We start from the raw sequence: 57,671 nt of genomic DNA on the forward strand, positions 1-57,671 counted from the left end.
GAAGGGTGTGTTTTCTCATCTTTTGCTTGAACCTTTTCATATGACAGGGTTTGAGATTTCATCACATAGCCCCCTTTCGTATAAATCCGATTTATAGTGTACCGTGCATCGACTATAATAAGAAGAGACGAAACCGAAACTTATTGGAGAAATCCGACTTCATAAGGGGATGAATATGGATCGATTTATTACATTTACTGTACCGCCGTTTCCTATTTATATTGCATCAGGTAAAGGGGTATTTCATCAAGGAGAAAGACATATCTCAAGAACCTTCACTGTATTTGATCTGCTCTATGTCACAAAAGGTGAACTATGGATGACAGAGGGCGAGGAGGCTTTTCATGTAAAAGAAGGTGAATATACGATTCTCTCACCGGGCCTGTCTCATGGTGGACATCTGCCATGTGAAGAGGAAACACACTATGAGTGGCTGCATTTCTCAATTGACCGATTTGAGCTGACGAACCGGCCGAGAGAACACTGGATTGATATGAAACAAAATCAAGCTACCTTCGAAAAGCCGGCAACCTATGAATTTAGTCTGCCCCGTTTAGGAAAAGTGAAAGGACGAAGTGTGTTAGAAAAACACCTTTCAGCGATGAGAGCACTAAATCATGGTGCATCTGAACTTCCGCTGAAAAAACAGCTTCTATTTGAGGAACTGCTCATTCACCTGCAAAAGGAAGCATTCCATATTCCAAGTGCAAAAGAGACCGTCGCATCAGAAGTGGTTCATTATCTTGAGCATCATTTTATGGAGAAATTACACATGGAGCAGCTTGCAGAGAAACTGCACTATCATCCTGACTACATGACAAGATGTATGCAGACGGTATATGGATTGACGCCAAACCAGTACAGCCATCGTCTCAAAATCGAAAAAGCCAAAAGCATGCTGGCCTCAACGAATGAAAAAATCGCTGCTATTGCAGATCATGTAGGTATTGACGACCCTACTTATTTTTCTAAGCTGTTTCGGCAAAATGAAGGCATGACGCCGATCGAGTACCGTCATTTAGCAAAAAGAACGACAAAGTAAAGGAACGTGAACAGATGAAAAGTGAAAAGGAAGAGCTTGTGAACATACGTCCATTAACCGAAACGGACTTAGAGACGGTGTGGCATTTAAAATTTAAAGCATCAGACCAGTCCTATCGAAAATGGAATGCCCCTTATTTTTATGAACACGAAATCCCGCTTGCTGCATTTAAGAAACGTTACTTACAGGAAGAATCCATTCCCCAAAAGCTATATGGCATTGAAATAGATGGTGATATCAAAGGCACCGTATCATATTATTGGGAGAATGAACGTACGAGGTGGCTTGAATGCGGCATTATCATTTATGACTCACGTTTTTGGAGCGGGGGTATTGGGACAAAGGCATTAAATCTATGGATTGATGTGTTATTTACGCATATTGATATCCCTCGAATTGGTTTAACAACTTGGTCAGGGAATGAACGGATGATGCGGTGCGCAGAGAAATGCGGATTTGTCCTTGAGGGGAGACTGAGAAAGGTCCGTTATTATCAAGGAGAGTATTATGACTCTATGCGCTTTGGGATGCTGAGAGAGGAATGGCAAAGCCTCCCGCGCAATATCCTCTGAATCATTATTTTTTAGGACAAAAGTATCATATAATGGAATAAACTGAAGAAGAAGGTTGGCAGATGAATGTGGGCTGGATAACTGGATGGTTTGTTTCTATTTTAGTCGCAATCTATCTATTGATAGATGCACCAAAACATGGGAAAAATAAATGGTTATGGTCTATTTTAGGTCTTTTATTCGGGCTCTTTGCATTTGGGATATACCTCATCAAAACAGGAAGAAAAGGATTGGGCTGGACAGTTCTGATCGTGTCCATCATCATCTATTCTATTGTTATACTAGTCTTTGTCTTTTACTTCCTGTTGCTGATCTTCGGATACTCAAACGCATCATAGAGAGCGCGTATACATAAGGGGGAATTTAAATATGAGATTAACGGGTCTATTCGTTTCACTTGCTGTTGCCATCTATTTATGGTTTGATGCGCCAAAGCACAACAAAGACAAATGGCTGTGGGCCATTTTAGGCGTGCTATTTAGTACCATCGTACTCGGTATTTATTTGATCAAGACAGAGAGGAAGGGGCTGGGCTGGACGATCTTGATTTTAACCATCTTGTTTTATCTCATGCTGCTCATCTCTGTTTTGATCGGTGTTATTCTTTTTTATCAGGCGCCCTCATGAAGAAGGGCCTTTTTCTTTTACCTTTTGAGCCGGTACACCAGCAATGACGATCTGCTCTTCATGAAAGGAACGATTCACTACGGCATTTGCTCCGATTGAAATATGATTTGCAATATAAATGTCTCCAAACAGCTTAGCACCGGGGCCAATCCATACGTGATCTCCAATGGTTGGTACATCCTTTTCGGAATGGTTTTGTCCAATATTCACCCCTTGATGAATATCACAAAATGCCCCAATTTTTGCGTGCTTATTCACAATTAAGAGACCACTATGATTGATTCTAAGGCCGGGGCCAAAGACGCCAATCGGAATATCAAAGCCAAGCTGCATGCCTTTCTTTTTATGTAAATAGCGATAAAACCATTTGCGCAGTAGAGCGCCGCTATTAGAATAGTATTCATATTTTCGCAAATACCTTTGATATTTCCATATATCGTCCCCAAACCACTTTGGTCTTCTGCGCGTAATCGCTAATGCTTTCTTATCCTGCATTAAGTAATGGTGAAGATCGTGCTTTGTAAAAATCATCAAATTCCCCTCCATTCCTTTATGTTTCAGAGAAATTATACCATCCAAACCATTTATATCAAGAAAAAATGGTGTTACTTCTTCAATTTTCTACCTTCATTTCATCCAAATTTCTTCATAAAATGAGCGCTTTGAGTTGAATAGAACAAAAGAACCAGGAAGAATGATTTGTAATTTTTTTCAATATCAAACCGTCTCATGCGTTCCATCCCCTTATGGCAGTAAGGTTTGTAAAAATTACTCGAAAATACTCATTAAAAAGAGAATATTGCATTCATATGCTTTTTGAATCATCTTTTTGAATACAATTGACTTTCCTATCTCACATCCTCTAGGCTAATAAATGAAAATGATAATCTTTATCAATTGGAGGAGTGTTTTATTATGTCCATCAAAACCGTTTCTAAAAATCAGCAATTTTTAGAACAGCAAAGTCAAAGAGAATCTAATGCAAGGTCTTACCCGAGACGGTTCCCATTAGCCATGCAAAAAGCCGAGGGTATGATCGTGACAGATGCAGATGGCAGAGAGTTTTATGACTGTCTGGCAGGCGCAGGAACACTTGCACTTGGTCACAATCATCCGGTTGTTATAGAAGCTATTGAACGTATGCTTCATGAAAAAAGACCATTGCATACGTTGGACATAACCTCAGAAATTAAAGAAGAGTTTGTGAATGAAATTTTTTCTCACCTGCCAGAAGAGTTTGCAAAGAGAGCAAAAATTCAATTTTGTGGACCAACTGGCGGTGATGCCATAGAAGCTGCGATTAAATTAGTCAAGACAGCGACAGGTAATCGTTCCATTCTTTCTTTCCACGGTGCTTATCACGGTGCGACACATGGCACGATGTCATTAAGCGGAAATTTGTCTCCAAAGGAAAGAGTGCAAGGGTTAATTCCAGATGTGCATTTCATGCCTTATCCATATGAATATCGCTGCCCATTTGGCATTGGCGGTAAAGATTCACACCGTATTTCCAGTTCTTATATTGAGCGTGTATTAAATGATCCTGAAAGTGGTATTCTTCCGCCAGCAGGTATGATCTTTGAAGCTGTGCAAGGTGAGGGAGGCTCAATTCCAGCATCTATTGAATGGATAAAAGAAATGAGAAGAATCACAAAAGAAAAAGGCATTCCGCTCATTATCGATGAGGTTCAATCAGGCATTGGCCGAACAGGTAAGATGTTTGCCTTTGAACATGCAGGAATTGTGCCAGACGTTATTGTATTATCTAAAGCCATTGGTGGAAGTCTGCCGCTTTCAGTTGTGATTTATGATCAAGATTTGGATCAATGGAATCCAGGTGCACACATTGGCACATTTAGAGGAAATCAAATGGCGATGGCTGCAGGAACTGCTACGCTTAAATTTATAAAAGAAACCAATCTGCTTGATCATGTAGACCAGTTAGGGAATCGCATGCAGGCTTATTTAAAAGACATTCAAAAAAATGTACCTGCTATCGGTGATGTTCGAGGAAGAGGATTAATGATTGGTGCTGAAATTGTCAATCCAAATGAAAAGCAGGATGTGGATGGAAGTTATCCAGCAAATCCTGAGCTAGCAAGTCTCATTCAAAAGAATTGCTTCGACAAAGGCTTAATTGTAGAGACAGGAGGCCGTTTCGGTAGCGTCATTCGATTCTTACCGCCATTGATCATGACAGAAGAACAGCTTGAACAAGTCATCGCCATTTTCAAAGAGGCCGTTTACGATGCAATCAACTAAAGCTTCTGTGGATTCATTATTTATCAATCAAAGCCAGCTTGGAAGAGAGTCCTTCCGAGCGGCTCTTCATACATCTATCGACAGCTTACTGGATCAGTGGCAAAAAGACCAAGGACCATACAGCGGAATATTGCCTGGGAAATTAGCGGCTAGTGTCGAATCCTTATTTCAGTTTCAACCGTCTGGCGAATCAATGGAATCTGTCTTTCAAGATATAAAGCAGCATCTTTTGCCGCATCTCGTTGATGTATCGCATCCTAAATGCTTGGCACATTTGCATTGCCCGCCGCTCATACCTGCTCTTGCCGCAGAGGTGATGGTAAGCTCCTTTAACCAATCAATGGATTCCTTCGATCAAAGCGGTATTGCATCTTTGGTGGAGGAGGAAATGCTAAAGTGGCTATGTGCGAAGTTTTCTTATGGAAATCTAGCAGATGGGACATTTACGAGCGGTGGCACCCAATCTAACTACATGGGACTGCTTCTTGCAAGAGATGCATTTTGTGAAAACACATGGCAATGGAATGTTCAGCAGAAAGGCTTGCCGAGTGAGGCTCACCGCATGAGAATTCTTTGCTCTAAGAATGCTCACTTCACTGTGAAAAAATCTGCATCACAGCTAGGCTTAGGGGAGCAGGCAGTTGTCCTAGTAGAGACAGATGAGCATCACCGCATGGACCTCAACGATTTGAAGAAGAAACTTGTTGAGTTAAAGGAACAGGATCTCCTGCCTTTTGCGGTAGTGGCGACTTGCGGGACAACTGATTTTGGCAGTATTGACCCGGTTCGAGAGGTGTATGACATCGTCAAGCCATACGGTCTATGGATTCATGCAGATGCTGCTTACGGAGGTGCGCTTATATTAAGCGAAACCTACAGGTGTAAATTAGAAGGTATTGAGCTTGCTGATTCCATCACGATTGACTTTCATAAACAATTTTATCAGCCGATCTCCTGCGGGGCATTTTTGCTGAAGGATAAGAGACATTTCGGCTTGATCAATTATCATGCAGATTATCTTAATCCAAAAGAAGATGAACTGGATGGAATACTACATCTCGTCCATAAATCTGTCCAAACGACGCGCCGGTTCGACGCACTGAAATTGCTTCTTTCTCTTCGTCTGATTGGCGAGGAAGGGTTTGGTGACATTATTGACCATACCATTGATTTTGCGAAGGATGTGGCTGCGCTTATCGAGAGAAATGATCACCTTGAAGTGATCAATCCTGAGCCAGAAATCAATGCAGTTGTGTTTCGATTTAAGGGGACGGATGACATCAATAAAATCATCCATCGAACGTTATTCAAATCAGGAACTGCTGTCATTGCGAAAACAGTGGTGGATGGTCAAACATGCTTAAAATTCACTTTGTTAAATCCGAGAACGACAATCACACATATTGAGGAAATCCTTTCTGACATCGTTGATATCGGGATCGCTCATATTCAATCCGGGAGGGTACTACGTTGAGTCAATATAAACAAATGGCTGAAAATGCAACTATGCAAAGCTTTTTAAACTGTTTTTTACGTGAAACAGGAATCGATCGATCTGCAAAAAAAGAGACGAAAGCAGATGGTTCGCTTGTATTTGTGGCAAAACTAGCAAAACAAGACCTTGAGCTTGTGATTCCGATCCGATATTTTTCAACTGTAGGCCGCCATCTCTTTGATTTTCCGATTCGCTTTCGTCCAAGTGGCAGCGAAAAAGAGGGAACGGTCGTCGATTACACGACACTTGTTGCTTTATGTTCAAAGGAGCTTCTCATTGCATATGGCCGCACAGATGCAGAGGATGAATTCATGCTTCGCATCATTTTAAGCTGTCGAAATATTGAACGATTTTTACGGGAGAGAGAAAGTGATCAAGCTGCTTTATCTCAAGCTGATTTTGAGTACATCGAGGCTGAGCAGTCACTTCTCCTTGGACATTTAACACATCCTACACCAAAAAGCAGACAAGGGATGACAGAAGAGGAGGAAGCCGTCTATTCTCCTGAGCTGAAAGGAGCTTTCCAGCTTCATTACTTTAAAGCGCACCATTCGATTGTGCTTCAGGATTCGTCTATTTCACAATCTGCGGCAAGCCTCATGTTAGAAGAGCTTTCGCGTCAGGTGCCAGAAGAAACAGAGAGGCTGAATAGGTTAACAGAAAACGGAGAATATGTGCTCATTCCGATTCATCCGCTGCAAGTCAAAGTGGTCATGGAGAAGGCATTCGTGAAGCGTTATATAGAGGAGGGGAAACTGACTTATTTAGGACCGCTCGGGTCTGAATACACAGCGACCTCATCCTTTAGAACGGTCTATCAAAAGGATTCTGCTTACATGCTCAAATTCTCTGTTCCTGTGAAAATTACAAACTCGTTACGCATCAATAAACAAAAGGAACTGGATCGAGGAGTAGAGATGTCCCGCATCTTAAAAACAGAATTAGGCGTTTCTTTATATGAAAAATTCTCTGGATTCCGGGTCATTGAAGATCCTGCATATCTCTCTATTCGAGGAGATGAAGCGGAATCTGGCTTTGAAGTGGTCATTCGTCAAAATCCATTCTTGCATCGTGAAAAAGGCGCAAGCTTAATTGCTGGGCTGTGTCAAGATCATGCGTATGGAGGAAAATCGAGATTAGCAGGAATTATTCATAAACTTGCAGACGCAGAAGGCCGGTCAACAGAAGCGGTCAGCCAGGATTGGTTTAAACAATATTTGACTATTTCGTTAAAGCCGATGCTCTGGCTGTTTGAAACGTATGGTCTTGCACTCGAGGCCCATCAGCAAAATGCTGTTGTGCAAATGAAGGATGGTTATCCAGAGACCTTCTATTACCGTGACAACCAAGGCTACTATTATAGTGAATCGAAAAAGGATAAGCTCGCGAATCTAGTTCAAAACTTGAGCGTAAGAAGTGAAACCATTTGTTCGGATGATGTAGCCGTTGAGAGACTCCGTTATTATTTCTTCTTTAATCATTTATTTGGTCTCATTAATGGCTTTGGCACGGAAGGCCTTGCAAAGGAAGAAGATTTGCTGGCACTTGTGAGAGATACATTATTCGCTCATGAGGAGACATACGGAGCATCTGATCTGACTAACAGCCTTCTCCGCTCAAAAGAACTTCCTTCAAAAGCGAATTTGCTGACACGATTTGAAGATATGGATGAGCTGACAGGATCTCTGGAAACACAGTCTCGTTACACGGCTGTCTTGAATCCGCTCTTTTTACATAAGGAGGCGCTGATTGGATGAGGCATCGAATCAGGTTTATTCGTGCTGAATATGAAAGAGACGTCCAGCTTGTCCATAAGTGGATGCAAGAAGAGTACGTTCACCCATTTTGGCATTTGAATATTCCGTTTTCTGCTTTTGAAAAGCATTTTTATCAGGCGATACATGATCCGCATCAAACCCTTTATTTAGGCACGATTGATGGGACGCCAATGAGTTATTTTGAGGCTTACAACGTGAAAGGGGATATCATTGAATCCTACTATGAGCCTTCTCCGCATGATCAAGGTATCCACCTGTTAATAGGGGAGCCGGATTATGTGGGAAAAGGATTTGCTGAGCCGCTCCTTCAGGCAATGACAGCATTTCAATTTGAGCAGAACAAACGAACAGAAAAAATCGTTGCTGAGCCGGATATTCGCAATGAAAAAATGATTCATGTATTTGAAAAATGCGGCTTCGAACGTGTAAAACCAGTTACTTTACCCGACAAAACAGGTCTTTTGATGTTTTGTGATCGAGAACGATTCGAAAGGAAGTATAACCATGACGCGGTTCAACAAGCAAAATAATATAGTGGATGTAATAGGGATCGGCATTGGCCCATTTAACCTGGGGCTTGCCGCATTATCTGAAGAGGTAAATGAAATCGACGCTTTGTTTTTTGAAAGAAGTGAAGCCTTTCACTGGCACCCAGGGATGCTCATTGAAGGGACGACACTGCAAGTCCCATTTTTAGCGGACCTTGTCAGCATGGCAGATGTGAAAAGCAAATATAGCTTTCTCAACTATTTGCAGGAACAAAACCGTTTGTATTCATTTTACTTTCTAGAGGACTTCCATATCCCGCGCAAGGAATACAGTCATTATTGCCGCTGGGTCGCTGACCAGTTAGATTCCTGCCGATTTGGCATGAACGTCGAATCTGTCTCACTGATTGAAAAGGCAGGGGAAAAGCGCTATGAAGTGCATGTCCGTCATGTAAAGGACCAAACTGTAGAGGTGTTTGAAAGCAAACATCTCGTCTTAGGAATTGGCACGCAGCCGGCGATACCCGCATCGCTCCAGCCAGCTTTAGGAGAGAAGGTTTTTCACTCAGCTGACTATTTAAAACGAAAGAAAGAAGGCTGTTTCAAAGGGAAATCTGTGACAGTTATCGGCTCTGGTCAAAGTGCGGCAGAAGTGTTTTATGACATTTTATCAGATGATGAGGCGCAGGATATTCACTGGTTCACACGGTCAAAAGGATTTTTCCCAATGGAATATTCAAACCTTGGACTTGAGTATTTCTCCCCTGACTATATTGATTTCTTTTATGAGCTTCCGCAAGCAAAAAAGGATGCGTTATTAAAACAGCAAGACTTGCTGTATAAAGGTATCAGTTCGGCGATGATTCGTGATATTTATCATTTGCTTTATGAACGTTCTGCCTGCGGAAAGCAGCTGAACACAGTGCTTCAAGCCATGACAGAGGTCAACTTGATTGAGGAAACAGCGGGCGGGTTATCACTTTCATGCACGCAATGGGTCAAGGAAGAATCCTTTACACATGAGACGGATATTGTCGTATTGGCGACTGGCTATCAATCGGTTCTGCCGCCATTTATCAATCCTATTTCTCATCACATTCAATGGGATGATCAAGGAAGATTCCAAGTTGAACGTGAATATCGTTTGAAAACAAATACGATGGGTGAAAATGATATTTTTGTACAAAATGCAGAGCTTCATACACATGGGGTCGGCGCTCCAGATTTGGGACTGGGGGCTTATCGAAACAGTGTGATCATCAATGAACTGGCTCGTCAAACTGTGTATCCACTTTATCAAAAACACGTCTTCCAGACATTTGGTACACACAAGAACGCACACACATTTGAAGAAATCAAAGGATAAGGAGGATGAAGCGATGAATGTGCAAGATGAATTGAAAAAAGCGGTGACTCCTGCTGCTTGGAAAAAGGCAAACCAGCGAATGGTGGCTAAAATGCTGTCTGAATATATGTATGAGGACATGCTTCATCCTGTTGAGCTGGATTGTAAGGATGGCATCGCGCAGTATGAATTAATCATTCACGAACATAAGAAATATCGTTATCTAGCAAAACCTCGGTTGTTTGATAGTTTTGATACAATCGCTGAATCAATTGAGTACTGTCAAGATGGAAAATGGTCAAAGGATGTCAGTGCCATTGTGTTTTTACTAGACATTCAGCCGATCATTCCAATGTCTTCTGACACAACAGGCCATCTTATCAAAGAGCTTCACCATACTTTGTTAGCCGATGTCCATTTACTGTCGAAAAAAGCACTTCGTGCGGATGAACTGACAGATACGGATTATGCATGGATTGAAGGAGAAATGACAGGCCATCCTTGGATCGTGTATAACAAAGGACGTATAGGATTCAGCTACGATGATTACTTAGCCTATGCACCTGAACGGCAGGAATGTGTGCAGCTGTCTTGGATTGCTGTACATAGAGAGCTTGCGACATTCCATGCAGTCGATCATGAAAACTATGAGCAGGTGATCGCCAAAGAATTAGATGAAGTCACGATTCGTCAATTTCAGCGTGTGTTAAAGGATGAAGGACTGAATGCAGCTGACTATTATATGATGCCTGTTCATCAGTGGCAGTGGACGCATATGATTATTCAGCATTTCCCTGAAGATTTGGCCTTGCGCCGGATTGTGTATTTGGGAGAAGGGCTGGATCAATATATCCCGCAGCAGTCGATCAGAACCTTTACAAATATCTCAAATAAAGACAAGCATCATATTAAACTGCCAATGAGTATTTTAAATACGCTCGTGTACCGTGGACTCCCATCAGAACGTACGGTCATTGCCCCGCGCATTACAGCGCATATTAAAGGGATTGCCGATCAAGACTCATTTTTATCTGATGTCTGCCGCGTCATTTTACCAGGTGAGAATGCAAGTATCAATGTCGATCATCCATACTACAGCAAACTGCCCGGTGCGCCGTATCAATATCTTGAGATGCTCGGTGTCATTTTTAGAGAAAGCATTTATACGTACTTAGAAGAAGGGGAGAGCCCTGTTACACTTGCGGCACTTACTTACGAGGATCATGAAGGTGAGCCGTATATCAAGCAGCTGATTGAAAAATCAGGTCTCTCAGCAAAAGAATGGATGGCGAAGTTCTTCCATGTCGTGATGCCGCCGCTGCTGCACTTTATGTATCAATACGGCACAGTCTTTTCACCGCATGGGCAAAATACAATTCTTGTGTTAAAAAATCATCAGCCGCATCGTTTGGCGATCAAAGATTTCGTTGATGATGTGAATATAAGTGACCAGCCGCTGCCTGAATTAGCTTCACTAGAAGAAGATTTAAAAGAAGTGCTGCGCAGTGAGCCGCCAGAAGGTCTAGTACAATTTATCTTTACAGGATTATTTATTTGCAATCTGCGTTATGTATCCAACGTATTAGACAATCACAATCTGTTAGATGAAACGACTCTTTGGCGTTTGCTTGCGGAAGAAATTCAGCAGTATCAAAAGCAATTTCCACAGCTAAAAGACCGTTTTGAATTATTTGATCTATTCCAGCCGAAGCTGACAAAGCTTTGCTTAAATCGTAATCGAATGATTGATTATGGCTATGGAGATGGTGATGACCGCCCGCATGCATCAGAGCATGGGAAGGTCACAAATGCACTCGCTCATGTTCTTTCGTCAGTTGGGGAGAAGTAATAGAAAAGCTGTAGACAATAAGTGTCTACAGCTTGTTTGTTTTTTAAGAAAATGCTTGAGAGGCAAGAAAATAGAAAAGGGCGGGATCATTTAGTTTTTCTTTCCCGCGAATCATCATAAAATGGGCTACGTTTGTTTTCGTAAATCCTGCTTCAACAAGTGTTTCATGCAGGCGCTCAGCAGTTTCTTCCTGCATATCTATACGAATTGCCCCTGAATAAGACGAGATGAGTGATTGGATGAGCGAGAGAGCGGTTTGTTCGTCGTTTGCTGTAAGCGGTCCAATCATTAGATTAGCAGGGGTTTCGATGCCAAATGCAAAGCCAGTTGTTTCATGATGCTCATTCTTTGCGATCAGCCGGAACGATGCTCGTTTCATTCGCTTTCTTATAAAGCTTGATCGATTGGTGCCTGCACCTTTTTCGTCAAGTGCTTCAATAGACGGAAGGTCCGCTTCATCAGCAGGAGAAAGGTGAATCCCGCCTGACACACGAAAAGCCGATGGATTCGTGGTCTGTGCTTTGTATGTATGAATATAGCCGGCCGTTTGAAATCCGATTTTTTCGTAAACGGGCTGTCCTTGTACAGTAGCAGTTAAAACGACAGGAACACTTTGATCGCTCCGGCGAAGCAGGGTGTCAATCATTTTCCGCGCAAGGCCTAAGCCGCGATGCGTCTCAGATACAATAACGGCACCAATTGATGCTGCTTTATCATATTGGAAAAGTCCCGCACATGAGATCACTTGTCCATCTGTTGTTGAAAAACCTGTAAAATATCCGTTTGTTAAAAGAGATGTAAGCTCATCCTCATTGTAATCAGGCCAGTCGACCTCTTTTGACAATGCGATAAGATCGGGTATGTCATCAAGTGTTAAAGTTCGTTGTACAACGTTTTCCAATACAATGCAACTCCTTCTTAGCTGATTTCATCTATATGTATCGTACCATATGAAGGCATAAGAAAAAGGAAAAGGAAGATCCTTTTCCTCTCAGCGTGTATCAAATAAGAACCCCCAATGACGGAGGTTCTAGTCTTAATGAACATTAAAATATCGAGCTTCAGGGTGGGAAACGACGATCGCTGAAACAGATGCTTCAGGTTCCATCATGAATCCTTCTGTCAGATGGATGCCGATTTTTTCAGGCTGAAGCAGCTTGAACAGCTTTTCTTGGTCCTCAAGATTTGGACACGCTGGATAACCAAAGGAATAGCGCTGCCCTTGATATTTCGCTTGGAATCGTTTGTCCATTGTAAAATCGACTGGGTCAGGGAATCCCCATTTGTCACGAATCACTTGGTGGGTTCTTTCAGCCAATCCTTCTGCAAGCTCAAGTGCCAGAGCTTGGACAGCATGCATTTTTAAATAATCTCCTTCCTGCTTAAATTGCTGCGCGACTTCACGTATACGCGCGCCGGCTGTGACGGCGAATAAGGCAATATAATCTTTCTCGTTTTCATCACTTTTCCGTACATAATCAGAAATAGAGCGGTACGGGAGCTTCTCCTGCCTTGGAAATTGGAACGTTTCAATGATGCGGTCAGGTTCTTCGGGATCATAAATATGCAAATCATTTCCGTCTGAACTGGCAGGGAAGAATTGATACACAAATGCTGGCGCAAACCAGTTTTTCTCTCTGCCTTCGTTTAGAAGATCTGTGACAAGCTGTTTTAATTCCAATGCTTTTGGGTGCTGTTCAGCTAATAAGGTTTTGACCTTTCCCTTTAAACCGAGATGATGACCAATGAGCATTTGTTCATTCACATATGGCATAATATGATGCAAATCGATGTCCTTCACATAATGGCGTGTGGTATTTTCTGGCGTAAATACCGGTGCTTTCGGGAGAGATGCGCGTTTTTCTAGTAATTCAATGACAGCTTTCGGCTGCTTTCCTTCTTTCTCCTTGATAGGTGCCGCTGGCTCTTCTGGCGGCTTTGTTTGAAATTGCAGTGGATTTGCTTTTAACTCATTGGCTAATGACAGTCCGTCCATAGCATCTTTTGCATAAAGAACAGGCCCATCATAATGAGGCGAAATTTTCATTTTTGTAAATTTACGAGAAAGGGCAGCACCGCCGACCAAAATAGGAACAGAAATGTTTGCTTTTTGTAAATCCTGAGCGGTTAGTACCATTTGCTGTGCGGACTTTACAAGTAAGCCTGATAATCCAATCATATCTGGTTTTTCCTTTTGCACAGCTTCAATCAATGTTTGAGGAGTCACCTTGATGCCGAGGTCGACCACTTGAAAGCCATTATTGCTCAAAATGATGTCGACAAGGTTTTTCCCGATATCATGGACATCTCCTTTAACGGTGGCAAGCAGAATCTTTCCTTTCCCGCTTGCATGCTGCTTTTCCATATATTGCTCAAGAAACGAAACAGATGCTTTCATGACCTCTGCCGATTGGAGTACCTCGGCTACGATCAGTTCGTTTTGATTAAAAAGACGACCAACTTCAGCCATTCCCTGCATTAACGGGCCATTGATGATATGAAGCGGCGATTCATAATGCTCCAAAGCAAGGGATAGATCATCGATGAGACCTTCTTTCGTTCCCTCGACGACGTAGAGCGCCAGCCTTTCATCAAGTGATAAGGAGACCTTTGGTTTTTTCTCCGTTTTCTTTTTGCCGCGGTAAAATTGGGTGAATTCAGCCAGTGTTTGATCATTTGTTTCATAAAGTAAGGTTTCAGCTAGTTTGATTTCTTCCTTTGGAATGGAAGCGAAGCGTTCAAGCTTTTCTGTATTGACAATGGCATAGTCAAGTCCTGCTTGCACGCAATGATATAAATAGACAGCATTTAAGATTTCTCTGCCAACAGGCGGAAGTCCGAAAGATACGTTGCTAATGCCTAAAATAGTGAGGCACTCAGGCAGGGTTTCCTTAATCATTTTAATGCCTTTGATCGTTTCTTCAGCGGCGCCAATATATTGCTCGTCTCCAGTGCCTACGGGAAAGACAAGCGGATCAAAAATGATGTCACTTGCGGGAATTCCATATTTCTTCGTTAGCAAATCGTGAGAACGTACAGCAATTTCAAGCTTTCGTTCTGCTGTCACGGCCATTCCTATTTCATCAATCGTGCCAACAACAAGTGCACCGCCATATAGCTTCACAAGAGGAAGAATCTCTTCAAAGCGTTCCTCGCCATCCTCAAGGTTGATGGAATTGATGATGGCTTTCCCTTGAGAATAGGTGAGTGCCTTTTCAATCACGTGTTTATCCGTTGAATCAATGACAAAAGGAGCTTTCACCTTTTTCATGGCTTCTTGTAAAAAGCCTTCCATGTCTGCTGCCTCATCACGGTCTGGATCAGCCAGACACACATCAACGACGTGAGCGCCATTTTTCACCTGAGCACGAGCAATTTCTGCTGCTTCTTCAAACTTTTGTTCCGCAATGAGCCGTTTGAATTTGCGAGAACCAATGACATTGGTCCGTTCGCCTACAAAAAGAGGACGCATTGAATCCTCATAAATAAGGGGCTCAATTCCTGATACGGTATGCTGCGGTGATTCTCGAGTGATATGACGCGGCTGAATCGTGCGTACTTCATCTGACAATGCTTGAATATGCGCAGGTGTAGTCCCGCAGCAGCCGCCGACGATATTTAACCAGCCTTCCTTAGCAAAGGCGGCGATTTTTTTAGCAAGAGAAGCAGGGGATTCATGATATTGGCCTTCTTCATCTGGGAGACCAGCATTCGGATAGCAGCTCACCGCTGACTTTGCGATGGAGGAGAGCGTGCGGATGTGGTCTGTCATAAATTCTGGACCAGTCGCACAGTTCAGGCCCACACTGATGGGTTTCATATGCTCAAGAGAGATATAAAAGGCTTCGATATCCTGACCAGCAAGGGTGGTGCCCATCGGTTCAATCGTACCTGATACCATGAGTGGTAATTGAATGCCGGTCTGCTGAAAGGCTTCCTGAATCCCTTTGAATCCAGCTTTTACATTCAGCATATCTTGGCTTGTTTCTAAAAGAAGGGCATCACACTTACCGTCAATCAGAGCGCGGGCCTGTTCTTCATAGTTTCTGACGAGCTCACTAAAGGTTGTGCCGCCTGTTACAGATAATGTTTTCGTTGTCGGGCCCATTGCGCCTACAACAAAACGAGGCTGCTCCGGTGTGGAGAAACGGTCTGCTTCTGCCTTTGCCAGCCGCGCAGCTCGAACATTGAGTTCATAGGCAAGATGGCCAAGCCCATATTCATCAAGGACGAGCTCTGTCGCGCCGAACGTATTTGTTTCAATGAGGTCAGCATTTGCTTCGAGGTACTCCCTATGGATCTTAGAGATGATGTGAGGGGCTGTCACATTCAAATACTCGTTACAGCCCTCATACTCTTCTCCGCCAAAGTCCTCTGCTGTCAGGTTGGCGTTTTGAATCATTGTGCCCATTGCCCCATCAAGGACGAGGATGCGTTTTTTGAGCTGTTCAGTGATAGTTGACATGGACGTTAGACTCCTTTTCTTTCTGATGGATGTAGGTGGTCAGTTCTGCTGTTAAATCTGATCGAAGGAAAGGAGTAATTAAATAAATGCCATTAAACAATTCGCAGGCTGTATCTAATAAAGAGCGGGCAATCGCTAAGCCTTCTGCTCGCTGTTTTTCTTTATCCTCGCCAGCTTTGGCCATAATGTCACGAATAGAATCAGATAATTTGATGCCTGGAATTTCGTGATGAATAAACTCGGCGTTTCGGCTGCTTGTTAATGGCATAATGCCGATGTAAATCGGTTTATCCAAGTGGCGGCTTTCCTCATGAATTTTCACAAGCTGTTCCTCAGAATAAACAGGCTGTGAAATAAAATAATCAGCACCGTATTCGATTTTTTTCTCAAGACGTTTGACTGCTTTATCAATATGGCGCACATTTGGGTTAAACGCGCCAGCCACTGAAAAATTGGTCTTTTTGCCAAGAGGCTTTCCTGAGAAAGAAAGGCCTTCGTTAAATTGTTTGATGAGACGAATCAAATCAAAGGAGGTTAAATCATATACAGATGTTGCACCTGGGAAGTCTCCAATTTTAGATGGATCGCCTGTGATCGCTAAAATATCGGTTAATCCAAGGGTGTCGAGCCCCATTAAATGAGATTGAAGTCCAATCAAATTACGGTCGCGGCATGTGATATGAACAAGAGAACGCATATCGAGCTGCTGCTTTAATAATGCGCCGCAAGCGACATTGCTAATGCGCGGAGTCGCAAGAGAATTATCGGCTAACGTCAATGCATCAATACCAGCATCCTTTAATTCATTTGCAGCAACGAGAAATTTTTCGAAGTTCAGCTTCTTCGGCGGATCAAGCTCTACGATAATCGATCGTTTTTTCACAGCAAGCTCATCAAGACCTGGTTCAGTGCGCTGGTCTTGGATTGAAATGATTTCTTCTTTTAACACTTTCACTTCTTTTTCAGTGATCGGCGCTAAATCTTTGACCGCTTCAGCCATTGCGCTAATATGCTGGGGCGTTGTTCCGCAGCAGCCTCCGATAATACGTGCGCCCTGATTTCTAAATTCAAGTGCACTTTTTCGGAAATAATCGTTATCGGTATCATAGACGAGTCTGCCTGCTTCAAGAGAGGGGAGACTGCTGTTAGGATAGACAGATAAATGCGAATTTTCCAAAAGTGGAACACCTTCTAGTGCCTGAATCATGTGATAAGGGCCCAGCCGGCAGTTGATGCCGACAACATCTGCACCAAGAGATGATAACTCAGATAAACCATCCTTCAGCGGGGTACCATCTTGTAAAACGCCTTGTTCATGCATAGAGACGTTCATGACAATCGGAAGAGTCGTTTCTTTGCGGGCAATTTGGAGAACAGCCTTCGCTTCTTCTATGTCATAATACGTTTCAAGCAATAATCCATCAGGTTCTTCATTTAATAGGATGTACAGCTGCTCTCTAAAGCTTCGTTTGATTTCTTCTATAGAGTAGGCATTTTTGTTAAACGTCCGAATGCCGCCAATTGTTCCGAGTACATAAGCAGAGCCTGCGGCTGCTTTTGCAATTTGTACCGCTTTTGTATTGATGCGTTTCGTTTCTTCCTCTAAGCCGTAGCGGGATAGTTTAATATAATTCGCACCGTATGTGTTCGTTTGGATGATGTCAGCGCCTGCCTGCACATATGCTTCGTGCACGCGTTTCACTTCATCCTCTTTCGATAAATTTAATTCTTCAAAGCAGCGGTCAATGCCGTAAGAGTATAAAAGTGTTCCCATCGCTCCGTCAGCTATCAGTACGCGGTTTTGTAAGTCTTGTAATAGGCCCATTGTATTCCTCCTTATTTCTATGTAACAAAAAAAGCCTTCTGATAAGAAGAAGACTTTTTGGCTGTATCGTAATTCTTCTCCTTATCTTCCAAGCAGTTGCTTGCTGGATTTAGCACCTTGGTCATAGAAAATAGATTTCTACTACACCGGTTGCTGAGGCTTCACAGGGCCAGTCCCTCTGCCTCTCTTGATAAGAAAGCAATATGAACATGTCAATGAATTGAACTTCCATCAACTGTAACGAAAAATGCAGAAATAATCAATGGAAAATTTGAAATTTATCGAAAATTTATAAATTGGACATCAATCGGCAAATCAGCCTTGCGCATAAGAGAAATCACCTCTTGTAAATCATCTTTATTTTTCCCTGTCACACGCACTTGGTCATCTTGAAATTGTGATTTCACTTTAATGCCAGATTGCTTGATGAGGGCGTTGATCTTTTTGGCGTTGTCTTGATCAATCCCGCTGATGAGCTTCGCACGCTGGCGCACTGTACCGCCTAGGGCATGCTCAGTTTTTCCATAATCGATATTTTTAGTTGGAACATTTCGTTTGATCAGCTTTGTCACAAGCACATCTTTTAGCTGCTCAAGTTTGAAGTCATCATCAGAGATGAGAACGAGCTCTTCTTTTTCGAGAGAAATATCACTTTTACTTCCTTTAAAATCATAACGGTTTTTAATTTCTTTCAGTGCTGCTTGAACAGCGTTTTGCACTTCAGGCAGTTCAACCTTCGATACAATGTCAAATGAGCTTTCTTTTGCCATCACACATGACCTCCAAGTTTAGATATTGCGTCTATTTTATCATGCAAATGGCAGAAGAAGAAAACTTTATCAAAGAGTACAGCCGCCAGCCGTATAAATCGTGTCCAGTTTGTCCACTTTAGCTAACAGAACTAGAGATGTTCATGCGGGGAGAAGTATAGTAGAATAGAGTGAATCAAAAGATGAATGAACGCTCTTTTATGGGCAGATAGGAAGGAAGAGAACATGAGACCAGGTGAGCAACTGACCTTGCAAATAGAGAATGAAATGGAATACGGCTACTTTTTGACAGACGGTGAAGATTCGGTCCTCTTACACCGCAGTGAAATGACAGAAGATATTGGTGACCGAGATGAAGTAGAGGTCTACTTATATGTAGATCATGAAGAAAGACTCGCTGCCACGATGAAAATACCTACAATTAACGCACATACATACGGCTGGGTAGAAGTCGTGGACGTGGTAGAAGACATGGGCGCATTTGTCGATGTTGGGCTGTCAAAGGATGCACTTGTTGCAACAGAACACCTCCCGCCTTTTGAGGAAGCATGGCCGAAAAAAGGAGACAAACTCTACTGTATGCTGAAAGTCACAAGCTACGGTAGAATGTTCGCAAAACCAGCCACAGAAGACGTGATCAGTGAATTGTTCACTGAGGCACCAGAAACCTTAATGAACAAAGAAATCACTGGAACCATTTATCGTTTAATTGCGACAGGTTCCTTTATGCTGACAGATACAGGCGTGCGAGGGTTTATTCACCGCACGGAACGAAAGGAAGAGCCAAGATTAGGATCGACCGTTACAGGACGCGTCATTGCAGTGAAAGAGGATGGAACCGTAAACGTTTCTCTGCTTCCTAGAAAACAGGATGCATTATCTGTCGATGCAGAAGAAATTTTAACCTATATGAGAACAAGAAACGGCGCCATGCCTTATGGAGACAAAAGTGATCCAGAGGATATCCGCGAAAGATTTCAAATGAGCAAGGCAGCCTTTAAACGAGCACTAGGTCATCTCATGAAAAATGATCTAGTTTACCAAAAAGAAGGCTGGACATACGAGAAAAAGTGAGCATTCGCTCACTTTTTTATTTTTGTCTTAAATAATGGATTTTTTCTGTGAAAAAAGTCATGAAAAACCTTCACTATATCATTGAAACAACGCCCCTCAAATCCGATAAAAAAGGAGTAAGGATGATAAAAGGAGTGTGTTTTTGGATGAAAGTGAAAATATCATTACTTCTGATGGCAGCCATGCTTATGGTGCTCGCCGCATGCGGTAATCAACAGGAAGGGGCGCCAAAATCAACTGCGAAGCATATTGGCGTTATGCTCACAGATGATGGTCTTGGTGATCAATCATTTAACGATTCATCATTTAAAGGATTAGAAAAAGCACGTGATGAGCTTGGCATTGAATTTGATTATAGAGAAATTGCAGAAACTGATACATATGAAAAAGGGCTGACAGAGCTAGTGAAAGATGGAAATGATCTCATCATTGGTGTAGGTTTCAGTATGCAAGAAGACCTAGAAAAAGTCGCGAAGAAATATCCGAAGAAGCAGTTCCTGCTTATTGATGCCGTATCTGAGCTGAAAAATGTGACCTCTGTGACGTTTAAAGAAGAGCAAGGCAGCTATTTAGCGGGGGCACTTGCTGCAATGACAACGAAAAGCGATGTCATTGGATTTGTTGGCGGTGTTGACGCAGATGTCATCCATCGTTTTGAAAAAGGATTTCAAAAAGGCGCCAAATCAGTCAATCCAAAAATCAAGATTTTATCCACCTATGCCGGTACGTTTAGTGATGCAGGCAAGGGGAGTAAAATAGCCAAAGACATGATCAAAAAGAAAGCAGACGTTCTATATGCCGCAGCCGGCTACTCAGGTGTCGGTGTATTAAAAGAAGCGCAGTCACAGGGTAAATATGCTATTGGTGTAGACAGCGATCAGTACTATACTGCTGAAAAAGCGGTCATTTCGTCTATGGTGAAAAAAGTCGATGAAGTGGTCTATCAATTCAGCGAACAGCTCGTTAAGAACAATCAAATGAAAAGCGGGCATGTTGTCTATGACTTAAGCAATGATGGAATCGATATGGCAAAAATCCGGATCCTGAAAAATGCTGAGACACTGACCAAAAAAATAAATGGTCTGAAGCAGACGCTGCTAAAAGAAGAGGGGGACGCATCATGAGCTTACGCGTCAAAATTTTACTCAACTCACTTATCTCACTTCTTTTAGCAGTTGGCGTTATCGCCTTTATCATTGTCAGCATGACAAAAATCCAATCATCAAATGAGACAGATGTCCAAACCTTATTAAATGTACAAAAAACGAAGGCAAGCTTTGAAAGTGTCGAACAAGCCATGACCAATTATTCGATGACACTCTCAGATGAACAGCTAGAGATCGTTCAAAACGATATTTCTACAGCAAAAAAACAGCTGCAAACGTTAAACAAACATGCAGGAAATATGAACAAAGAGGCATTAACAAGGTTAAATTCAAAATATGACACGTGGACCAAGGAAGCCAACAATGCCATTGGTGAAAAAAACGCATCGGATGCAAGACGTGTGGCAGCAAGAATTGATGGCGTTTTAAACGATGTGCATACGATGAATAAAAGGGCAGAAGAAGCGTATAAACAAAATCTAGAGGCTGCAGCAGACAATGTCCAATGGATTATCACAAGTGCACTCGTCTCAGCCCTCACACTGATTGTCATTGCCGTCTTTTTGAATATTGGATTAACACGATCCATCGTGACACCCATTAAATCACTATCCTACAGAGCAAAGCAGATCGCAGAAGGCAATCTTGCTGTGGAACGGATGGATATTCAGCGCAAGGATGAAATCGGCGGCTTGAATGAATCCTTTAATCAAATGACAGATCAGCTGATTAGTCTGATTAAAGAAATCAGCAATGTCTCAAGCCGAGTAGAGACATTCTCGATCCACCTGAATGATGAAAACAAAAAGATGATGGAGTCTGCGAATCAAGTATCTGTTTCGACAGACGAAATGGCCAATGGATCACAAGCGATTTCAGAAGATCTCCAGCACGGCGTCAGCTTGATTGAGAAAATGGACCAGCATGGACGTAAAAATTCCGAACGCTCACAAACGGTCATCCGCAGTACAGAGGATGCCATCGAAGCCGTAGAAAGCGGAAAGCACACGTTAACAGAAACAAAAAAAGCGATTGAAAAAAATACACATGCGACGAGACAAATCGAAGAATCAGCAGGAGAATTCACGCAATACGCCAGCGGAATCTCGGCCATGGCCAAAACGGTTTCTGACATTGCGGACCAAACAAACCTGCTTTCCTTAAACGCAGCCATTGAAGCGGCAAGAGCAGGCGAAGCTGGAAAAGGCTTTGCTGTTGTAGCAGATGAAATTCGCAAGCTTGCGGATGAATCGTCTAATGCAACAAGACAAATCTTTGACATGGTCAGTCATATTGAAAGAGGCATTCAATCCATTAGTCAAACTGTTCAAGAAGGGGTCAAGCTTTCACTTCAGCAGCAGGATGCGATGGACAAAACCTCACACTCCTTTGAAGATATAGAAACAAAAGCGCAGCATATTAAACAAGAAATGGCGGTCTTAAATGACCAAATTATGCAATCAACAGAACTTGGCGGACAAGTGCTGCACTCGATTGAAAATATTAGTGCAGTGGTAGAAGAAACAGCAGCTGGCAGCGAAGAAATTTCTGCCTCAGCCAATGAACAGCTGCAATCGTTCCATCAAATGAACAAACAGGTCGAAGAATTGATGAGTATGACGGCGAGGTTAAATGAAACCGTCCAGCGATTTAAACTTTCATAAGAAAAGCACCCTTCCCGTGTTGTGTCAGGGAAGGGTGCTTTTTATGATCATTTGCCTGTAAAAAAGATTGCAAGCGTGCTAGGTCCTGAATGGGACCCAACAGCGGCGCCGATGATCTGAATATCAATTTCCTTTGGATGAAATTCGGCTTCGATCAGCTGTTTCATGTCTTCCGCCAGTGCAGGATCATCACCATGACTAATACCAACCGTTTGGTTCGACCAATCCGTTCCGCGTTCTTTCATTAGTTCAATAATGCGCTTCAGCAGCTTTTTACGTCCGCGGATTTTTTCAAGCGGGATGAGTTTTCCATCTTCGACATGTAAAATGGGCTTAATGCTTAACAAACCGCCAACAAATGCGGACGCTTTACTGATTCTTCCGCCTCTTGCTAAATACGATAAATCGTCTACAGTAAAAATATGTTGTAAAGATTCACAAAAATGCTTTACAGACGTTTCAATTTCTTGTATTGTATTTCCGTCAATGGCAAGTGATTGAGCGTGTTTGACAGCAAGCCCATAGCCGAGTGAAGCGCATTTAGAATCAATGATTCGTAAATCAAAATCAGGGTATTCTTCCTTCACTTCGTTTGCCATCATCACAGCTGTCTGGTATGTACCTGAAAGCTCTGATGAAAAAGCGACATAGATGGCAGATGTATGGGTTTGAGCGGCAGAAACAAAGGTTTCCTTGATCCGGTTTGGTGAAGCCTGTGACGTTTTTGGACTGGCTCCTTGTCTCATCGCATCAAATACTTGTTTTGGTTCAATGGTGATCAAATCCTCAAATTCCTGCTCGCCAAGTAACACGCGTAGCGGAATGAGCGTTATGTTATGTTCATCATAATAAGAAAGAGGCAGATCAGCAGCACTGTCTGCTATGATATGAACAGTCATATAAATCCCTTCTTTCTAAAAAATAAGCCATATTTTACATCTTTTTAGCCTAACTATATCATAGAAATCATCTTTTCGTGTTCAAATTCTAAATTTTAGGGAAAACCATAGAGAGAATGGTAAGTGGAGGAATGACAACATGTTCATTGGAGAAGCAAAAAAACTCATTGTCGTCGTTATTGGTGCATTACTCAATGCGATTGGACTGAATTTATTCTTAATCCCAGCTGATGTATATGCGAGCGGTTTTACAGGGGTAGCCCAGTTGTTATCCAGCTTAATCGATCAATATGCGCCATTTTATGTATCAACAGGGATTCTATTATTTATTTTAAACATTCCAGTCGGCATTTTAGGCTGGATGAAAGTTGGCCGTTCCTTTACTTTGTACAGCATCATCAGTGTTGCACTGACGACCATTTTCCTTGGCATTTTACCAGAAACGAGTGTTTCCCACGATATTTTATTAAATGCTGTGTTTGGCGGTGTCATATCCGCAGTAGGGATTGGAATCACGCTCAAATACGGGGCTTCGACAGGCGGACTTGACATTGTTGCAATGGTTTTAGCGAAGTGGAAGGATAAACCAGTTGGCACGTATTTCTTCATTTTAAATGGAATCATCATTTTTACAGCAGGATTATTACAAGGTTGGGAGAAAGCATTATATACCCTTGTCACATTATATGTGACCACAAGGGTCATTGATGCCATCCATACAAGACATGAGAAGCTGACCGCGATGATTGTCACGAAGAAAGCAGATGAAATCAAAGAAGCCATTTATGGAAAAATGGTCAGAGGCATTACGACTGTACCTGCAAAAGGCGCATTCACCAACGAACAAAAGGAAATGATGGTGATCGTCATTACAAGGTATGAGCTATATGAACTTGAACAAATTATTAAAGAAGTCGATCCAAAAGCCTTTACAAATATTGTGCAGACAACCAATATTCTTGGATTTTTCAGACGAGATTAAAAGGTGGGTAGCAGATGAAAAAAGGGTTGGTGCTTCTTCTCATTCTATTGGTTTTAGCCGCTTGTGGACAACAAAAAAAGGATGAACCAGACAAGGAGGTATCCGGTCAAATGGGAGAAAAAACGGTTGAGCTCACAGTAGACCCCGTCCAGAAAGGTTCTTCAGTTCAATTTAACATGTCACTGAAAAATGAATCAGATCGAGATTTTGAATTTACCTTTAACACAAGCCAAAAATTCGAGCTTAGTGTGTATGACGAAAACGGGAATGAACAATACCGCTATTCGAAAGACCGTATGTTCACACAGGCCATCCAAACTTTTGTGCTGAAAAAAGGCGAGGCCTATGATTTTCAAGATACATGGTCAAACGGTGTAAAGCCCGGAACATACGAAGCAGTCGTAACGTTTAAAGGAAAAGCAGAAGGGCTGAAACAAATCACGGAGAAGAAAACATTCCAAGTCAAATAAGCAAGGGAATCAAAAAAGCTGTCCACCTAATGTGGACAGCTTTTTTATGTTAGAGATCATCGAGCAAGTCTTGGAAGGTATGCAGCTGGTTTCTTTCTGCATCTGTCGAATTGGCAAATGCAGAGGATACGGCATTTTTCGCTCGCTTGACTGCCTGTTGACGCTCTAACCCAGATGAAAATGAAGAAGTAAGAGCTTCTTCAGTAAACGATTTGGCTTGATCAAAAAGTTCGTTTCTCACAATGAACCTCCAGAAGCATCAGTCTTCATATTCCCTCTGTCTGACGCTTCTTCAAGTGTCGAACGATAAGGAAAACGTGCGTCATGAAGACTGACTGAATCTTTACCTTGTTGTATAAAGCGTTTCGATTTGCTTCTTTTACCCATTCGGAATCCGCCCCTTTACACAAGCTGACAGGACAACCTGTCTAACGGTAGTATGCCCGCTTCCATCTGCTATGTATGAATGGAAAAATTAAAGCGAGAAGTAATTCGTTAGAAACTTTGCAATCCCGTCTTGTTCATTTGTATCAGTGACTTCATTTGAGACACGTTTCACGGCATCAATTCCGTTGCCCATTGCTACACCGCAACCAGCAAATTCAAGCATTTCTAAATCATTGTCTTCATCTCCGAATGCCACAATCCTCTCCTTAGGAACACCGTAATAATCACTGATCTTTTGCAGTCCAACGGCTTTGTTCATGCCTGTTTTAATGATTTCAATCACGTGCCACGGGGCAGCCCAGCGCCTGTGATCAATCACTTCAGCGTGAACATCTGATAAATAGCTTCGAATGGCTCCGACGTCCTCTTCTTTTGCATGAATTAACACGCTCGTCACATTCTCTCCAAGGTTGTCCCTAAGGTCTCCAACGGTGACTTTGTTTGCATTCATATTAAAGATATCAATGAGTTTTTCATCATGATAATGGAAATACAAATCGTCTAATACTTCAGCTAACACATTGTGCACTTTATACTCTTCACTAATGTCTACAAGCTGTTTGACCACTTGAAGATCAAGTGACGTATGAAATCTGCCCCATTTTTCATCAAGAGGATGATGGACAAACGCTCCGTTAAAATTCACAATGGGTGAATCAAGCTGTAATTGCTGATAATAAGGAGAGCTGGATCGAAATGGCCGGCCTGTTGATATACAGACGTGATGACCGCTGTCTCTCACTTTTTGAATGACGTCAAGTGTGTGCGCAGAAATGGTTTTATCATCTTTTAATAATGTGCCATCCAGGTCAAGTGCGATTAGATAAGGTTTAGTCTCCATAAAATCTCCTTTGATCTGTAAGTGATAGGAGGCAATTTCATGTTAGCGCCTCTATCTATAGTGTATCTTTATCACATCTTTGTTGTCTACATGTTAAAATAAACAAAGACGGGAATGATAAAGGAGGATTCATAGGCTGTGATCACCATTGATGAGCAAATTACGCGCGATATTCCATTTTTACATATCGTAAAAGCTGAAAATAAAGACAAACCGCTGCCGCTTGTATTTTTCATTCATGGATTTACAAGTGCACGCGAGCATAATTTACACTTCGCCTTCCATTTGGCGGAAAAAGGCATGAGAGTCATTTTGCCTGACTGTGCTTATCATGGTGTAAGATCAGAAAACCTCAGCTTAGAGGAACTGGCATCAAAGTTCTGGGAAATTGTTCTGAACGAAATTCGTGAAATCGATATACTTAAAACATACCTTCAAGAAAAACAATTGATTGAAGCCGATCTGATAGGCGTTGCGGGTACATCCATGGGCGGCATCACCACCTTTGGTGCACTTGCCAAGCATGATTGGATCAAAGCCGCTGTCAGCTTGATGGGAAGTCCAAACTATACGACGTTTCTAAAAGCACAAATCATGGACATGCGTCACAAAGGGTTAATGAAAGACATTACAGACGAAGAGGTTCATCTGCAATTAGACGCCCTGCGCCCATATGATTTAACGCTGCAAACGGATCGATTAAACAAAAGACCGCTCTTATTCTGGCATGCAGAAAATGATCCTGTCGTCCCTTACCGGCACGCAAAATCCCTATACGATGAGTTAGCGTCCACACAATATAAGCAGGATCCGCACCTGATTCGCTTTATCACTGATGGACAAGCTGGCCATAAAGTCTCAAGACAAGCGATGTTTGAAACGATTGACTGGTTTGTGACACATCTGAAAAGCACAAACGTTTAGTCAGAAGAAAAAGTACGTTATACTAATGGAAAAAGGAGTGGATATCATGGATGAAGCATTGAAAGAAAATATTTTAGGCGCCCTAGAACAGGTGATTGACCCTGAGCTGAATGTCGACATCGTCAACCTTGGACTTGTCTATGATGTCGATCTTGATGAGAATGGAAAAGCGGATATCACCATGACCTTAACATCAATGGGTTGTCCTCTTGCACCAATTATCGTGGATGAAGTCAAAAAAGCATTAAGTGATCTTCCAGAAGTAAAAGAAACAGAAGTTCACATCGTATGGAATCCGCCTTGGACACGAGACAAAATGTCAAGATACGCAAAAATTGCGCTCGGTATTCAATAAGCAAAAATGCCTGGTATGAGTTGAACTCATGCCAGGTTTTTTTATGAAAAATTAAGGTGGGGGAAGAGAGTAGCTTGATATAATGGATGTAATTTTATAGAACGGAGTACCTATCATGAAACGAAAATGGCTATGGATCGTTCTTTTGATCGTATATGCTGCTGCATTTTGTGCATCAATCACCATACGAGAAGGCAAGGCACACAAAAAACAGGATCTTGAGGCTTTTACTGATGTCAGTCATCTCATGCCTATCAAAATCAAAAAAGTTGTTCAAGGGAAAGAGGTAGACACGTTAAAAGAAGTATTGAAAGAAGCAAAAGCTAAACACCTGCCGATTTCTATTGCCGGCAAACAGCATAGCATGGGAGGCCACACATATTATGAAAACGGCATCGTGCTCGATATGACGGAATACCGCCAGATTTTAGCGTTTGATCCAAAGAAGAAAACGATTCGGGTTCAAAGCGGCGCTACATGGGATGATATACAAAAATATGTGAATCCATACGGTCTTGCTGTGAAGGTAATGCAATCGCAAAATATCTTTACAATTGGCGGATCTTTAAGTGCAAACGCACATGGACGTGATATTCGCTACGGGTCACTCATTGATACAGTACGTTCCTTTAGGCTGTTAAAAGCAGATGGTGAGATTGTCACAGTAAAACCAGGCGATGATTTGTTTTCTGCGGTCATTGGGGGATACGGGTTGTTCGGTGTCATTTTAGATGTTGAGCTTTCTTTAACAAAAGATGAATTATATAAAATGGAGACAACCTCTCTGGGTTACGATGAGTACACGGATTATTTTCAAAAGTATGTCAAACACAACAAAGAAGTACGCATGCATCTTGCCAGAATCTCCACAGCAAAAACAAACTTTTTGAAAGAAATGTATGTGACGAATTATTCCCTCTCTTCAAATCAAGAAATCGAATCATATCAAGAGCTGAAAGAAGATCAACTCGTCATGCCATTGAAATTTATGCTCGGCCTTTCAAGGAGATTTGATATGGGGAAAGATCTGCTCTGGAATTTGCAAAAGAAGTATTTCCTAAGTCAAAATGATCAGCTGATCACAAGAAACAATGTAATGCGTTCTGACTCTGCCTTTTTGGAATATGAAAATGATTCAGACACAGATGTGCTGCAGGAATATTTCGTCCCAGTTGACCGTTTTCGTGCGTACATCGATGACATGAGAGCCTTTTTACAACAGGAAAATTTGAATCTAATGAATATCACAATACGCTATGTTCAAAAAAATGAAAAAGCGGATCTCTCATATGCGAAACAAGATATGTTTGCCCTCGTGCTTTTAGTGAATTACGGGTTTGAAAAAGAAGAGAAAGCGGAAGCAGAGCGGATCATTCGAAAAATGACAGATATCACGCTGCGGCACGATGGAAGCTATTACTTACCGTACATGCCATATCAAACGAAGGCGCAAATGAAGAGGGCTTACCCTAAAACTGATGTATTTTTCCAAAAGAAAAAACAAGCAGATCCAGATGGTACGTTTACCAACTACTTTTATGAGAGGTACAATACACAATGAATGCAAAAGCAATGAAATGGTTTGTCTACTCACAAAGTCTGCTGTTTTTCGCCAGCAGTTTGATATTTCCTTTTTACATTCTTTTTATTAAAAATGTTGGATCAAGCTATTCACAGTTTGGACTCGCCTATGGTCTGTTTGGTTTAAGCGGTGCGTTTATTCATTTACTATTAGGGAAACTACCAGAAACCACCGACAGGAGGATCTTTTTAATCATTCATTCGTTTGGTATGGCGTTTCTTTTACTGCTTTTTCCGCATATAACAGAAGTGGGGCAAGTGTATATAATCCAGCTTGCACTTGGTGCACTTGGCGGCTTTCAAAAACACGGGGAGAAATTGCTTGTTACTGATCTCACAACAGAGAACAAACGAATGAAAGAAGTCGGTCACTATCATTTTTGGACAGCCCTTTTTTCATCCATCGCCATTATGCTTGGCGGCCTTTTTGCTGATTTCTTTACCGTTTACTTCATTTTTTATGCAAGCTCCATATTATATTTATGCAGTGCACTCATGGTCATCTATATCAAAAACGAAAGATAAATCCGCATGTCTCATGAAGATATGCGGTTTTTTTGTTGAAAAAAAATGAAAACAAATATTAAATATACAATTGAATTAATTTTTATACATGTTATAATGTTAAATAATTTCACAAAGATCAAGAGGGTGTATTGACGTTGAAAATAGGTATTATAGGTGCTACAGGGTACGGTGGTGCGGAATTGGTTCGTATCTTCAAGCATCACCCGCATGTGGAGGAATGTATATTGTATTCATCAAGTGGTGATGGGCAATCATACAGTCAATCTTATCCGCATCTGACAACGATTACTGACCAAACATTAAAAGCCATTGACCCGGCTGCCATTGTGCGAGAGACAGATGCTGTGTTTTTAGCGACACCAGCAGGCGTATCAAGTGAACTGACGCCAAAGCTTATGAATCAAGGAGTGCCGATCATTGATTTATCAGGTGATTTGCGCATTCAAGATGGAGCAACCTATGAAGCATGGTATAAACGAAGGGCAGCGGATGGAGCATCTGTTCAACAAGCGGTGTACGGTTTATCCGAACTGAATCGTGACAAAATTCAACAGGCTGAAGTGATTGCCAACCCGGGCTGCTTTCCTACCGCAGTTCTTCTCGGTTTAGCACCGCTCATCAAACAGAATGTCATCGATGAATCCATGATTATAATAGATGCAAAAACAGGGGTGTCCGGTGCCGGACGATCTGCCTCACTTGGCACGCATTTTTCAGAACTAAACGATAACTTTAAAATTTATAAGGTGAATGAGCATCAGCATACGCCAGAAATAGAGCAAATATTAAGAGAATGGAATCCGCAGACGGCGAACGTCACATTTTCTACGCATCTTGTCCCGATGACAAGAGGGATTATGGCGACGATGTATACACAATTAAAAACAGATGTCACAAAAGAAGAATTGATGAAGCGAATGAAAGACTTTTATGAAGATTCCTATTTTGTCAGAGTGAGAGATCACGGCGTTTATCCACAAACGAAAGAAGTATACGGCAGTAACTTCTGTGATATTGGCTTTCATTTAGATGAGCGAACAGGGAGACTGACAATCGTGTCGGTCATAGACAATCTCATGAAAGGTGCGGCCGGTCAAGCGGTTCAAAACTTCAACATCATCAAAGGCTTACATGAAGAGGCGGGCCTCACAATGACACCTCTTTATCCATAAGAGAACAGGGGAGACAACAAACATGATCGAATTGAATGAAAAAAGCATTGTCAAAATAGACGGTGACGTATCATCACCAAAAGGCTTTGAAGCAAAGGGGATTCACATTGGCTTGCGCTATTCAAAAAAAGACCTTGGCCTCATCGTCAGCGAAGTGCCAGCAGTAAGTGCAGCGGTCTACACACAAAGTCACTTTCAAGCTGCGCCTCTCAAAGTCACACAACAAAGCTTAAAAAAGACAGGACAATTAAAAGGTGTCATTGTCAATAGTGCCATCGCCAATGCATGTACTGGTGAGCAGGGATTAAAAGACGCATACGACATGCAGGCAGCCTGTGCAGATATGTTAGGTGTAGCACCTGATTATATTGCTGTTTCTTCTACAGGTGTCATTGGGGAATGTCTGGAGATGGATAAAATCAAAAAGGGCATCGCCGAGTTAAAAGAAGCAAAAGCCGAAAAAGGCCATTTTGAAGAAGCGATCTTAACGACAGATACTGTCATTAAAAATACAGCATACACCCTTACGATAGACGGAAAAGAGATCATCATTTCAGGCGCAGCAAAAGGTTCGGGCATGATTCACCCGAACATGGCGACAATGCTTGGCTTTGTCACAACAGATGCAAATGTCGAACAGGAAGCCTTACAGCAAGCGCTTCGTGACATTACGGATGTGACTTTTAATCAAATTACCGTCGATGGAGAAACTTCGACAAACGATATGGTGCTTGTAATGGCAAATGGAATGGCACAAAACGATGCACTCAATCAAGAGCATCCAGAGTGGCCATTGTTTAAAGAAGGATTAAAACTAGCTTGCGAGGATTTAGCCAAAGAGATTGCGAGAGATGGAGAAGGCGCAACCAAATTAATTGAAGCAAAAGTCGCTGGTGCTAAAAATAACTTGGAAGCCGGCATCATTGCGAAAAAGATTGTTGGTTCAAGTCTTGTTAAAACCGCCGTATATGGTACAGATGCCAACTGGGGACGAATCGTTGGAGCCATTGGTCATAGTGCAGCTTCCGTCACACCGGAAGAGGTAGAAGTCTATTTAGGCGGACAATGTTTGTTCAAACACAATGAACCGCAGCCATTCTCAGAAGAGAAAGCAAAAACATATCTAGAGCAGGATGAGATTACGATTTTCATTCAAATGAGTGAGGGGAATGGTGAAGCAGCAGCATGGGGCTGTGATCTTACCTATGATTATGTGAAAATTAACGCGAGCTATCGCACATAAAGAAGGAGATAGACATGAATAAAACGATCGTGTTCAAGTGTGGAGGCAGTGTCATTCGAGAACTTTCAGATACATTTTATGAAAATGTCCGCTCACTTCAAGCTGCTGGATTTAAGCTGGCTATCGTGCATGGCGGAGGACCTGAAATCACCGACATGCTGCAAAAATTAGAAGTGAAAACAGAATTTGTTGACGGTCAGCGTAAAACAACGAAGCCTGTGTTAGAGATAGCCGAAATGGTTCTCTCAGGAACAGTCAATAAATACTTTGTGTCAGAGCTCGCAAAGCATGATATATCATCTGTCGGCGTATCCGGTAAAGATGGGCAGATGCTTGTCGCCGATTTCCTTGATCAAGACGTTTACGGGTACGTTGGCGAAATCAAAGAAGTTCATCCAGAAATGGCAGAAGCACTCATGGAGAAACAATTCATTCCTGTGATTGCGCCGCTGTCTATGACGGAAGAATGTCAAACCTTAAATGTGAATGCTGATTTAGCTGCATCAGCTGTCGCCGGAGCGATGAAAGCTGATAAGCTCATGTTTGTCACAGATGTTGAAGGCATTTTAAAAAATGGTGAACTATTAGATGTCGTCACAGAACAAGAAGCCCTTTCACTCATTGATGAAGGCATTATTTCCGGGGGAATGATTCCAAAAGTACAATCCGCTTTGAGTGCTTTATCAGGTGATGTAGATGAAGTGATGATCGTAAATGGCAAAGGCAGTATCTTTACAGGAGAAACCTTTAAAGGAACAAGAATCGTGAAACAAAAGGAGGCGGTCCTGTGAGTCATCTTTTTCAAAACTATGGACGGTGGAATGTTGAAATTAAAGAGGCAGCAGGTTCTTGGGCAATCGATACAAATGGAAAAAAATATTTAGACTTTATACAAGGCATTGCTGTTACAAATTTAGGCCACAATCATCCAAAGGTCAATCAAGCCATTAAGGAACAGCTTGACCACGTCTGGCATGTATCGAATCTATTTGAAAATGGACTGCAAGAAAAAGCAGCAGAAAAGCTGGCAGCAAACAGTTCAGGGGATCTCGTGTTTTTCTGTAATAGCGGGGCAGAGGCAAATGAAGGTGCCATTAAATTAGCACGTAAAGCGACAGGGAAAACAAATATCGTCACATTTTTGCACTCTTTCCATGGGCGCACGTATGCTGGTATGGCTGCCACAGGTCAAGATAAAATCAAAACTGGCTTTGGCCCTATGCTAGAAGGCTTTCACTACGTACCGTTTAATGATCCAGACGCTATGTCAGCCTGTGCAGTCGATGATGTGGCAGCGGTGATGCTGGAGGTTGTGCAAGGTGAAGGTGGAGTGAATCCAGCGACACCAGAATTCCTTGAAGCCGTTCAAGCATTTTGCAAAAAGCATGAAGCACTGCTGATTGTAGATGAAATTCAAACGGGCATCGGTCGTACAGGAACAGCATTTGCGTACGAAGAGACGTGTCTTGACCCTGATATTATCTCAGCAGCAAAAGGGTTAGGGAACGGCTTTCCAGTTGGTGCAGTCATAGGGAAAAAAGCTCTAGGAGATGCATTCTCTCCAGGTTCACATGGTACAACATTTGGTGGGAATATGCTCGCCATGGCCGCTGTGAATGCGACACTCGATGTCATTTTCAAAGAAGAGTTTCTTTCAGAAGTGAAAGAAAAGGGTGATTACCTGTTAGAAAAGCTGCAAAAAGTCAAACAGCTGAATATTGTAAAAGAAGTGCGGGGAAAAGGATTGATGGCAGGTATTGAATGTGATCAGCCAGTCGCCGGCTATATCACAGCTCTTAGAGAACAAGGTTTGCTTGTGCTTCCAGCTGGTCCGAATGTCATTCGTTTATTACCTCCGCTGAATGTGAAGAAAGCAGAGCTGGATCAGGCGATCGAAGCAATTGTTCAAGTATTAGCCAATAAAACAGTTTCGGTGTAAATTTTTTTACAAACGAACGTATAAAAATACATTTGTATCATTAATTATTCAATTTTGGGGTGACATAAGCATGAAAGGTTATTTAAATTTAGAAGATGGAGCCTCTTTTGAAGGAGATCTGACAGGAGAAGCTGGCATCACAGGTGAAGTGGTCTTTTTTACAGGTATGACAGGTTATCAAGAGGTGCTCACAGATCCTTCCTATAAAGGTCAGATCATTGTTTTCACATATCCGCTGATCGGAAATTACGGCATTAACCATGAAGACTTTGAGAGCAAGAAGCCTCAAGTAAAAGCGGTGGTTGTGTACGAGGCAGCAGAGCATTTTTCACATCATCTTGCAGCGGTCAGCTTAAAAGATTATTTACAAAAGTGGAATATCCCGCTTCTGACACATACAGATACGCGCGCAGTCGTGCAAAACATCCGGGCAAATGGAACGATGAACGCTGTGCTCAGTGTAGACGAAAACGAAACACCGCCTGCAATGAAACAAGACAATGTCGTCGCACAGGTGACAGATAGTGAGATTTACACACAAGGCAGCGGTGAAGAACATGTGGCGCTCATTGATTTTGGCTTTAAAAAATCAATTGCAGATTCGCTTGCAGCGCGCGGCTGTAAAGTAACCGTCATTCCATATAAACAAATGGAAAAGGTATTTGAGGTCAAGCCGGATGCGATCCTCTTGTCAAACGGACCTGGAGACCCGAAAACCATGACACCGTATTTAAAAACAATTCATGACATCATGATGACATTTCCGACACTTGGGATCTGTCTAGGTCACCAATTAATCGCTCTTGCACTTGGCGGAGATACGTATAAGCTGCCATTTGGCCACAGGGGAGCGAATCATCCTGTCCAGGATACAGAGTCCAAACGTGTCTTTATGACAAGTCAGAACCACAGCTATGTTGTGAATGAAAAAAGCATGAATGACAAAGAAGTGGATGTGAAATTCCTTCATGTCAATGATGGATCTGTAGAAGGATTCATTCATAAAGAAAAGCTGATTATGTCAGTTCAATTTCATCCAGAAGCACACCCAGGGCCTGCTGAAAGTGAATGGGTATTCGATGATTTTATTGAGAAAGTGAAACAAGCAAGGAGAGAAGTCGCACATGCCTAAAGATCAAAGCATACAAACCATTCTAGTCATCGGGTCTGGTCCAATCATCATTGGTCAGGCAGCAGAATTTGATTACTCAGGAACACAAGGATGTATGGCCTTAAAAGAAGAAGGCTACAAAGTCATCTTAGTGAATAATAACCCAGCAACCATTATGACAGACGAGTCATTTGCTGATGAAATCTATTTTGAACCGCTTTCAGTTGATTCAGTGACAAGAATCATTGAAAAGGAAAAACCAGATGGTCTTTTAGCCAACCTTGGCGGACAGACGGCTTTAAACCTTGCTGTCGAGCTGGAAAAAGCCGGTGTGCTGAAAAAGCATGGGGTGACCCTGCTCGGAACGTCAGTTGAAACCATTGAAAACGGTGAAGATCGAGAGAAATTCCGTGCTCTCATGAAGCATTTGAACGAACCTGTGCCAGATAGTGAAATTGTGGATAATGCGGAAGATGCTCTTCAATTTGCAAAAGAAGTCGGCTTCCCAGTTATCCTAAGACCAGCATACACACTTGGCGGTAAAGGCGGCGGAATCGCTCTAACAGAAGAGGCGTTTAAGCCGCTCATTGAAGGAGCTCTTTTAGCGAGTCCAATTCACCAGTGTTTAGTTGAGAAAAGCATAGCTGGCTTTAAAGAAGTCGAATATGAGGTCATGAGAGACCGTCAAAATACGTGTATCACGGTATGCAACATGGAAAATATCGATCCAGTTGGTGTGCATACAGGAGACTCGATTGTCGTTGCACCTTCCCAAACATTAACAGATCAGGATTACCAAATGCTCCGTTCTGCAAGCCTGAAAATCATTTCAGCGCTGGATGTAGTCGGCGGCTGCAACATCCAATTTGCCCTTGATCCACTCAGTAAAGAATACTTTGTCATTGAGGTGAATCCTCGGGTCAGCCGTTCTTCCGCTCTTGCATCAAAAGCAACAGGCTATCCGATTGCGAAAATGGCAGCTAAGCTTGCGGTGGGGTATACGCTAGACGAATTGAAAAACCCGCTCACAGGCACAACCTATGCTAGTTTTGAGCCGGCACTCGATTATGTTGTCGTGAAATTCCCGCGCTGGCCGTTTGATAAATTTAAACAGGCAGACCGTCAATTAGGCACAAAAATGAAGGCCACTGGCGAAGTCATGGCGATTGATCGGAATTTAGAGTCAGCCATTCAAAAAGCCGTTGCATCACTTGAAATTAAAACGAAGGGCTTCCACCTGCCAGAACTGAAAGAGCAATCGACAGAACAATTATTTGAACTCATCAAAACACCAGACGATCGCCGGTTTTTCGCTGTTATGGAGCTTCTTTCAAGACAAGAAACGGTTGAAACGATTCATCAAACGACGAAAATCGATCGATTCTTCTTACATGTGTTCCAGAATATGATTACTCTTGAACAAGAATTGAAAGATCATAAGGGGACGCTATCAAAAGATACCTTGAAAAAGGTAAAGGAAAAGGGTTTCCTTGATGAAACGATTGCTCTTCTTACGGGTCACACGGAAGAGTCAATCAGGCAGCTTCGTCAAGAATACGGCATTGCTGCTTCATTTAAAATTGTCGACACATGTGCGGCGGAATTTGATGCAAAAACGAATTACTTCTATTCCACCTACTTCGGCAAAAGCGATGGTGAACATCAAGAAAAAACAAAGCAGCGTGCACTCATCATTGGTTCTGGTCCGATTCGAATCGGGCAGGGGGTCGAGTTTGATTACAGTGCCGTTCATGGCGTTCTGACCTTGCAAAAGCTTGGATTTGAAACCATCATGATGAACAACAATCCAGAAACAGTCAGTACTGATTATGAGATTGCCGATCGTTTATATTTTGAGCCGATTACATTAGAGCACATCCTAAACGTTGTGGAAGCAGAACAGATTGATTTTGTCATTGTCCAATTTGGTGGACAGACTGCGATTAACGTCGCAGAAGGCTTGGAAAAAGCCGGTGTCACGTTGTTAGGTACGTCCTTTGATACGCTGGATGCACTTGAAGACCGTGATTTATTCTATCAGCTTCTTGATGAACTGAATCTTCCTCACGCAAAAGGAGATACGGCTCATTCAAAAGAAGAAGCACTCGTACATGCGAAAAGCATCGGTTACCCTGTATTAATTCGCCCATCGTATGTCATTGGCGGAATGGGAATGATCGTTGTTCAGTCAGAAGCACATTTGGCGTCACTGCTTGATCAGCCAGATCATTTGCCATACCCAATCTTAATTGATGAGTACGTCACTGGAAAAGAAATTGAAGTCGATCTTATTTCTGACGGAAAAAAGGCGTTCATTCCAACCATCGTAGAACATATTGAGAAAGCGGGCGTGCACTCAGGTGACAGCTTTGCCATTTTACCAAGTATCTCAATCAGTGAAGACATCAAACAGCAGGTGCATACCGCGTCTGAACAAATAGCGAAGAAATTAGCGTTCAAGGGCATTATGAATATCCAATTTGTCATCAAAGGGGATCAGGCGCTTGTATTAGAAGTGAATCCGCGGGCAAGCCGGACTGTACCAGTCGTCAGTAAGGTAATGGGCATTGATATGATCCCAATGGCCACTCAATTATTAGCTGGTGCATCGCTTGAAGAACTAAACCCTGCAACGAAAAACAAAGGGGGGACAGCGGTCAAATTCCCAGTGTTTTCATCACATGCCATTCAAGATATCGACCTCAAGTTGACACCTGAAATGAAAGCGACAGGAGAAGGAATGTGTGTAGGCAAGAACGCCGAAAGCGCCTTGAAAAAAGTGTTTGCGCCGATCTGGAAGCAAAAAGGAAGCCTCTTTATGCAAGGCAGCGAGCAATTGATAGATGAAGCGAAGCATGCAGGCTTTGACGTCTGGACTGGCAGCTTTGAATCTTGGCTGCAGAATGAAGACAAATCCCTTCATATTCATTTAGGAGAAGATGAAGAGGCAAAAGAGCAGCGTGTAAAAGCACTCACACACGGCGTTCAAGTCCTAACCGAATATGAAACAGTTCAAGCATTCCTGCAAGGAAAAAATGGAGATGTATCACCAGTATCGCTCCATGAATTATATAAAAAGGAAGTGACGGCATGACTCAAGTCGACGTGCAACCGGCATTATACGGAAAAGACTTTTTATCATTAAAAGATTTCTCAATCCATGAGATTGCTTATTTAATTGAAAAAGCGGAAGAAATGAAACAAAACCCATATCAAGATTTATTCAAAGGAAAAACGTTAGCGATGATCTTTGAAAAATCTTCAACTAGAACCCGTGTCTCGTTTGAAGCGGGGATGACGCAGCTAGGAGGACATGCGCTCTTCCTCAGCTCAAATGATTTGCAAATTGGCAGAGGAGAAACCATCAGTGATACAGCGCAGGTGCTGTCTGGTTATGTCGACGGTATTATGATTCGAACCTTTGAACATGAGAAGGTTGAAGAGCTTGCACAATACGCGTCTATTCCAGTCATTAATGGATTAACCGACTACTCACATCCATGTCAGGCGCTTGCTGATTTATTAACCATTAAAGAAACAAAAGGTACTTTAAAAGGAATCAAAGTGGCCTATATCGGTGACGGAAATAACGTGGCGCACTCCTTAATGGTCGGCTGTGCGCAGCTAGGCTGTGACATTGCGGTTGCATCACCAAAAGGCTATGAACCGCTTCAAGAAGTAACAAACACTGCCCGTGAGTTTGCAAAACAATCAGGCGCAGAAGTGACCGTGACAACAGATCCTGTTGCAGCTGTAAAAGATGCAGATGTTATTTATTCAGATGTGTTTACAAGCATGGGGCAGGAAGCAGAAACAGAGAAACGTCTTGCTGAATTTAAAGAATATCAAGTCAATGACGAACTGATGAGTCATGCAGCAAAGGACTATATTTTCCTTCATTGTCTCCCGGCACATCGCGGGGAAGAAGTAACGGCAGATATTATTGACGGGCCGCAATCAAAAGTATTTCAACAGGCAGAAAACCGCCTGCATGTGCAAAAAGCGTTAATGAAAGAACTTATGTACCAACCATCCAAATAAATCCAAGTGTCCCTGACTCGTATGAGCAGGGACTTTTTGCATAAAGGATTGGAGAGCCAAGGGACGGGACATAATAACATCAATCGAGAAAGGAGGATGAAAATGGGTCAGCAGCATCAGTTTAAATCAGGGAATAAAGCACCGAATAATGGTGTGTATATCGAGATCGGCGAAACTGGAAGTATGGTGAAAGATCCTTTAAAGATTAAGCTTAAAGCAGGCGATGTCTTTCCTGATAACTCGAACCATAATCGTGTTTGGACCTACCAAAGAAAGCCGTAAGCAATTGACTAAGAGTCAGCAGGAATAAGACTTTAGAGGCATGTGTCATGCCTCTTTTTTCTTTATAATAAAAAACAATTAAGTTCAAATTTTCAAATAAATAGTATGAAAAAAAGAGAACTTAAGGTAAAATATGTAATATATTGTTGAAAGGATTTGTGTGATGGAAAAGATGAATCTCAGTGAAAGTGTTTGGAATAAACGCTTCACCTCATTATTCATATCAAGACTCATTAAAAACACAGGGGAAAGTTTTGCTTTTACATCCGTCCTTTGGCTATTGATTTTAAGAGGGGATGGAGCGCTCGGTACAGGACTTCTTCTAGCAGTAACTGTTCTCCCTTCATCTTTGTTAGCCCCAATATTAGGACCTCTTATGAAAAAGCACCATTTGTCTAAATGGATGTTCGCTTCAGATGTTGTTCGAGCAACAATTGTACTCATTATTCCACTTCTGCACTTTTCGCATCTATTGCCTCTATGGTTATTGATTTCATTAATGGTTATTCAATCGGCAACAGGTGCAGCTTATAATCCAGCTTCGGTGGCAATCTTACCGCAGATTGTTCCAAAGCATCTCATTCAAAAAGCAAATGCAATCCTGCAATCTTCTTTTGAGATTGTTGCACTTGCAGCAGTCATGGTGGCAGGTCTTTTGGTTAAATTAATTGGACCTGCAGATACTCTGCTGATCACCACTGCTTTATTTGTGATTTCTGGTCTGTTTATTATCGGGGTCAAACTAAAGAAAACTGATGAAGAAGAAGCAGCGGGCATTAAACAAGCGAAGAATACATATTTGTATAACTTAAAAAGAGGTTTTCTCGTTGTCAAAAACCATCACATTTTATTTGCGCTCACGCTGTATTGTATCTTAATGAATGTCGCAGCAGCTCCGTGGCAGGCACTGTCAGCGGTATACGTAGCAGAAGCGCTGCAAAGCGACTCCATGGTGTATTCCATTTTAAGAGGTGTTGCCGCAGTTGGCGCGTTTATGATGGGCTTTGCTCTGGCAAAAGTGAAAATTAAGAGATTTGGTTTGTTCTTTATTGTCGCTGGCATGATTGAAGGGGCTGCATTCTTTATTACAGGGATGAGTACATGGCTGCCGGTTGTTCTGCTTGCTTCCTTTATTTTCGGAGCTGCTGTCAGTGCGATCAATGTGCCGGAAATGGTCATTATTCAAACATCTGTTGACCAAGAGGATCAGCCGCAAGTATATGCTGTGATCAATGCCTCATCAAATGTCTTTCTCCCGCTTGCAGCTGTCGTATCAGGCGTCCTGGCAGAAAGATTTGGAGCGGGACCTGTCATTGCTGGCGGAGGAATCCTTGAAATTTTATCAGGTATCGCGATCTTCCTGTTTACAGGGCTTGCGAAAAGCCATTTGACAGCGGACAAACAGAAGTCCTAAACCGTCGAGGTATAAACAATAAAAACCCCCTGTATGTTTAAGGCAGGGGGTTTTAGCGTGCCGCAATCACTCTGCAAAAAGAAAAAAGAGCTAAACATCAATTTAGCTCTTTTTCACAAGTCATATTAAGAATGTTTTGTTGAACTTTCCGTTTCTTTCATTGGACTTACTTCAGCAAAGATGAATAAAATAACCGTAAACACAACTGCAAGAATGGAAGTGAGCGTAAAATCATAAGCAGCTCCATTCATAGAGGCAACGATGTAACCAGCCATATGTGTCAGCAGAAAAGTCCAAATGAGGGTGATAATATAATGCATAATCCCACCGTCCTTTATGTAACAATCTATTGATTATCATACCATAGATGCAAGTGAAGGGAAAAGACTGTTTTCCGCCTTTATGTGACCATTTTGAGACCTTCTGCTATAAAAATAAAAAGAATTCTTCTGTCTTTAGGGGATTTCCTTATTCCTACAAGAGTTGTTGTTCATATCATAGAAAGCAGAATCACTGAAAGGAGGCTGGCCATATGGGTGTAAGCGAACGTTTTTTCCAGCTTGGTTCCCAGTGGAACATCATTCACCTTCCTCAAAAACCAAATGGCTTTGGCATTCTAATCCTCGGTGACCGAAATCACTTTGTGCAGGAAAATACATCATTCTGGCTTCAGCATTATGGAAGAAACCAGCTTTTAACTGCCTTAAAGGATGAAGGATATACATTGTTTAATAGTCATCTTCATGGGAATCACTGGGGATGCGAAGATGCTGTTTTTAGCGCCAAGCAGCTCGTGCATCACACACTAAAACAAGAAATATTAAACCGGGAAATTCATGTGCTCGCAGAGGGAATGGGTGCACTTGTTGCCATGAGCCTTGCTGAGGAGATGCCTGAAGTACTAAGGTCCATTGCGATGGTGAATCCATGTCTGAATCTGGATGCACAACGAGAAAGAGAAAAGGAACACAAATTCTTTTATAAGCAGCTGCTCAAAGAGTTAGCAGAGAGCTATGGCTGTTCTGAAAAGGAAGCTGAAACGTATCCACTGCCTTCTTGTCCTGTTCATTCTGCTCATGTGCCGATTCATATATGGCAAAGGCTAAACGGCGCACCTTATGCATATGAACTTCACGCAAAGCCTTTTATTGATCAGCATATGAAAAATCCAGAACATTGTCAGGTCGATCTCACGCTGCATATGTTTGATCATCCGAGAAGAATCTTTCAATCCATTCACAAGTTTTATAAATCGCATGAAAGAGAATTGTGATGAATAGGATGATAACAGCCCTTCATAGAAAGGGCTCTTCTTTTTATTCGATATTAAAAAAGGGGACGTGAACATGGAAACAGGACTGATCATAGGAGCAGATGAGTTTTTTGGCCTGACACTTTGTGAATATATGATGAAAGAGGGCATTCAAGTGGATATCACGCGTCCTCATGATCTTAAAGAAGAACAAAAGGCACTGTTAGAAGAGCGGATGATGTGGCTGGGCAGAAATGATCTCGTTCGTGTCATTGACCTTCAGGATAGCAAAGACACGTATGATCTCATTTTTATTCAATCAGAGGAACCGCATAACAGGCAGAAAGACATCAAAGCAGAGCATGGCATGTACCAGATTCTTTATGAAAAGCCTGAAAACGAATCAGCGAAACAGAATGTGGCGGCAGTTATTCTTCCTCGCATGTTCGGACCATGGACACTCAATGAAGATCAAACAAAGCGTGCAGATTCACTTTTTGTAGAAGATGTGGCAAAGGAATTGTTACAATGGGCATCGGACACAGGTCAAAGACAGGACATGACGTATGAATTGAAGGTAGAAAGCCAAACAGATGACAAACAAGCAGAAGACATGATTGCAGAATGGAAAAGACAAAACTCAACATTTTTCGACAAAAAGCAAGAATGATCTTCCATCTTATCTTTTTTCAGTATAAAATAAACCTATATTTAACATACAGGTTCATCACTGCATGTTGTAAAAGGGAGTTGAACATGGCATGAAGTACCAGCGGCTTGTCATGATCTTTTCGTTCCTTCTTCTATTATCTGCCTGCTCGCAGGCGCCTTTAAAAGGAAAAATTGAGAAGGTGGGTTTACTCGTCCCCGATACGATCAATGATCAAGTTTGGGGAACGAAAGGTTATAAAGGCTTATTAAGTATCCAATCAACATTTGGTGTAGATGTTTATTATAAGGAAGGAATGGTCGACAAGGAGAAAATCGTTGATGCCATTGAAGAATTCCATAAAAAAGGAGTCAATTTGATTATTGGCCATGGCAATGAATACAGTGAAATTTTTAACTTGATCAGTGAAGATTATCCAAACATACAATTTATTACGGTCAATGGAAACAAGCCTCAGGCGGGCAATGTCACAAACGTGACGTTTAAAGGTGAAGCGATGGGCTTTTTCGGAGGCATGACAGCTGCACATATGTCAAAAACAAAAAAGATTGGTATTCTTGCTACATATGATTGGCAAAGTGAAGTAGACGGCTTTATCAAAGGAGCAAAATATCAAGATGAACATGTACAAGTATTAGCAGAGTTTGTCGAAAACTGGGATGATGCTGACAAAGCGGTGGAGCTTTATCAAAAATTAAAAAAGCAGGGCGTTGATGTTGTGTATCCAGCAGGTGATGGGTATAATATCCCTGTCATTGAACAAATCAAAGCCGATAATTTATCAGCGATCGGGTACGTCACCGATCAATCCAACCTCGGCAGCCATACAGTTTTAACGAGCACTGTACAGCATGTTGATAAAGCGTACAGTATCATTGCAAAGAAGTTTAATGAAGGCAAGCTAAATGAACAAGATGAGTACTCCTTTGATTTTAAAGAAGGAGTGGTCGAGATGGGGAAATTTAGTTCCACCATTGACGACGCTTTTGTGAAAGACATTGAAAGTGATATTGCGTCATACAAAAAAACAGGTAAACTGCCAAATGAAAAGTGAGGAGACGACGACATGCAGCACGAAAAATCGATGGAATTTTTACAAATTGCCATGAAGTATTTTCCGCAGGCGAAGGAAGAGTTAGATAAAGCAGGGATTCAGCTTGAGCCTGAAGCACTTCAGCCGCTTCTAACATTATTTACATCTGTCATGCAAGAAGCATACGAGCTTGGAAAAGCAGATGCAGAATCAGAAAAAGCCACAGAATAGTGGCTTTTTTTATGATAATTTTTTCTTGAAGGCACTAATCATAGGACCAACATCTTTAAACACAGGCTTCAGCTCATCGATGGAGTTCATAATGTTCCCAATTTGATTCATGACATGCATGTAGTCAATTGAGTCATCACTTGAAGATGTCTCCGCACGTTCCTCCTTTGCCTCTGTCTTGCTTTTCTCCTTTTCAAGCGGCTGTCCAAACATCATTGCTGAGAAAATATCTTTTTGCGCCATATCACATGTTCCTTTCTACTATTGGTATATATCATTAATCTATGAAAAAAGTGAGAGGAAAGGTTAGACGTTTGTATTGCCAAGAAGAAAAAAATAAGGTAAAATTAGTACCAGATACTAATATAAGATCACAATATCACATGCTCGTATGAGTAAAAGGAGTCTTATTCAATGAATGCTGGAATTATTGGCCTTGGCCGCTATATACCTGAAAAAGTATTAACAAATCATGATTTAGAAAAAATGGTTGAAACTTCTGACGAGTGGATTCGTACTAGAACAGGTATAGAAGAAAGAAGAATTGCATCTGATGATGTCAATACATCTCATATGGCGCTTGCTGCTGCAAAAAAAGCATTAGCTGACGCAGATGTGGCTGCAGAAGATATCGATATGATTCTTGTGGCGACAGTCACGCCAGATCAAGCATTTCCGACAGTTGCTTGTATGATTCAAGAGCAGCTCGGTGCACATAAAGCATGTGCAATGGATATTAGCGCTGCGTGTGCTGGCTTTATGTATGGGCTTGTTACTGGAAAACAATTTATCGAATCAGGAACTTACAAACACGTGCTTGTCGTCGGTGTTGAAAAGCTTTCTCGCATTACCGACTGGGATGACCGCAATACAGCTGTTTTGTTTGGAGATGGAGCTGGAGCTGCTGTGCTGGGAGAAGTCAGCGAAGGTAAAGGAATTCTATCATTTGAACTTGGAGCAGATGGAAGCGGCGGGAAGCACTTGTACTTAGATGAAAAAGATCATACAATCATGAATGGACGAGAAGTATTTAAATTTGCTGTAAGACAAATGGGCGAGTCAAGTGTAAATGTCATTGAAAAAGCTGGACTATCAAAAGAAGACGTTGATTTCTTGATCCCGCATCAAGCAAATATTCGCATTATGGAAGCAGCACGCGAACGCTTAGAGCTTCCAGTTGAAAAAATGTCGAAGACTGTCCATAAATATGGAAACACATCAGCAGCATCCATTCCAATTTCACTATGTGAAGAAATCGAAGCCGGAAAAATTCATGACGGCGATGTGATTGTAATGGTTGGTTTTGGTGGCGGATTAACTTGGGGCGCAATCGCTATGCGGTGGGGCCGATAAAAGAGTGGGGTGCACAAATTAATGGATAAAAAACGAGTAGTTGTTACAGGATTAGGTGCTTTGACACCACTTGGCAACGATGTAGAGTCAACATGGAAAAATGCTTTAGCGGGTGTATCAGGGGTTGGACCGATTACACGTGTCGATTCAAGTGAATATACCGCAAAAGTAGCAGCAGAACTAAAAGATTTTAACATTGAAGATTACATGGAGAAAAAAGAAGCGCGAAAAATGGCACGCTTCACGCAATATGCAGTCGTTGCTGCTCAAAAAGCGCTGGAAGATTCACGTCTTGAAATCACAGATGAAATCGCACCGCGTGTTGGTGTATGGGTTGGGTCTGGTATTGGCGGACTTGAAACATTTGAAGAGCAGTTCGAAGTGTATTCAAATAAAGGGGCAAGACGCGTCAGTCCATTCTTCGTCCCAATGATGATTCCTGATATGGCGACAGGCCAAATCTCTATTGCACTTGGCGCAAAAGGGGTTAACTCTTGTACAGTGACAGCATGTGCAACAGGAACAAACTCAATTGGTGATGCATTTAAAGTGATTCAGCGCGGCGATGCAGATGCGATGATCACAGGCGGAACAGAAGCGCCATTAACAAAAATGTCGTTTGCAGGTTTCTGTGCGAACAAAGCCCTTTCGACAAATCCTGATCCAAAGACAGCAAGCCGTCCATTCGACAAAAACCGTGACGGATTTGTCATGGGTGAGGGTGCAGGGATTATTGTTCTTGAAGAACTTGAGCATGCCTTAAAACGTGGTGCGACCATTTATGCAGAAATCGTTGGTTATGGTTCAACTGGAGATGCCTACCATATAACAGCACCAGCTCCGAATGGAGAAGGCGGCGTCCGTGCAATGAAAGAAGCGATTCGAGATGCAGGTTTATCTGTGGAAGACATTGACTATATCAATGCCCACGGTACAAGCACACCTTACAATGATAAATTTGAAACAATGGCGATTAAAGAAGTGTTCGGAGAGCATGCGAACAAGCTTGCGATCAGTTCGACAAAATCAATGACAGGTCACTTACTTGGCGCAGCAGGCGGGGTAGAAGCGATTTTCTCTGTTCTTGCGATTAAAGACAGCGTCCTTCCTCCAACCATTAATCTTGAAACACCGGATGAAGAATGTGATCTTGATTATGTAGCAAATGAAGCACGTTCAAAAGAAGTACAAGTGGCTTTAAGTAACTCACTTGGTTTTGGCGGGCATAATGCGACAATTATTTTTAAAAAATACGAAGCATAATACTTTCTGAGAAAGCGGCGGTCGATAAACAGATCGCCGCTTTTTTGCATATGATGAAAATGGAGGTGTTCAGCGGTATGGGTCTAATCAATACACAATATCTCATTCATCAATCATCATCATTTCAGGAGCTTGCAGCGCGCTTTGTTCCTTATTTTAAAGGGGCCGAGGAAAAAGAATGGTCGTCTATCCTCGCTCACCTGCAGCATCACGGGATGGTTCGGTCTTGGAGCTCGTGCAAAAACATGATCGACAAGCTCAAGGAAAAAGGGTACTTCAAGCTTGTCATGAAAGAATATCAAACGCTTCAAAAGCAGTGGGAAGGTCCAGACATTCCTGTGTTTATTTTACCTGTCAATGAGAGCAGCAGAGAAATCAGAGAGCAATTTTATTATCAATCCGGCATGGCATTTGATGACAAGGTCTTTCTTTTTTTGTCTCCAAATACCCCGAAGGAGCGTATCGGTACATTGCTGACTCATGAATATCACCATGTATGCAGGCTGCATTTTCTCTCAAAAGAAGAAAAAGACTTTACATTCCTCGATACAATCATGATGGAGGGGCTCGCTGAATATGCTGTGTATCATAGATATGGAGAAAACTATACAGCGAAATGGACCACCTTCTATAGCGAAGAACAGCTTCAGCGTATGTACAAGAAATGGGTATCCAGTCATCTTGATCAAAGAGTCCAGGACGACGAAAGACTGATACAGAATCTTCTTTATGGAAAAGGGAACTACCCTAAAATGCTTGGTTACGCCACCGGGTTTTATATCGTGAAAAAATATTTCAATGAGCACCGAATCAGCGAGGAGTCGATGATTGCAGAGCCAGCAGAAACCTTTTTAAAGGCGATAGAATCACAAAGTGAATAATTCTCATAAAAAGAGACATATTACAAATTTACTAAATAATTCTTGATTTTGTCATAGTGATGTAATAATATACAAATAATTCTTTTTATTTTTAAAATACAGAATATTCAGGTTCGATTCTATTGATCTAAGGAGAAAGGGGCGAATGAATGAGCACGCTGCTTGAAGTGCAAAACTTAAAAACCTATTTTTTTCGAAAAAAGGAACCGATACCTGCTGTGGATGGCGTTGATTTCAGCATCAACAGAGGAGAAACTGTCGCATTAGTCGGTGAGTCTGGGTCTGGCAAAAGCATTACGTCCTTATCCATTATGGGTCTGATTCATGGCACAGGCGGGAAAATTATGGACGGTTCCATCAAACTTGATGGAAAGGACCTTGTTACATATAGTGAAAAGGAATTATGCAGCATCCGTGGTAATGATGTATCTATGATCTTTCAGGAACCCATGACCTCACTTAATCCCGTCTTAACCATCGGAGAACAAATAACAGAAATCCTCATCTATCACAAAAAACTTTCAAAAAAAGAAGCGGTCAAAAAAGCGGTTGATCTGCTGAAGCTTGTTGGTTTTTCCCGCCCGGAGCAAATCATGAAAGATTATCCGCATCGTTTATCAGGCGGCATGCGGCAAAGAGTGATGATTGCCATAGCGCTAAGCTGTGATCCGAAGCTTCTCATTGCAGATGAACCGACAACTGCCCTGGATGTGACCATTCAAGCACAGGTACTCACATTAATGAAAGATTTATGCTCTACCTTTGGCACATCTATTCTTCTTATCACACATGATTTAGGTGTCGTGTCTGAAGTGGCAGATCGAGTGATTGTCATGTACTGCGGACAGGTTGTTGAAAATGGGACTGTCGAAGAGTTGTTTGAACAGCCGCTTCATCCTTACACAGAAGGGCTGCTTGAATCGATTCCTGTCATTGACGGAGACATACAGCCGTTAACAGCCATCAAAGGAAATGTTCCTGCGCCAGATCAGCTTCCAGCCGGCTGCCGCTTTGCTCCTAGATGTCCGCAAGTGAAGGAACGCTGCCTGGGAGAACTGCCTAAGCTGAGAACATTTGAAGATGGCAGAAGCGTCAGATGTTTCTTATATGAGGAGGCAGACCACACATGACACTTGCTCAAAATCAAACACAAATAACAGACTTACCAGAGAAAGAAACGATCCTTGAACTGAAACAGATTCGAAAACATTTTCCGATAAAAGCGGGCGTCTTTCAGAAGAAAGTCGGTGCAGTGAAAGCTGTTGACGGCATAGACTTGAAGATTTATAAAGGTGAAACGTTAGGTATTGTCGGGGAGTCAGGATGCGGAAAATCCACATTAGGCCGGACAATGATTCGCCTATATGAACCAACTGACGGTCAAATCTTTTTTAAAGGGCAAGACATCACACGCGTATCAGAAACAAAGCTAAGACAATCTACACGAAAAAACATCCAAATGGTTTTTCAAGATCCCTTTGCATCACTCAACCCTAGAAAAACACTTCGAAGCATCATCAAAGAACCCTACAAAACACATCACTTATATTCCTTAAAAGAAAGAAATGAAAAAGTAGAACAGCTTTTATCAAAGGTAGGTCTACATCCAAGCTTTGCGAACCGCTATCCCCATGAATTTTCAGGCGGGCAGAGGCAGCGGATCGGCATCGCTCGTGCGCTTGCTATGAATCCCGACATGATCATCGCAGATGAGCCTGTATCAGCACTTGATGTATCTATTCAGGCGCAGGTTATTAATCTGATGGAGGAGCTTCAGGAGGAATTTGACCTTACCTATCTATTTATCTCTCACGATTTAAGTGTGGTCAGGCATATTAGCGATAGAGTCGGCGTCATGTATCTAGGCAAAATGATGGAGCTTGCCGATAAGCACAGTCTGTACGATGAACCGCTCCATCCGTATACACAGGCTCTGCTTTCTTCCGTTCCTGTCACCCGTAAAAAAGGGCAGACGAAAAGAGAACGCATTATGCTGCAAGGCGATCTTCCGAGTCCTGCAAATCCGCCAAAAGGCTGCGTATTTCACACAAGATGCCCGCATGCGAAAGAAATCTGTAAAGAAAAAGTACCAGCATTTCAAGAATTAAAAACGAACCACTTTGTTGCCTGCCACCTCTACAACGCTTGATCAAGCTTGTATGATCTCATCTTTGAGAGGGGGGATGAAACAGGATTCGGTCATTATTTTAAAAAAAGAATAGGGGGAATTGTCTATGAAAGGTAGAAATAGAAAGTCCATTCTGGTCAGTTTACTGCTGATTTTTACATTAATCCTTGCTGCTTGTTCTGGTGGAAATAAAACGTCTGGAGACAGTGAAAAGAAATCTACAGGTAAACCGGTACAAGGCGGCGATCTTGTCATCGGTTCAATTGCAGAGCCAACATTATTTAACTCGCTGTATTCTACAGATGTGGCAAGCTCTGATATTGAGGAAAGAATCTACAGCTTCTTACTTCAAACAGACGGAAAGCTCAACCCACAGCTATCGCTGGCAGAGGATATTAAAGAATCGGATGACGGCAAGCAGTTTGATGTCACCATTAAAAAAGGTGTGAAGTTTCATGATGGTGAAGAACTGACTGCTGATGATGTTGTGTTTACATACAGCATTCCAATCAATAAGGACTACAACGGGGAGCGCGGATCAGGCTTTGAAGTTTTAGAGTCTGTTAAAAAGACAGGGGACTACTCGATCGAATTCAAGCTCAATAAAAAAGATCCTTATTTTTATAATGTCACACTAGGAAGCTACGGTATTTTACCTAAGCATATTTTAGGTGATGTGCCTATAAAAGATCTCGGTGAAAACGAATTTAACCGAAAAAAACCAATCGGTTCAGGTCCATTTAAATTCGCAGAATGGAAAGAAGGAGACTACGTCAAACTAGAAGCCTTTGACGATTATTGGGATGGACGTCCATACCTTGATACTGTCACAATTAAAACCATTCCTGATCAGAATGCAGCGATTGCCCAGCTGTCAGCAGGCGATATTGATTTCTTTGCTGTACCAGGATCCGAGCTGCAAACAGCTGAAAAAGTGAGCAACATTAAAATAGAATCTGATCTAGGACTCAATTATTCATACATTGGCTGGAACCAGAAAAATGAACTCTTTAAAAGTAAAAAGGTCCGCCAAGCGCTGACACATGCCATTGATCGTCAAACGATTGTTGACCAAGTGCTGGATGGAGACGGCAAAGTAGCCAATATTCCAGAAAGTCCGCTGTCCTGGAACTATCCAAAGGATGAAAGTGTTCCAGTGTTTGAATTTGATCAAGAAAAAGCGAAAAAGATGCTGAAAGAAGAGGGCTGGGAGGATACAGATGGAGACGGCTATCTTGATAAAGATGGCAAGAAATTCTCCTTTGTCATAAAGACCAACCAAGGAAATAAAGTTCGTGAAGATATCGCTGTCGTTGTCCAGCAGCAGCTCAAAGAAATCGGTGTGGAAGCGAAGCCGCAAATTGTGGAATTCAGTGCACTCATTGAGCAGACGACACCGCCTAAGTGGGATTATGATGCGCTGCTGCTCGGCTGGAGCCTTGCGACATTCCCTGATCAATTCAGCATATTCCACTCAAGCCAGTCAGAAAAAGGCTTAAATAACATCTGGTATAAAAATAAAGAGGTCGATAAGCTGTTAGTTGATGCTAAAAACTTAAGCGATCGAAAAGATTATTCAAAGGCATATGAAAAAATTTATAAACTGATCGCAGAGGATCAGCCGTATACGTTCCTTTACTATGCTAACTCACATCGTGCTATGCCATCTAATCTCCAAGGCTACTCTTACCACCCGAAAGATGAATATTACAAAATCGAAAAATGGTGGCTTGAACAGTAGGCTGATAGTGAAGAAGGGGGGGTTCTCCCCTTTCACCGTGAGAATAATCCCTTGAATTCGGTGTCAGTTCTCTGCGTTGGTGCTAAAAAAATCACTTTGTTCGCTCCACATCAGCATGAGAATTCAAGGGTTTTCAGATCACGCTGAAAAGAAGACAAAGGGCTAAAATAACTTCATTTTAGCCTTTTTTTCACAGAATGGCGATCCGATGAAAAAGGAGTTGTGCATATGGTTACATATATCATTAGAAGGACATTGCTCTCTATTCCCATCTTATTGGGAATTACCATTTTGTCCTTTGCCATTATGAAAGCAGCACCAGGCGATCCGATGTCACTCATGATGGACCCTACCATTAGTGCGGCAGACCGGGAAGCCTTTATTGATAAGTACGGCTTGAACGATCCTGAATATGTGCAATATATGAAATGGCTTGGCAATATGCTTCAAGGTGACTTTGGCACATCCATTGTCAAAAAGGGAACACCCGTGGCTGATTTGATTTTTGCCCGGCTGCCAAATACCCTCATCCTCATGATCTTTTCTACATTAGTTGCCCTGCTGATCGCCATTCCTTTTGGTGTTCTTTCAGCAAAACGTCCATATACAAAGCTTGACTATGGCATTACGGTTACATCTTTTATCGGACTGGCTATTCCAAACTTTTGGTTTGGTCTCATCCTCATTATGGTTTTATCCGTGAACCTAGGGTGGTTTCCAACTGGCGGAGTCTCTACCTTGAATGCCGATTTTAATGTGTTTGACCGGCTCCATCATATCATTTTACCTGCCTTTGTTTTAGCAACGGCTGATATGGCAGGGCTGACCCGGTACACAAGGTCGAGTATGCTTGATGTCATGAGGCAGGATTACATTCGCACAGCAAGAGCGAAAGGCTTTAGAGAAAACAAAGTCATTTTTAAGCATGGTTTAAGAAACGGTCTTATGCCGGTTATAACGATTTTCGGATTAATGATACCATCCTTTATTGGCGGCGCAGTCGTGGTGGAACAAATCTTCACCTGGCCTGGACTTGGAAAGCTGTTCATTGATTCTGCCTTTTCGAGAGATTATCCGGTCATTATGGCGATGACCGTTATTTCTGCAGTGCTCGTGGTGGTTGGAAATTTAATAGCGGATATTTTATATGCGATCGTTGATCCGCGTATTGAATATTAGAAGGGAGCTGAAGCACAATTGGCACAGCCTAATATGGGAACACCTCCTGTTGATATCAAATTAAAGGAGGGCCTTCAACCAAAGCCTGAGACGATGCTGCGTTTATTTTGTGAGAAATTTTTCAAAAATAAATTGGCGGTTGCCGGCTCCGTGATCTTATTGGTCATTATCTTTTCAGCCATTTTCGCTCCAGTGATCGCTCCATATACACCAGAACAGCAAGATTTATTGAAGCGGCTCCAGCCGCCAAGTGCTGAGCATTTTATGGGCACTGACAAGTTTGGCCGCGATATTTTCTCAAGGGTGCTATATGGCGCGCGGGTCTCTTTGTTGGTTGGTTTCGTCTCAGTGGTCGGTGCAATCACCATTGGCACTGTCGTTGGCGCGGTCGCGGGGTATTTCAAAGGGTTTGTTGATTCCTTGTTAATGAGATTTGTGGATGTCGTGTTGTCGATTCCAGACATTTTCCTATTGATCACGCTCGTCACCATTTTCAAACCGGGCATTGATAAATTGATTTTAATCTTTGCTTTGACAGGCTGGACAACAACCGCCAGGCTCATCCGCAGTGAATTCTTATCACTTCGAACAAGAGAATTCGTCCTCGCGGCAAGAACCATTGGAACGAAAAATCATGTCATCATCTTTTCGCATATTTTACCGAACTGTATCGGTCCTATTATTGTATCAGCTACATTAAAAGTAGGCTCCGTCATTTTAGCTGAATCAACGCTCAGCTACCTTGGGTTTGGTATTCAGCCGCCAACAGCAAGCTGGGGCAACATGCTGCAAGATGCACAAAATTTCTCGATTATGGTGCAAGCGTGGTGGTACCCGCTTTTCCCAGGTTTACTCATTTTGCTGACTGTTTTATGCTTTAATTTTTTAGGAGATGGGCTGAGAGATGCGCTTGATCCTAAAAAGCTGAAGTAAAGTTTAAAGGGGCTCTGCGGTTCCTGAACGAAAGAAAGACATGAAGCCATCATTCGCTCAGCTTGAAGTTTGATAAAGTTGGAATAATTTCTCTATCCCTTGCCCATACTGTGGACAACAGTTTTTATAAAGTGAGGGATTGGTTATGTTATTTCTTCATGACGTATGGGTGAATTGGTTTGAAGGGGAAGAAAATGGCTACAATGTGTGTCATTTTCATGAGTGGCGTAAGGAGGACAGCGTTGAACTGTTAGATCAAGTGCCTTTACTTAAGGTGCAGAGCCCTTTGTTTGATTACATAGAGAATGATCTTTCAGAGCTGCCGAAGACACTGCTAGAGTCTGTATTTGAGAAATCCTATATTCGAAAAAATCATGAACGCCGTAAATTAGAGTATTGCTTTGTGGTCACAGACGGCATTCGAATTATTGCTGTAGATACGATTGGGTATTCCATACCTGTGAGAAAGAGCCGCTTGATCCCAAGGCAGGAGCAATTGGTCTATGAAATGGTGAAAGATGTAAAGGCAGAGGAATATGAATTTTCTAAAGACAGCCTTGAATCGACGAAAGAGTATCACATTCTATCACTGCCGCCGCAGCATATCAGCGGATTAACGAGAAAAGAAAGACAGCTGAAACAGCTGATGTTTATGGCGCTCGATCAATTAAAAGGGCTCAAAAACAGGGCGGAGATTGCGTATTGGTATACGGAATGGAACCCGCGCATGTACAACCAAATCAAACGAATGTCTTTCGAAGAGATTTGGAACATGCTTTACAATGAAACGATTGATGGGTGGTCAGAGAATCATTTAGCCTTCTGTGAAAAAATGATTAAAGGACAGCCTTTTTTCGAAAAGCTTTGGGAAATGGAAAACGAATCAAAAGTAAATTAGAAAAAGCTTGCAGCGAGTCGTGCTGCAAGCTTTTTTTATTTGCGTTTTCTGCCAAGACCCATCGCATTCTCCATTTTTTTCAGCATTTTGTTTGCTGCGCGGTTTGCTTTTTCAGCACCTTCGTCTAGAATACGGTCAAGCTCGTCTGATTCAATGAGTTCATAGTATCGATCTTGAATTGGTTTTAAAGCATCAACGACAACGTTCGCAAGATCTCCTTTAAACTCACCATATCCTTTTCCTTCGTATTTTTGCTCCAGCTCTGCAATGGATATGTTGCCTAATACAGAATAAATCGTCAGCAAGTTGGCAATTCCAGGCTTGTTCTCTTTGTCATACTTGACGATGCCTTCTGAATCCGTCACAGCACTTTTAATTTTCTTTTCAAGCTGCTTTGGTTCATCTAATAAGGTAATGAAAGATTTTTGGTTCGGATCAGATTTGCTCATTTTTTTCGTTGGATCTGTTAAAGACATAATCCGCGCGCCTTCTTTTGGAATTTTCACTTCAGGCACAGTGAAAATGTCATTGTACTTTCGGTTAAAGCGTTCAGCGAGCGTTCTAGTCAATTCAAGATGCTGCTTTTGGTCTTCTCCAACAGGGACTAAATCAGTACCATATAATAAGATATCGCCAGCCATTAATGGGGGATACGTTAATAGGCCTGAAACAACTGCTTCTTTACCAGCTGATTTGTCCTTAAATTGGGTCATTCTTTCTAATTCCCCAATATAAGCAACACATTGAAGCATCCATCCTGCCTGGGCGTGAGCAGGTACCTCTGATTGGATAAACAATGTCGCTTTCTCTGGATCAAGACCAACAGCTAAATAAAGAGCTGCTAAGCTTCTAATATTTTGGCGGAGAGCTAATCGGTCCTGACTCACTGTAATCGCATGTTGATCGACGACACAAAAATAGCCATTATAGTCATGCTGCAAATCGACAAATTGCTTCATTGCTCCAATATAGTTCCCTAATGTGACAGAACCGCTCGGCTGAATGCCTGAAAAAATTGTCTTCTTTGTCATACTAAAACCTCTTTTCTTCAATATAAAAAGGCCCACCCATCACTTTTCAACAGAAAAGGGACGAATGAACCGTGGTACCACCCTTGTTATTTCACATAGAAATCACTCAAGACGTTGATAACGGAGACTGCTCCGTCTAAGCCTACTCACTTTTTTAGAAGTGTTCGGTTAGCTGCTCCAAAGCCCATTCCATACATGCCATTATCTGCTCACACCGGCCGCAGACTCTCTGTAAATGGTGAATATATGTACTCTTCTTTTTCATCGCAACAATATGTCTATCTATTATAAAGGATGACCATGAAAAAGTCACGAAGCCATTATGTGACCTTCTCATCATGCCTATTGACACTTAAAATTTTAGATAAAATACTAAATGTCTGTCAGAATTTTTTAAAAAAGGATGATTAATTATATGTATAAAACATTATTCCTGCTGAATTTGTTAAATTATTTTAATCAATTTACGCTTTAATTTGTTGAAGTGATTGAGACTTTAGTTTATAAAAATCCCTCTTTATCCCCATTTACGTTTTTAAAAAATATATGAAATTGATATTGCAATAAATTATTCTATTCATTATAATGAATTTGTTCACACGTTTGTGCTAGGCTCTTTACATAGTGAAAATTCAGAAAAAACAAAAGAAATAGAAAGTAAGCTATTTAGGGACTTTTTTACGCTATTTCTTAAATCTGAATCTCATCTTCTATCGAGACCTTTGAACTAAAAACATATTATAAGGGGGAATACAGTTGAAAAAGCGTTGGTCTGTTGTTACTTTAATGCTTATTTTCACACTTGTATTAAGCGCTTGTGGTTTCAGCGGAAACAAATCAGGCGACAGCACGAGCAGTTCTGGAGAGGCTAAAACAACATTAAATGTGAATATCTCCACTGAGCCTTTTTCTCTACATCCGGGATTGGCAAATGATTCAACTTCAGGTAGTGTCATCCGTCAGACTTTTGAGGGATTAACAAGAATTAACGCTGAAGGAAAGCCAGAAAATGCAATGGCTTCTGATATCAAAACAAGTGCTGATGGTAAAACTTATACATTCACACTTCGTGATGCAAAATGGTCTAATGGTGACCCTGTAAAAGCAGAAGATTTTGAATATGCTTGGAAATGGGCATTAGATCCTAAAAATGAATCTCAATATGCTTACCAGCTTTACTATATTAAAGGTGCTGAAGCAGCAAACAAAGGGAAAGCGAAAGTTGCTGATGTTGGCATTAAAGCTAAAGACGACAAAACGCTTGTAGTTGAGCTAGAGAACCCAACACCGTTCTTTACTGAACTAACTGCATTCTATACTTATATGCCAGTCAACAAAAAAGTGGCTGAAAAGAATAAAAACTGGTACACAAATGCTGGTGAAAACTACGTATCTAACGGACCATTCGTTCTTTCTAAATGGAAACATGGCGGTTCTATCACGCTTGAAAAGAACAATGAATACTGGGATAAAGATACTGTGAAATTGAAAAAAATCAACATGTCTATGATCAAAGATACAAACACTGAACTTAGCATGTTCAAAAAAGGCGAGCTTGACTGGGCTGGTTCTCCGACTGGAAGCCTTCCAACTGAGTCTTTAAAAACATTGAAAAAAGAGGGCGGTCTGAAAATCCAGACAATCGCTGGTATCTATAACTACAAATTCAACACAGAAGTAAAACCTTTGAACAATGCAAACATCCGTAAGGCCCTTGCATACTCAATCAACCGTCAAGCGATCGTTGACAAAATTACGCAAGGTGAACAAGTTCCAGCAATGGCAATCGTTCCACCAACAATGGAAGGTTTCACAGATAACAAAACTGGCTACTTCAAAGATCATGATGTAGATACAGCTAAAAAGCTTCTTGAAAAAGGTGCGAAAGAATTAGGTTATAAGTCTGTTTCTGATCTTCCAACATTGAAACTTTCTTACAACACAGATGAAGGCCACCAAAAGATTGCACAAGCAATTCAAGAAATGTGGAAAAAAGATTTAGGTGTGAAAGTTGAACTTGATAACTCTGAGTGGAACGTATACATCGACAAAATCCACAGCGGAGACTACCAAATCGGACGTATGGGCTGGTTAGGTGACTTCAACGATCCAGTGAACTTCCTTGAGCTTTACAAAGATAAAGACGGTGGAAACAACGACACTGGATGGGAAAGCAAAGAGTACAAACAATTGTTGAATGATTCTGCAAAAGAAACAGATAAAACGAAGCGTGAAGAAATGCTGAAAAAAGCAGAAGAAATCATCATCAACGATATGCCTGTAGCACCAATTTACTTCTACACTCAGCTTTGGGTACAAGATCCAAAACTTAAAGGTGTAGTTGTATCTGGACTAGGTGATGTTCAATACAAATGGGCACATTTCGAAAAGTAAGAGTCATAGTGTAAGAGATCTACGGCAAGGATCTTAAGGTATATGGAGGATGTCTCTCCATATACCTTTCTTGCTGATTAGAGAAATTGTTGT

The 57,671-nt window shown here is 41.9% G+C and carries 55 protein-coding genes, 1 riboswitch and 1 other annotated feature (1 of these 57 cut by a window edge); of the genes, 42 read left to right on the forward strand and 13 right to left on the reverse strand.

Annotation, left to right across the window (positions count from 1 at the left end):
• On the reverse strand, nucleotides 1–62 hold the beginning of the coding sequence (locus MHB67_RS05250) for an MATE family efflux transporter (RefSeq protein ID WP_044334180.1). 1,315 nt of this gene lie to the left of the window's left edge; the window shows 62 of its 1,377 coding nt (coding positions 1–62); it begins with the start codon at nucleotides 60–62; the stop codon falls past the left edge of the window.
• Between the two features lie 113 nt (nucleotides 63–175).
• Between MHB67_RS05250 and MHB67_RS05255 the strand changes: the two genes are divergently transcribed.
• From MHB67_RS05255 to MHB67_RS05270, 4 genes are all read left to right on the forward strand, one after another.
• Nucleotides 176–1,042: an AraC family transcriptional regulator gene (locus MHB67_RS05255; RefSeq protein ID WP_252050328.1), complete on the forward strand. Its 867-nt coding sequence runs from the start codon at nucleotides 176–178 to the stop codon at nucleotides 1,040–1,042.
• A 14-nt stretch (nucleotides 1,043–1,056) separates the two neighbouring features.
• The gene (locus MHB67_RS05260) at nucleotides 1,057–1,614 is read left to right on the forward strand and encodes a GNAT family protein (RefSeq protein WP_024425088.1); all 558 of its coding nucleotides are present in this window, start codon (nucleotides 1,057–1,059) and stop codon (nucleotides 1,612–1,614) included.
• Nucleotides 1,615–1,676: 62 nt separating this feature from the next.
• Nucleotides 1,677–1,952 carry a hypothetical protein gene (locus tag MHB67_RS05265; RefSeq protein ID WP_024425087.1) on the forward strand — a complete coding sequence of 92 codons (276 nt, stop codon included), beginning with the start codon at nucleotides 1,677–1,679 and terminating at the stop codon, nucleotides 1,950–1,952.
• Between the two features lie 31 nt (nucleotides 1,953–1,983).
• Nucleotides 1,984–2,241, forward strand: a complete 258-nt coding sequence (locus MHB67_RS05270; protein ID WP_024425086.1) for a hypothetical protein — start codon at nucleotides 1,984–1,986, stop codon at nucleotides 2,239–2,241.
• On the opposite strand, the gene MHB67_RS05275 is transcribed toward MHB67_RS05270, so the two are convergent.
• Nucleotides 2,236–2,772 (reverse strand): serine acetyltransferase, encoded by a 537-nt coding sequence (locus MHB67_RS05275; RefSeq protein ID WP_044334187.1) that lies wholly within the window; start codon nucleotides 2,770–2,772, stop codon nucleotides 2,236–2,238. The two genes, MHB67_RS05270 and MHB67_RS05275, sit on opposite strands and share 6 nt — an antisense overlap.
• Before the next feature lie 384 nt (nucleotides 2,773–3,156).
• Here MHB67_RS05275 and MHB67_RS05280 point away from each other — a divergent pair, with 384 nt between their 5' ends.
• From MHB67_RS05280 to MHB67_RS05305, 6 genes are read left to right on the forward strand one after another with little or no spacing between them, the layout of a single operon-like run.
• Nucleotides 3,157–4,503, forward strand: coding sequence for an aspartate aminotransferase family protein (locus MHB67_RS05280; protein ID WP_024425084.1), 1,347 nt, complete (start codon nucleotides 3,157–3,159; stop codon nucleotides 4,501–4,503).
• On the forward strand, nucleotides 4,490–5,977 hold the full coding sequence (locus tag MHB67_RS05285) for an aspartate aminotransferase family protein (RefSeq protein ID WP_342492838.1): 1,488 nt from the start codon (nucleotides 4,490–4,492) through the stop codon (nucleotides 5,975–5,977). The genes MHB67_RS05280 and MHB67_RS05285 overlap by 14 nt, the downstream gene beginning before the upstream one ends.
• The gene (locus tag MHB67_RS05290; protein ID WP_133744002.1) at nucleotides 5,974–7,755 is read left to right on the forward strand and encodes an IucA/IucC family protein; all 1,782 of its coding nucleotides are present in this window, start codon (nucleotides 5,974–5,976) and stop codon (nucleotides 7,753–7,755) included. The genes MHB67_RS05285 and MHB67_RS05290 overlap by 4 nt, the downstream gene beginning before the upstream one ends.
• Nucleotides 7,752–8,306, forward strand: coding sequence for a GNAT family N-acetyltransferase (locus MHB67_RS05295; protein ID WP_342492839.1), 555 nt, complete (start codon nucleotides 7,752–7,754; stop codon nucleotides 8,304–8,306). Before MHB67_RS05290 ends, MHB67_RS05295 begins: the two co-directional genes overlap by 4 nt.
• Nucleotides 8,281–9,630 (forward strand): lysine N(6)-hydroxylase/L-ornithine N(5)-oxygenase family protein, encoded by a 1,350-nt coding sequence (locus tag MHB67_RS05300; RefSeq protein WP_342492840.1) that lies wholly within the window; start codon nucleotides 8,281–8,283, stop codon nucleotides 9,628–9,630. Before MHB67_RS05295 ends, MHB67_RS05300 begins: the two co-directional genes overlap by 26 nt.
• Nucleotides 9,631–9,643: 13 nt before the next feature.
• Nucleotides 9,644–11,458, forward strand: coding sequence for an IucA/IucC family siderophore biosynthesis protein (locus MHB67_RS05305; protein WP_342492841.1), 1,815 nt, complete (start codon nucleotides 9,644–9,646; stop codon nucleotides 11,456–11,458).
• Between the two features lie 43 nt (nucleotides 11,459–11,501).
• Here MHB67_RS05305 and MHB67_RS05310 read toward each other — a convergent pair whose 3' ends face one another.
• From MHB67_RS05310 to MHB67_RS05325, 4 genes are all read right to left on the reverse strand, one after another.
• Nucleotides 11,502–12,359: a GNAT family N-acetyltransferase gene (locus MHB67_RS05310; RefSeq protein WP_133744000.1), complete on the reverse strand. Its 858-nt coding sequence runs from the start codon at nucleotides 12,357–12,359 to the stop codon at nucleotides 11,502–11,504.
• 135 nt (nucleotides 12,360–12,494) lie between these two features.
• Nucleotides 12,495–15,923 (reverse strand): methionine synthase, encoded by a 3,429-nt coding sequence (metH, locus tag MHB67_RS05315; RefSeq protein ID WP_342492842.1) that lies wholly within the window; start codon nucleotides 15,921–15,923, stop codon nucleotides 12,495–12,497.
• Nucleotides 15,907–17,748, reverse strand: coding sequence for a bifunctional homocysteine S-methyltransferase/methylenetetrahydrofolate reductase (locus MHB67_RS05320; protein WP_034621789.1), 1,842 nt, complete (start codon nucleotides 17,746–17,748; stop codon nucleotides 15,907–15,909). The genes metH and MHB67_RS05320 overlap by 17 nt, the downstream gene beginning before the upstream one ends.
• 78 nt (nucleotides 17,749–17,826) lie before the next feature.
• A riboswitch (SAM riboswitch) is annotated at nucleotides 17,827–17,945 on the reverse strand.
• An 81-nt stretch (nucleotides 17,946–18,026) separates the two neighbouring features.
• Nucleotides 18,027–18,518, reverse strand: a complete 492-nt coding sequence (locus MHB67_RS05325) for a YajQ family cyclic di-GMP-binding protein (RefSeq protein ID WP_012009527.1) — start codon at nucleotides 18,516–18,518, stop codon at nucleotides 18,027–18,029.
• A 225-nt stretch (nucleotides 18,519–18,743) separates the two neighbouring features.
• Between MHB67_RS05325 and MHB67_RS05330 the strand changes: the two genes are divergently transcribed.
• The 3 genes from MHB67_RS05330 (at nucleotide 18,744) to MHB67_RS05340 (ending at nucleotide 22,362) form a co-directional block, all read left to right on the forward strand.
• A complete protein-coding gene (locus MHB67_RS05330; RefSeq protein WP_025093387.1) occupies nucleotides 18,744–19,592 on the forward strand; it encodes a S1 RNA-binding domain-containing protein in 849 nt (282 codons plus the stop codon).
• Nucleotides 19,593–19,738: 146 nt separating this feature from the next.
• Nucleotides 19,739–20,716 (forward strand): BMP family ABC transporter substrate-binding protein, encoded by a 978-nt coding sequence (locus MHB67_RS05335; protein ID WP_073204678.1) that lies wholly within the window; start codon nucleotides 19,739–19,741, stop codon nucleotides 20,714–20,716.
• On the forward strand, nucleotides 20,713–22,362 hold the full coding sequence (locus MHB67_RS05340) for a methyl-accepting chemotaxis protein (RefSeq protein WP_041117103.1): 1,650 nt from the start codon (nucleotides 20,713–20,715) through the stop codon (nucleotides 22,360–22,362). Before MHB67_RS05335 ends, MHB67_RS05340 begins: the two co-directional genes overlap by 4 nt.
• A 47-nt stretch (nucleotides 22,363–22,409) precedes the next feature.
• Here the strand turns inward: MHB67_RS05340 and MHB67_RS05345 are convergent, their stop codons facing one another.
• Nucleotides 22,410–23,261 (reverse strand): DegV family protein, encoded by an 852-nt coding sequence (locus MHB67_RS05345; protein WP_024425073.1) that lies wholly within the window; start codon nucleotides 23,259–23,261, stop codon nucleotides 22,410–22,412.
• Nucleotides 23,262–23,400: 139 nt separating this feature from the next.
• On the opposite strand from MHB67_RS05345, the gene MHB67_RS05350 reads away from it, so the two are divergent.
• Nucleotides 23,401–24,243: a YitT family protein gene (locus tag MHB67_RS05350; RefSeq protein WP_024425072.1), complete on the forward strand. Its 843-nt coding sequence runs from the start codon at nucleotides 23,401–23,403 to the stop codon at nucleotides 24,241–24,243.
• 14 nt (nucleotides 24,244–24,257) lie between these two features.
• Entirely contained in the window at nucleotides 24,258–24,713 is a 456-nt protein-coding gene (locus MHB67_RS05355) for a BsuPI-related putative proteinase inhibitor (RefSeq protein WP_034621785.1), read from the forward strand.
• A gap of 49 nt (nucleotides 24,714–24,762) precedes the next feature.
• Here the strand turns inward: MHB67_RS05355 and MHB67_RS05360 are convergent, their stop codons facing one another.
• From MHB67_RS05360 to MHB67_RS05370, 3 genes are all read right to left on the reverse strand, one after another.
• Nucleotides 24,763–24,954, reverse strand: a complete 192-nt coding sequence (locus MHB67_RS05360; RefSeq protein ID WP_024425070.1) for a DUF3813 domain-containing protein — start codon at nucleotides 24,952–24,954, stop codon at nucleotides 24,763–24,765.
• Nucleotides 24,951–25,100: a hypothetical protein gene (locus tag MHB67_RS05365; RefSeq protein WP_024425069.1), complete on the reverse strand. Its 150-nt coding sequence runs from the start codon at nucleotides 25,098–25,100 to the stop codon at nucleotides 24,951–24,953. Before MHB67_RS05365 ends, MHB67_RS05360 begins: the two co-directional genes overlap by 4 nt.
• Before the next feature lie 88 nt (nucleotides 25,101–25,188).
• On the reverse strand, nucleotides 25,189–26,001 hold the full coding sequence (locus MHB67_RS05370; RefSeq protein ID WP_024425068.1) for a Cof-type HAD-IIB family hydrolase: 813 nt from the start codon (nucleotides 25,999–26,001) through the stop codon (nucleotides 25,189–25,191).
• A gap of 138 nt (nucleotides 26,002–26,139) precedes the next feature.
• Between MHB67_RS05370 and MHB67_RS05375 the strand changes: the two genes are divergently transcribed.
• The 13 genes from MHB67_RS05375 to MHB67_RS05435 all read left to right on the forward strand — a co-directional run bounded on the left by MHB67_RS05375 (nucleotide 26,140) and on the right by MHB67_RS05435 (nucleotide 40,591).
• Nucleotides 26,140–26,925 carry an alpha/beta fold hydrolase gene (locus MHB67_RS05375; RefSeq protein WP_342492843.1) on the forward strand — a complete coding sequence of 262 codons (786 nt, stop codon included), beginning with the start codon at nucleotides 26,140–26,142 and terminating at the stop codon, nucleotides 26,923–26,925.
• A gap of 46 nt (nucleotides 26,926–26,971) precedes the next feature.
• Nucleotides 26,972–27,280: a metal-sulfur cluster assembly factor gene (locus MHB67_RS05380; protein ID WP_024425066.1), complete on the forward strand. Its 309-nt coding sequence runs from the start codon at nucleotides 26,972–26,974 to the stop codon at nucleotides 27,278–27,280.
• Nucleotides 27,281–27,395: 115 nt separating this feature from the next.
• On the forward strand, nucleotides 27,396–28,841 hold the full coding sequence (locus MHB67_RS05385; RefSeq protein ID WP_342492844.1) for an FAD-binding oxidoreductase: 1,446 nt from the start codon (nucleotides 27,396–27,398) through the stop codon (nucleotides 28,839–28,841).
• The gene (locus tag MHB67_RS05390; protein WP_268415762.1) at nucleotides 28,838–29,386 is read left to right on the forward strand and encodes an MFS transporter; all 549 of its coding nucleotides are present in this window, start codon (nucleotides 28,838–28,840) and stop codon (nucleotides 29,384–29,386) included. The genes MHB67_RS05385 and MHB67_RS05390 overlap by 4 nt, the downstream gene beginning before the upstream one ends.
• Nucleotides 29,387–29,523: 137 nt before the next feature.
• A complete protein-coding gene (argC, locus tag MHB67_RS05395) occupies nucleotides 29,524–30,561 on the forward strand; it encodes an N-acetyl-gamma-glutamyl-phosphate reductase (RefSeq protein ID WP_024425065.1) in 1,038 nt (345 codons plus the stop codon).
• A gap of 22 nt (nucleotides 30,562–30,583) precedes the next feature.
• Nucleotides 30,584–31,804 carry a bifunctional ornithine acetyltransferase/N-acetylglutamate synthase gene (gene argJ / locus MHB67_RS05400; protein WP_103132104.1) on the forward strand — a complete coding sequence of 407 codons (1,221 nt, stop codon included), beginning with the start codon at nucleotides 30,584–30,586 and terminating at the stop codon, nucleotides 31,802–31,804.
• Nucleotides 31,805–31,818: 14 nt separating this feature from the next.
• Nucleotides 31,819–32,595, forward strand: coding sequence for an acetylglutamate kinase (gene argB, locus MHB67_RS05405; RefSeq protein ID WP_103132103.1), 777 nt, complete (start codon nucleotides 31,819–31,821; stop codon nucleotides 32,593–32,595).
• The gene (locus MHB67_RS05410) at nucleotides 32,592–33,743 is read left to right on the forward strand and encodes an acetylornithine transaminase (RefSeq protein WP_044335428.1); all 1,152 of its coding nucleotides are present in this window, start codon (nucleotides 32,592–32,594) and stop codon (nucleotides 33,741–33,743) included. Before argB ends, MHB67_RS05410 begins: the two co-directional genes overlap by 4 nt.
• Nucleotides 33,744–33,813: 70 nt before the next feature.
• Nucleotides 33,814–34,875, forward strand: a complete 1,062-nt coding sequence (locus MHB67_RS05415) for a carbamoyl phosphate synthase small subunit (protein ID WP_073204688.1) — start codon at nucleotides 33,814–33,816, stop codon at nucleotides 34,873–34,875.
• Nucleotides 34,868–37,948: a carbamoyl phosphate synthase large subunit gene (locus MHB67_RS05420; protein ID WP_198456812.1), complete on the forward strand. Its 3,081-nt coding sequence runs from the start codon at nucleotides 34,868–34,870 to the stop codon at nucleotides 37,946–37,948. The genes MHB67_RS05415 and MHB67_RS05420 overlap by 8 nt, the downstream gene beginning before the upstream one ends.
• Entirely contained in the window at nucleotides 37,945–38,895 is a 951-nt protein-coding gene (gene argF, locus MHB67_RS05425; protein WP_149125766.1) for an ornithine carbamoyltransferase, read from the forward strand. Before MHB67_RS05420 ends, argF begins: the two co-directional genes overlap by 4 nt.
• A gap of 102 nt (nucleotides 38,896–38,997) precedes the next feature.
• Nucleotides 38,998–39,177: a YjzC family protein gene (locus MHB67_RS05430; RefSeq protein ID WP_008348517.1), complete on the forward strand. Its 180-nt coding sequence runs from the start codon at nucleotides 38,998–39,000 to the stop codon at nucleotides 39,175–39,177.
• Nucleotides 39,178–39,340: 163 nt separating this feature from the next.
• On the forward strand, nucleotides 39,341–40,591 hold the full coding sequence (locus MHB67_RS05435; protein ID WP_342492845.1) for an MFS transporter: 1,251 nt from the start codon (nucleotides 39,341–39,343) through the stop codon (nucleotides 40,589–40,591).
• Between the two features lie 125 nt (nucleotides 40,592–40,716).
• On the opposite strand, the gene MHB67_RS05440 is transcribed toward MHB67_RS05435, so the two are convergent.
• Nucleotides 40,717–40,911: a YjzD family protein gene (locus tag MHB67_RS05440; protein ID WP_003211779.1), complete on the reverse strand. Its 195-nt coding sequence runs from the start codon at nucleotides 40,909–40,911 to the stop codon at nucleotides 40,717–40,719.
• 212 nt (nucleotides 40,912–41,123) lie between these two features.
• On the opposite strand from MHB67_RS05440, the gene MHB67_RS05445 reads away from it, so the two are divergent.
• The 4 genes from MHB67_RS05445 to MHB67_RS05460 all read left to right on the forward strand — a co-directional run bounded on the left by MHB67_RS05445 (nucleotide 41,124) and on the right by MHB67_RS05460 (nucleotide 43,777).
• Entirely contained in the window at nucleotides 41,124–41,864 is a 741-nt protein-coding gene (locus tag MHB67_RS05445; protein WP_024425057.1) for a hypothetical protein, read from the forward strand.
• A gap of 73 nt (nucleotides 41,865–41,937) precedes the next feature.
• Nucleotides 41,938–42,513, forward strand: a complete 576-nt coding sequence (locus tag MHB67_RS05450) for a nad binding enzyme (RefSeq protein WP_342492846.1) — start codon at nucleotides 41,938–41,940, stop codon at nucleotides 42,511–42,513.
• Nucleotides 42,514–42,604: 91 nt separating this feature from the next.
• Nucleotides 42,605–43,567: a BMP family ABC transporter substrate-binding protein gene (locus MHB67_RS05455; protein ID WP_024425055.1), complete on the forward strand. Its 963-nt coding sequence runs from the start codon at nucleotides 42,605–42,607 to the stop codon at nucleotides 43,565–43,567.
• Nucleotides 43,568–43,579: 12 nt separating this feature from the next.
• On the forward strand, nucleotides 43,580–43,777 hold the full coding sequence (locus MHB67_RS05460; protein ID WP_024425054.1) for a ComZ family protein: 198 nt from the start codon (nucleotides 43,580–43,582) through the stop codon (nucleotides 43,775–43,777).
• A 9-nt stretch (nucleotides 43,778–43,786) separates the two neighbouring features.
• Here the strand turns inward: MHB67_RS05460 and MHB67_RS05465 are convergent, their stop codons facing one another.
• Nucleotides 43,787–44,020: a hypothetical protein gene (locus MHB67_RS05465; RefSeq protein ID WP_024425053.1), complete on the reverse strand. Its 234-nt coding sequence runs from the start codon at nucleotides 44,018–44,020 to the stop codon at nucleotides 43,787–43,789.
• Between the two features lie 171 nt (nucleotides 44,021–44,191).
• Here MHB67_RS05465 and MHB67_RS05470 point away from each other — a divergent pair, with 171 nt between their 5' ends.
• The 9 genes from MHB67_RS05470 (at nucleotide 44,192) to MHB67_RS05510 (ending at nucleotide 54,153) form a co-directional block, all read left to right on the forward strand.
• On the forward strand, nucleotides 44,192–45,130 hold the full coding sequence (locus MHB67_RS05470) for a beta-ketoacyl-ACP synthase III (protein ID WP_024425052.1): 939 nt from the start codon (nucleotides 44,192–44,194) through the stop codon (nucleotides 45,128–45,130).
• Between the two features lie 21 nt (nucleotides 45,131–45,151).
• Nucleotides 45,152–46,393 (forward strand): beta-ketoacyl-ACP synthase II, encoded by a 1,242-nt coding sequence (gene fabF / locus MHB67_RS05475; protein ID WP_024425051.1) that lies wholly within the window; start codon nucleotides 45,152–45,154, stop codon nucleotides 46,391–46,393.
• A gap of 77 nt (nucleotides 46,394–46,470) precedes the next feature.
• A complete protein-coding gene (locus tag MHB67_RS05480; protein WP_024425050.1) occupies nucleotides 46,471–47,274 on the forward strand; it encodes a DUF2268 domain-containing protein in 804 nt (267 codons plus the stop codon).
• A gap of 149 nt (nucleotides 47,275–47,423) precedes the next feature.
• Nucleotides 47,424–48,404 (forward strand): ABC transporter ATP-binding protein, encoded by a 981-nt coding sequence (locus tag MHB67_RS05485; RefSeq protein ID WP_025093401.1) that lies wholly within the window; start codon nucleotides 47,424–47,426, stop codon nucleotides 48,402–48,404.
• Nucleotides 48,401–49,423 (forward strand): dipeptide ABC transporter ATP-binding protein, encoded by a 1,023-nt coding sequence (locus tag MHB67_RS05490; RefSeq protein WP_103132099.1) that lies wholly within the window; start codon nucleotides 48,401–48,403, stop codon nucleotides 49,421–49,423. Before MHB67_RS05485 ends, MHB67_RS05490 begins: the two co-directional genes overlap by 4 nt.
• Before the next feature lie 85 nt (nucleotides 49,424–49,508).
• Complete coding sequence (locus tag MHB67_RS05495; protein WP_103132098.1) at nucleotides 49,509–51,143, forward strand: peptide-binding protein; 1,635 nt, start codon at nucleotides 49,509–49,511, stop codon at nucleotides 51,141–51,143.
• 228 nt (nucleotides 51,144–51,371) lie between these two features.
• Nucleotides 51,372–52,322, forward strand: coding sequence for an ABC transporter permease (locus tag MHB67_RS05500; protein ID WP_034621771.1), 951 nt, complete (start codon nucleotides 51,372–51,374; stop codon nucleotides 52,320–52,322).
• 33 nt (nucleotides 52,323–52,355) lie between these two features.
• A complete protein-coding gene (gene opp4C / locus MHB67_RS05505; RefSeq protein ID WP_080780851.1) occupies nucleotides 52,356–53,255 on the forward strand; it encodes an oligopeptide ABC transporter permease in 900 nt (299 codons plus the stop codon).
• Between the two features lie 145 nt (nucleotides 53,256–53,400).
• A complete protein-coding gene (locus tag MHB67_RS05510) occupies nucleotides 53,401–54,153 on the forward strand; it encodes a YjbA family protein (protein ID WP_024426484.1) in 753 nt (250 codons plus the stop codon).
• A 35-nt stretch (nucleotides 54,154–54,188) separates the two neighbouring features.
• Here MHB67_RS05510 and trpS read toward each other — a convergent pair whose 3' ends face one another.
• Nucleotides 54,189–55,184 carry a tryptophan--tRNA ligase gene (gene trpS / locus MHB67_RS05515; RefSeq protein WP_024425046.1) on the reverse strand — a complete coding sequence of 332 codons (996 nt, stop codon included), beginning with the start codon at nucleotides 55,182–55,184 and terminating at the stop codon, nucleotides 54,189–54,191.
• Between the two features lie 53 nt (nucleotides 55,185–55,237).
• Nucleotides 55,238–55,458, reverse strand: a binding site (T-box leader).
• 482 nt (nucleotides 55,459–55,940) lie between these two features.
• Between trpS and MHB67_RS05520 the strand changes: the two genes are divergently transcribed.
• Nucleotides 55,941–57,578 (forward strand): peptide ABC transporter substrate-binding protein, encoded by a 1,638-nt coding sequence (locus MHB67_RS05520; protein ID WP_024425045.1) that lies wholly within the window; start codon nucleotides 55,941–55,943, stop codon nucleotides 57,576–57,578.
• Nucleotides 57,579–57,671 lie beyond the last annotated feature (93 nt).

Source organism: Bacillus sp. FSL H8-0516 (assembly GCF_038635285.1).
Classification (GTDB): Bacteria; Bacillota; Bacilli; order Bacillales; family Bacillaceae; genus Bacillus; species Bacillus safensis.

Coding starts and splice junctions, on each gene's coding strand:
- MHB67_RS05255 (WP_252050328.1), top strand. CDS start 176: ATGGATCGATTTATTACATTTACTGTACCGCCGTTTCCTATTTATATT.
- MHB67_RS05260 (WP_024425088.1), top strand. CDS start 1,057: ATGAAAAGTGAAAAGGAAGAGCTTGTGAACATACGTCCATTAACCGAA.
- MHB67_RS05265 (WP_024425087.1), top strand. CDS start 1,677: ATGAATGTGGGCTGGATAACTGGATGGTTTGTTTCTATTTTAGTCGCA.
- MHB67_RS05270 (WP_024425086.1), top strand. CDS start 1,984: ATGAGATTAACGGGTCTATTCGTTTCACTTGCTGTTGCCATCTATTTA.
- MHB67_RS05275 (WP_044334187.1), bottom strand. CDS start 2,772: ATGATTTTTACAAAGCACGATCTTCACCATTACTTAATGCAGGATAAG.
- MHB67_RS05280 (WP_024425084.1), top strand. CDS start 3,157: ATGTCCATCAAAACCGTTTCTAAAAATCAGCAATTTTTAGAACAGCAA.
- MHB67_RS05285 (WP_342492838.1), top strand. CDS start 4,490: ATGCAATCAACTAAAGCTTCTGTGGATTCATTATTTATCAATCAAAGC.
- MHB67_RS05295 (WP_342492839.1), top strand. CDS start 7,752: ATGAGGCATCGAATCAGGTTTATTCGTGCTGAATATGAAAGAGACGTC.
- MHB67_RS05300 (WP_342492840.1), top strand. CDS start 8,281: ATGACGCGGTTCAACAAGCAAAATAATATAGTGGATGTAATAGGGATC.
- MHB67_RS05305 (WP_342492841.1), top strand. CDS start 9,644: ATGAATGTGCAAGATGAATTGAAAAAAGCGGTGACTCCTGCTGCTTGG.
- metH (WP_342492842.1), bottom strand. CDS start 15,923: ATGTCAACTATCACTGAACAGCTCAAAAAACGCATCCTCGTCCTTGAT.
- MHB67_RS05320 (WP_034621789.1), bottom strand. CDS start 17,748: ATGGGCCTATTACAAGACTTACAAAACCGCGTACTGATAGCTGACGGA.
- MHB67_RS05325 (WP_012009527.1), bottom strand. CDS start 18,518: ATGGCAAAAGAAAGCTCATTTGACATTGTATCGAAGGTTGAACTGCCT.
- MHB67_RS05330 (WP_025093387.1), top strand. CDS start 18,744: ATGAGACCAGGTGAGCAACTGACCTTGCAAATAGAGAATGAAATGGAA.
- MHB67_RS05335 (WP_073204678.1), top strand. CDS start 19,739: ATGAAAGTGAAAATATCATTACTTCTGATGGCAGCCATGCTTATGGTG.
- MHB67_RS05340 (WP_041117103.1), top strand. CDS start 20,713: ATGAGCTTACGCGTCAAAATTTTACTCAACTCACTTATCTCACTTCTT.
- MHB67_RS05345 (WP_024425073.1), bottom strand. CDS start 23,261: ATGACTGTTCATATCATAGCAGACAGTGCTGCTGATCTGCCTCTTTCT.
- MHB67_RS05350 (WP_024425072.1), top strand. CDS start 23,401: ATGTTCATTGGAGAAGCAAAAAAACTCATTGTCGTCGTTATTGGTGCA.
- MHB67_RS05355 (WP_034621785.1), top strand. CDS start 24,258: ATGAAAAAAGGGTTGGTGCTTCTTCTCATTCTATTGGTTTTAGCCGCT.
- MHB67_RS05365 (WP_024425069.1), bottom strand. CDS start 25,100: ATGGGTAAAAGAAGCAAATCGAAACGCTTTATACAACAAGGTAAAGAT.
- MHB67_RS05370 (WP_024425068.1), bottom strand. CDS start 26,001: ATGGAGACTAAACCTTATCTAATCGCACTTGACCTGGATGGCACATTA.
- MHB67_RS05380 (WP_024425066.1), top strand. CDS start 26,972: ATGGATGAAGCATTGAAAGAAAATATTTTAGGCGCCCTAGAACAGGTG.
- MHB67_RS05385 (WP_342492844.1), top strand. CDS start 27,396: ATGAAACGAAAATGGCTATGGATCGTTCTTTTGATCGTATATGCTGCT.
- MHB67_RS05390 (WP_268415762.1), top strand. CDS start 28,838: ATGAATGCAAAAGCAATGAAATGGTTTGTCTACTCACAAAGTCTGCTG.
- argJ (WP_103132104.1), top strand. CDS start 30,584: ATGATCGAATTGAATGAAAAAAGCATTGTCAAAATAGACGGTGACGTA.
- argB (WP_103132103.1), top strand. CDS start 31,819: ATGAATAAAACGATCGTGTTCAAGTGTGGAGGCAGTGTCATTCGAGAA.
- MHB67_RS05415 (WP_073204688.1), top strand. CDS start 33,814: ATGAAAGGTTATTTAAATTTAGAAGATGGAGCCTCTTTTGAAGGAGAT.
- MHB67_RS05420 (WP_198456812.1), top strand. CDS start 34,868: ATGCCTAAAGATCAAAGCATACAAACCATTCTAGTCATCGGGTCTGGT.
- argF (WP_149125766.1), top strand. CDS start 37,945: ATGACTCAAGTCGACGTGCAACCGGCATTATACGGAAAAGACTTTTTA.
- MHB67_RS05430 (WP_008348517.1), top strand. CDS start 38,998: ATGGGTCAGCAGCATCAGTTTAAATCAGGGAATAAAGCACCGAATAAT.
- MHB67_RS05435 (WP_342492845.1), top strand. CDS start 39,341: ATGGAAAAGATGAATCTCAGTGAAAGTGTTTGGAATAAACGCTTCACC.
- MHB67_RS05440 (WP_003211779.1), bottom strand. CDS start 40,911: ATGCATTATATTATCACCCTCATTTGGACTTTTCTGCTGACACATATG.
- MHB67_RS05445 (WP_024425057.1), top strand. CDS start 41,124: ATGGGTGTAAGCGAACGTTTTTTCCAGCTTGGTTCCCAGTGGAACATC.
- MHB67_RS05450 (WP_342492846.1), top strand. CDS start 41,938: ATGGAAACAGGACTGATCATAGGAGCAGATGAGTTTTTTGGCCTGACA.
- MHB67_RS05455 (WP_024425055.1), top strand. CDS start 42,605: ATGAAGTACCAGCGGCTTGTCATGATCTTTTCGTTCCTTCTTCTATTA.
- MHB67_RS05460 (WP_024425054.1), top strand. CDS start 43,580: ATGCAGCACGAAAAATCGATGGAATTTTTACAAATTGCCATGAAGTAT.
- MHB67_RS05465 (WP_024425053.1), bottom strand. CDS start 44,020: ATGGCGCAAAAAGATATTTTCTCAGCAATGATGTTTGGACAGCCGCTT.
- MHB67_RS05470 (WP_024425052.1), top strand. CDS start 44,192: ATGAATGCTGGAATTATTGGCCTTGGCCGCTATATACCTGAAAAAGTA.
- fabF (WP_024425051.1), top strand. CDS start 45,152: ATGGATAAAAAACGAGTAGTTGTTACAGGATTAGGTGCTTTGACACCA.
- MHB67_RS05480 (WP_024425050.1), top strand. CDS start 46,471: ATGGGTCTAATCAATACACAATATCTCATTCATCAATCATCATCATTT.
- MHB67_RS05485 (WP_025093401.1), top strand. CDS start 47,424: ATGAGCACGCTGCTTGAAGTGCAAAACTTAAAAACCTATTTTTTTCGA.
- MHB67_RS05490 (WP_103132099.1), top strand. CDS start 48,401: ATGACACTTGCTCAAAATCAAACACAAATAACAGACTTACCAGAGAAA.
- MHB67_RS05495 (WP_103132098.1), top strand. CDS start 49,509: ATGAAAGGTAGAAATAGAAAGTCCATTCTGGTCAGTTTACTGCTGATT.
- MHB67_RS05500 (WP_034621771.1), top strand. CDS start 51,372: ATGGTTACATATATCATTAGAAGGACATTGCTCTCTATTCCCATCTTA.
- opp4C (WP_080780851.1), top strand. CDS start 52,356: ATGGGAACACCTCCTGTTGATATCAAATTAAAGGAGGGCCTTCAACCA.
- MHB67_RS05510 (WP_024426484.1), top strand. CDS start 53,401: ATGTTATTTCTTCATGACGTATGGGTGAATTGGTTTGAAGGGGAAGAA.
- trpS (WP_024425046.1), bottom strand. CDS start 55,184: ATGACAAAGAAGACAATTTTTTCAGGCATTCAGCCGAGCGGTTCTGTC.